Origin of the sequence: Flavobacterium terrisoli (genome assembly GCF_030167905.1) — a bacterium.
Taxonomy (GTDB): Bacteria; Bacteroidota; Bacteroidia; order Flavobacteriales; family Flavobacteriaceae; genus Flavobacterium; species Flavobacterium terrisoli.
The window spans coordinates 115344-173014 of record NZ_JARGNA010000003.1; the positions used below are offsets into that span (position 1 = coordinate 115344).

Here is a 57671-nt window from a genome sequence, read left to right on the forward strand (position 1 = left end):
CACCTCCAACCCAGTCAGGATTGATGTCTCCGATGTTGTTGTTAGAGTTATTGTTTAAAACATATCTACCATTGGCACCAACTACGCGTTGTCCGTTCAAGTAAGTAAAGTCACTTCCTTTGATAACACCGTAAGGCTGGCCTACTTCTGCATTGATAGTAACACCACCTTGGAAACTTCCCAATTGTAAATTATCAATACCTTCGGCTAAAGAAACAACTTCGTTTTTGTTTTTAGACCAGTTTACATTGATATCCCATTGGAAATTAGCCATTTTTACCGGTGTACCATTCAATTGTAATTCAATCCCTTTGTTTTCGATTGAACCGGCATTTAAATATCTTGATGTAATACCTGTTGCCTCAGAATAAGGAACTCTAAAGATTTGATCCTCACTCAAAGAGCGGTAGTAGCTAATGTCAAATCCAAATCTTCTATCCATCATTGACATTTCCAAACCAAGTTCATAACTTGAAGTTACGGTTGGTTTTAAGTCTGGGTTGTTTTTAATTGAATTTACAGAGAATAACCCGTTACCGTCAAAAGCTGGGAATTTAGAATAAGTGTCAAACAATGCCTGATCTGGAGCACCGTTTCCTACTTGTGCCCAGTTAGCTCTTAATTTTCCAAAATTCAACCAATTTTGCTTGATTAGATTAGAGAACACCAAACTACCTGAAACAGAAGGATAAGTTACCACATTGTCTCCTTTAGGTAAAGAAGAATAAGCATCGCGTCTTACCGTTGCGTCTAAGTATATAAAATCTTGATATCCGAAAGAAACCGAACCATAATAACTATTGATTCCGCTTTTTGAACGCAATTCCAAAGGATCTGAAATTGGGTTAACTGAGTTCAACAAACTATAAACACCAGGAACAATTAATCCTCCGTTGGTAGAAGCAAAAATACTGTTGTTGTTGATTCTGTTGATAGAACCTCCTAATAATGCAGTGAAATTAACCGGACCTAAATCATGTTTGATATTGAAGAACAAATCATAGTTGTTTTCACGATAGGTTTTATTATATCTTTGGTAACCTGAACCTTGATCAAATCGAACTAAATCAGCATCTGGAACACCGAATTCAGCAGCAATTGAACCAATGGCTCTTCTTTCTTCCTGAATTTCAGAATAAGTATCTGTAGAAATTCTGGTAGTGGCACTTAACCATTTGTTGACTTTGTAGTCAAATTTGGCATAGCCTAAGAATCGGTCTCTACTGTCATTTTGGTAATTTTTATAACGTTGGAAATATGGGTTATCCCAATAGGCCGGAGACAAATCAGTTGGGCTTTTGATGTTCCAGGTAACGTTTTGTCCTCCAGAGTTGTTGTACACTTGTGCCAAAGATTTGATGTCAACGTTAGTTTGCCACCATTGACGGAAGTTTGACATGATGTTGTCATTGTATCCGGTGGAGTTTCTACCCAATGCTTTCTGAGTGTTGTAATTTCCAAAAACAGAGATTGAAAACTTGTCATTAAAACTGTGGTTCATTTTAAGACTGAAATTATTTTTTACAAGTTCACTGTTAGGCATTAACCCAGTTTGCTTTAAATTACTGTAATTGAAAACAAAATTAGTTTTCTCATTTCCATCCTCTAACGAAATAGAATTGTTAAGGGAAAGTGGAGTTTCAAAAAATTCAATTGGGCCATTTTTAGCAGCTCTCCATTCTGTTTTTTGTCCAAAGTTAGGAGAGTATGGGGTGAATGCATCCCATTGGTAAACCATCTGTCCATTAAACGGTGCTCCAAAAGAAGCATCTTCATAGAAAGGAACCAATAAATCTGCAGTTCCATCTCCGTCTATATCGTCCTCATTGAAGTAAGCATCTTCGTTTGGACCATAATACAAACCATAACCTGCTCCATATTTGTTTTGATATTTGATAAATGTGCTTTTGTCGATACTTCCAACAATGGCTTCGGTTGAGAAAGTTACTCCCAATCCTTTTTTACCGCCTTTGCCTTTTTTAGTAGTGATTAACAAAACACCGTTACCAGCTTGGTATCCGTATAACGCACTCGCCGCAGCGCCTTTCAATACGTTTACAGATTCAATATCTTCAGGGTTAATGTCGGTTGCAGTATTACCATAATCGTAAGTAGTACCTCTTCCGGTTACTTGTGCTCTCGAGTTGGTGTTTGAGTTGTTCACCGGAACCCCGTCAATTACAACAAGCATTTGATTGTTACCGGTCAAACTTTTTACCCCACGGGAAACCACGTTAGTAGAACCACCAAAATTGTTGTTTCTTCTGATTTGAACCCCCGCTACTTTACCAGAGAGATCATTTAAGAAGTTACCTCCGGCAGTACCGGATTTTAGATCGGCTCCTTTGACTTCCTGAGTGGCATAACCAAGAGATTTTTTCTCTCTTTTAACACCCAGAGCGGTTACAACTACGCCTTCAAGCTCAACGGCGTCGTCTTTCATTTTCACATTAATTGTTGTGGAAGCAGCAACGATTTCCTGCGACTTCATTCCAACAAAATTGAAGACAAGTGTCTGGCTTGCATCCGCTTTAATCGAATACTTACCGTCTATGTCAGTTTGTGTCCCCAGATTCGTTCCTTTAACAAGAACATTCACTCCGGGAATCGGTAATCCGTTGTTGTCAGAAACAACCCCAGAAACAACCCTGTCTTGTGCAAAAGATATTTGCACTAACAACGCTATGAAAAGCGTCAAGAATCCATTTAACTTTGTTTTCATTATTTAATTTGGTTATAATTAGTAATTTCAAAATTCTTAAAAAAATCTTAAAAAACCTAATTAATAATTAATTTTTATTGTTAAAGTTTTAAACATCTAAAAACTAGCTTTAAAGCTGATGTGGACTATTGAATTCGACAATTTTATGGCCTGATTATTTGTGCTTCCGTTGGCATAAACAATGTTGAATAATCCATTTTTTGATAACAGTCCAAAACCAAATCCGAGACCGAGAAGATTTACACGGCTATCGGTTGTTTCATCCTGTAAATAGCCATAGTCAAGGATGGAGTGCAGGTAAATTGTCGGGGCAAGGACATACCGGTATTCAGTAAGCAGTGAAGTAAAAGTGTTGCCCTGGAGACTGTTTTCATTAAAGCCGCGAATGGAGTTTATCCCGCCAAAACGTGAGAGCTCGTTTACAATGTACTTTTGGCTTTGCAAATAGAAATTTTGCGACTTGAGGTTGATGATGTTTTTTGGGTTGAGATATAAATTGTGTTTGAGGAACAAACTCCCAAAAAATTGATTGTCTGAAATGAGTTTTGAGCTTCTTTTTCCGGTTCCCAGTTTGAGTGTGAAAAAAGTTTTCTCCGGGAAAAGAAAGTCGTCGTTTTTGAAATCAACAAATTCCAACGCGGTGGTGATGTAGGAGTTGTCAAAATCACTCAGGTTGGTGGTGTTTGCATTTTGAATATCGCTCGATTCTGTGGATTGATATCCCAAATACAATCGAGTGTTATAGTTGAAGTAGTAACCGAGTTCTATGTTGGTTCGGGTATTTTGAAAAGTACTGTCCTGTTTGAAAATATTGAGTTCGGTTTTAAGGCCAATCGGGCTTTTGAACATATAAGGCAATTCCAATCCGAGATTGAACGTTTTTTGATCTTGTCCATCGCTTTTCCAGTACAATGAAAATTTTTCACCCGAGTTCAGAATGTTGATTAATGTTAAATCCACATAGCCGCTCAAAACCAGTTTGCTTTCTTCGTCATTGGTAAAACCGATATAACCGTCAAAAGAATTAGGTTTTGCTTTTTCCAGATACACATAAACCTTGGTCGAATCTTTGGTGAATAGAATTTCGGGATATTTGGTTTGTTTGACAAATCGAAATTTTTCGAAGTCGTTGTAGATTTTGTCCAGATTCTTTTGGTTGAAAACTTTATTGCGATACAAGCGAAGCATATTCTTTTTGTGACCCTGCGGAAATTTGTCATAACCATTAATGACAATGTCGTTGAGTTGTCTTTTGATTTCCTTGCTTATTGATAAATCGGCGACGATGGCATTGTCTTTATTTTGAATGTTGTTGAGCTTAACTCTCGCCATCGAAAAACCATTGCTCTCCAATTTCTTTAAAATGCTGTTGAGAAAAATATCTGCTTCCTCGAACGGAAGGTGCAAAGTATCGTTTTTGACGGTGTAATTTGCGGGTACATTTTCCTGATATTTTATACCTATATATATGCGCGCATAATTTATTTTTTTTCCAAGGCTGTATTTGAAGCAAAAAACACTGTCGCTTAGCTTGAAGTTTTCGGTGACATGACTGTTTAAATAGCCCTTTTTGGTGAGTCTTTCGTAAAAGGCATTGTTCTCCTCTGAAGCCGATTTATAGTTTGCATGTTTTTGGGTATAACCAATACTGTCGATTGTTCTGGTTTCCGACTCGTTTTGACCGATGATTTTCAGATAGAAATTTTGCGCTGAAGTATTCCAGCTGACGATAATTAGAAAAAAAAAGGTGAAAATCTTTTTCAACGACTAAAAAGTTTGGATAAAAATAACGCAAAAAATCCTTTTTTATTGTAGATAATCCAATCTAAAAACAATTTGTTTGAAAATTAATTAATTACGATTTGTTTCATTGAAAATAATTACTACATTTGCAACCCCTAAAAAAGGGGATTTTTAATAACATAAAGAAATTTTAGTATTTAATTATGCCAACAATTCAACAATTAGTAAGAACAGGAAGAACTCAAATCACTAAGAAGAGTAAATCGGTTGCTTTAGATTCTTGTCCTCAAAGAAGAGGTGTTTGTACGCGTGTTTACACTACTACTCCGAAAAAACCAAATTCAGCGATGCGTAAAGTAGCGCGTGTACGTTTGACTAACGGAAACGAGGTAAATGCATACATCCCTGGAGAAGGACACAATCTACAAGAGCACTCGATAGTATTAGTGCGAGGCGGAAGGGTAAAAGATTTACCAGGAGTTAGATACCACATTGTGCGTGGTGCGCTTGATACATCAGGTGTAGCAGGAAGAACACAAAGAAGATCTAAGTACGGTGCTAAACGCCCAAAAGAAGCTAAAAAGTAATTTTAAAACTTTTAAAGAAAAGACATGAGAAAAAGAGCGGCAAAGAAAAGACCACTTTTACCAGATCCAAGGTTTAACGATCAATTGGTAACACGTTTTGTAAACAACTTAATGTGGGATGGTAAGAAATCAACAGCTTTTAAAGTATTCTATGATGCAATTGATATCGTAGAAACGAAAAAGAACAATGATGAAAAATCATCATTAGAAGTTTGGAAAGATGCTTTAACAAACGTTATGCCTCACGTAGAAGTACGTAGTCGCAGAGTAGGTGGAGCTACATTCCAGATTCCAATGCAAATCAGACCGGACAGAAAAATTTCTATGGCTATGAAGTGGATGATACTTTATGCAAGAAGAAGAAACGAAAAGTCAATGGCTGGTAAATTAGCCTCAGAAATCTTAGCTGCGGCTAAAGAAGAAGGTGCTGCTGTTAAAAAGAGAATGGATACTCACAAAATGGCAGAAGCAAACAAAGCATTCTCTCACTTTAGATTTTAATATTTAAGAAATGGCTAGAGATTTAAAATTTACAAGAAACATCGGAATTGCTGCTCACATTGATGCTGGTAAAACAACAACAACGGAGCGTATATTATTCTATACCGGAAAATCACACAAAATTGGTGAGGTGCACGATGGTGCTGCAACAATGGACTGGATGGCACAGGAGCAGGAAAGAGGTATTACCATTACTTCTGCTGCTACAACTTGTGAGTGGAGTTTTCCAACTGAACAAGGTAAACCATTACCAGAATCACAAGCTTACCACTTTAACATTATTGATACTCCGGGACACGTTGACTTTACCGTAGAGGTAAACCGTTCATTGCGTGTATTGGATGGGTTGGTTTTCTTATTTAGTGCTGTTGATGGTGTTGAGCCACAATCAGAAACTAACTGGAGATTAGCTGATCAATACAGAGTTCCACGTATGGGATTCGTAAACAAAATGGACCGTCAAGGTTCTAACTTCTTGGCAGTTTGTCAACAAGTTAGAGATATGTTGAAATCAAATGCAGTAGCAATCACTTTACCAATCGGTGAAGAGAATGATTTCAAAGGGGTGGTTGATTTAGTAAAAAACCAAGCTATCGTTTGGCATGATGCAACTCAAGGGGCAACTTTTGACGTTATTGACATTCCTGCTGATATGGTTGCTGAAGTTAAAGAATACAGAGACATCCTTATTGAAGCAGTAGCGGATTATGATGAAAACTTACTTGATAAATACATGGAAGATCCAGAATCTATCACGGAAGAGGAAATCAACAACGCTTTAAGAGCTGCTACAATGGATATGGCTATCATTCCGATGATTGCCGGTTCTTCATTCAAAAACAAAGGTGTTCAATTTATGTTGGATGCTGTATGTAAATATTTACCATCTCCTTTAGATAAAGAAGGTATCCAAGGTATTCACCCTGATGATGCTGATTTATTAGAAGAAGATCAAAAGAAAATTTTACGTCGTCCTGATGTAAAAGAGCCGTTCGCAGCTTTGGCATTTAAAATCGCTACTGACCCTTATGTTGGTCGTTTGGCTTTCTTCCGTGCTTATTCAGGTCGTTTAGATGCTGGTTCATACATCTTGAACACTCGTTCAGGAAACAAAGAAAGAATTTCTCGTATCTACCAAATGCACGCTAACAAGCAAAACCCAATCGAGTACATCGAGGCAGGTGATATTGGAGCAGCGGTTGGATTTAAGGATATCAAGACTGGAGATACCATGTGTGACGAAAAACACCCAATCATTCTTGAGTCAATGAAATTCCCTGCACCGGTAATTGGTATCGCTATCGAGCCAAAAACTAAAGCAGACGTTGATAAAATGGGTATGGCTTTGGCAAAATTAGCTGAAGAAGATCCAACGTTTACAGTAAGAACAGACGAGGCTTCAGGTCAAACGATTATTTCAGGTATGGGTGAGTTACACTTAGACATCCTTGTAGATCGTATGAAACGTGAATTCAAAGTTGAAGTGAACCAAGGTGAGCCTCAAGTAGAGTACAAAGAAGCTTTCACAAAATCTGCTCAACACAGAGAAACCTATAAAAAACAATCTGGAGGTCGTGGTAAATTCGGTGATATCGTATTTAGACTTGAGCCTGCTGATGAAGTTGACGGAAAAGTGCCGGTTGGATTACAGTTCGTTAACGAGGTAAAAGGTGGAAACGTTCCTAAAGAATATATTCCTTCTGTAGAGAAAGGTTTCAGAGAAGCAATGAAAACTGGTCCATTAGCTGGATACCAAGTGGATAGCTTAAAAGTAACTTTATTGGATGGATCTTTCCACCCGGTAGATTCTGATGCACTTTCTTTCGAGTTGGCTGCTAAAATGGGATACAAAGAAGTAGCGAAAGCTGCCGGAGCTGTAATCCTTGAGCCAATCATGAAAATGGAAGTAATTACTCCGGAAGAAAACATGGGAGATATCGTTGGTGATATTAACCGTCGTAGAGGTCAAGTAAATGACATGGGAGACAGAGCTGGTGCTAAAACCATCAAAGCTAACGTGCCATTATCTGAAATGTTTGGTTATGTAACAACCTTAAGAACATTGTCTTCAGGTAGAGCAACTTCTACAATGGAATTCTCTCACTACGAGCAAACTCCTTCAAACATTTCTGAAGAAGTAATCAAAAAAGCAAAAGGTAACGCTTAATTTTTATCAAGATGAGTCAAAAAATTAGAATAAAATTAAAGTCTTACGATCACATGTTGGTTGATAAATCAGCAGAGAAAATCGTAAAAACTGTGAAAAGCACAGGTGCTGTTGTAACAGGTCCAATTCCGTTACCAACTCACAAAAAAATATTTACTGTATTACGTTCTCCACACGTTAACAAAAAAGCGAGAGAGCAGTTTGAGGTAAGTTCATACAAAAGATTACTAGACATCTATAGTTCTTCATCGAAAACTATCGATGCTTTAATGAAACTTGAATTGCCAAGTGGAGTTGAAGTAGAAATCAAAGTGTGATAAAACAATTTTCTGAAATGAGTATCAGGAGTAAAATTATTCCTGATACTTATTTCTTTATCAAAAAGTAAACAAGTAATAATTAAATAAGTTTAATATGTCTGGGTTAATTGGAAGAAAAATCGGCATGACCAGTATTTTCGACGAGAACGGGAAAAACATTCCTTGTACGGTAATCGAAGCTGGCCCTTGTGTCGTTACCCAAGTCAGAACCAATGAGGTTGACGGGTATTCAGCTCTTCAACTTGGTTTCGATGACAAAGGAGAAAAACACGCAACTAAAGCTGACTTAGGTCACTTTAAAAAAGCGGGTACTTCTGCTAAGAAAAAAGTCGTTGAATTCCAAGGATTTGAAGAAAATTACAAATTAGGTGATAACATCACTGTGGAAGTATTCAGCGAAGGAGAATTTGTTGATGTACAAGGTGTATCAAAAGGAAAAGGTTTCCAAGGGGTTGTAAAACGTCACGGTTTTGGTGGTGTTGGACAAGCTACTCACGGACAACACAACCGTTTGAGAGCGCCAGGTTCTGTAGGAGCATCTTCTTATCCATCACGTGTATTCAAAGGAATGCGTATGGCCGGAAGAATGGGAGGTGATAATGTAAAAGTACAAAATCTTAGAGTTTTAAAAGTAGTGGCTGAAAAGAACCTACTTGTAGTTAAGGGAGCAATTCCTGGACACAAAAACTCTTACGTAATCATTCAGAAGTAATGGAAGTAAAAGTTTTAGATATCAACGGAAAAGATACTGGAAGAAAAGTTCAACTTTCTGATTCAGTATTCGGCATTGAGCCAAATAATCACGCAGTATATCTTGATGTTAAGCAATACTTAGCAAATCAAAGACAAGGAACGCACAAAGCCAAAGAAAGAGCTGAAGTTGCAGGTTCTACGCGTAAGATTAAAAAACAAAAAGGTACAGGTACTGCACGTGCAGGATCTAAAAAGAGTCCATTGTTCAAAGGAGGAGGAACAGTATTCGGTCCAAGACCAAGAAGCTATTCTTTCAAATTGAACAAAACAGTAAAAAGATTAGCGAGAAAATCTGCTTTCTCTTTAAAGGTTAAAGAATCAAATTTAGTAGTAGTGGAAGATTTCAATTTCGAAGCGCCAAACACTAAAAATTTCATTAACGTTTTGAAAGCATTAGGATTAGAAAACAAAAAATCTTTGTTTGTGTTGGGTGAATCAAATAAAAATGTATATTTGTCGTCACGCAATTTGAAAGCTTCTAGCGTTGTAACTAACTCAGAATTAAGCACTTACGCAATTTTAAACGCGAATAATTTAGTGTTATCTGAAGGTTCTTTAGAAGGAATTGTTGAAAATTTAAGCAAATAACAGGCCATGAGTATCATAATTAAACCTATCATAACAGAAAAAATCACCAAAGAAGGTGAGGTTTTCAATCGTTTTGGTTTTGTTGTTGACAAAAAAGCCAACAAAGTTCAAATTAAGAAAGCTGTAGAAGCTGCTTATGGAATTACTGTTGTTGATGTGAACACAATGAACTACAGAGCTGACAGATCTACTAAATATACAAAAAGTGGTTTGATCAGTGGTAAAACGAACAGCTACAAAAAAGCTATCGTTCAAGTACAAGAAGGAGAAACAATAGATTTTTATAATAATATCTAATAGAAAATGTCAGTTAGAAAATTAAAACCTATTACCCCTGGTCAGCGTTTTAGAGTTGTGAATGGTTTTGACGCCATCACGACTGATAAGCCGGAGCGTTCATTGATCGCACCGATAAAAAACTCAGGTGGTAGAAATAGTCAAGGAAAAATGACCATGCGTTATACAGGCGGTGGTCACAAACAAAGGTATCGTATCATTGATTTCAAAAGAACTAAAGTTGGAATTCCGGCTACAGTGAAATCAATCGAGTATGATCCAAACAGAACTGCTTTTATCGCATTATTGTGGTATGCTGATGGAGAGAAAACGTATATCGTTGCTCAAAACGGTCTGCAAGTAGGACAAACAGTTGTATCTGGTGAAGGTGCAGCTCCTGAAATCGGAAACACTTTGCCTTTGAGCAAAATTCCATTGGGAACTGTAATTTCTTGTATTGAATTACGCCCGGGGCAAGGAGCTACTATTGCTAGAAGTGCAGGAACTTTTGCTCAGTTAATGGCAAGAGATGGTAAATATGCAACAATTAAAATGCCGTCAGGAGAAACAAGATTGATCTTGTTGACTTGTTCAGCTACAATTGGAGCAGTATCTAACTCTGACCACCAATTAATCGTATCTGGTAAAGCAGGTAGATCAAGATGGTTAGGTAGAAGACCAAGAACAAGACCGGTAGCGATGAACCCTGTCGATCACCCAATGGGTGGTGGTGAAGGACGTTCTTCTGGAGGTCACCCACGTTCTAGAAAAGGTCTACCAGCTAAAGGTTACAGAACTCGTTCAAAAGTTAACCCGAGCAACAAGTATATTGTAGAACGCAGAAAGAAATAATTAGATAGACATGGCACGTTCATTAAAAAAAGGACCATTTGTTCACTATAAATTAGATAAAAAAGTTCAGGAGAATATCGCTGGAGGAAATAAAGGAGTTGTTAAGACCTGGTCTAGAGCTTCTATGATTACACCAGATTTCGTTGGACAAACTATCGCAGTTCACAATGGTCGTCAATTTGTTCCGGTTTATGTAACTGAGAACATGGTAGGACACAAATTAGGAGAGTTTTCACCAACAAGATCTTTTAGAGGTCATGCTGGAGCAAAAAATAAAGGTAAAAAATAAGAAGCAATGGGAGTTCGTAAAAGAGAATCAGCAGACGCAAGAAAAGAGGCTAATAAGTCTATAGCTTTTGCTAAATTAAATAACTGCCCTACTTCACCTAGAAAAATGCGCTTAGTAGCAGACTTGGTAAGAGGTCAGAAAGTGGAAAGAGCTTTAAATATATTAAGATTTAGCTCAAAAGAAGCTTCAAGAAAGTTAGAAAAACTTTTGTTATCTGCAATCAACAATTGGGAGCAGAAAAATGCAGAAGGTAATGTAGCTGAAGCAGGCTTAATTGTAAAAGAAATCCGTGTAGACGGTGGAATGATGTTGAAAAGACTTCGTCCAGCGCCACAAGGAAGAGCACACAGAATTAGAAAACGTTCTAACCACGTTACAATCGTATTAGGACAATTAGATAACACACAAGCAAATTAATTAAGATGGGACAAAAGACAAATCCAATTGGAAACAGACTTGGGATCATCAGAGGATGGGATTCAAACTGGTATGGTGGAAATGATTACGGTGACAAAATCGCTGAGGATTATAAAATCAGAAAGTATATCCACGCTCGTTTATCAAAAGCTAGTGTATCAAAAGTAATCATCGAGAGAACTTTGAAACTTGTAACCGTTACTATCACTACTGCAAGACCAGGTATCATTATCGGGAAAGGCGGACAAGAGGTAGACAAGTTGAAAGAAGAACTTAAGAAAGTTACTGACAAAGAGGTTCAAATCAACATCTTTGAAATCAAAAGACCTGAGTTAGACGCTTACTTAGTTGCAACTAGCATCGCTCGTCAAATCGAAAGCCGTATTTCATACAGAAGAGCTATTAAAATGGCTATCGCAGCAGCAATGCGTATGAATGCAGAAGGTATTAAGGTTTTGATTTCTGGTCGTTTGAACGGAGCTGAAATGGCACGTTCAGAGCAATTCAAAGAAGGAAGAATTCCTCTATCAACTTTCAGAGCCGATATTGATTATGCTTTGGGTGAAGCTCACACTACTTATGGTAGAATGGGTATCAAAGTATGGATCATGAAAGGTGAGGTTTATGGAAAAAGAGATCTTTCTCCTCTTGTAGGCATGGACAAAAAACAAGCCGGTCAAGGTGGTGGAAAAGGAAATGATGCTCCACGTAGTGGAAAATCAAATGGAAAACCAGGACCTCGTAAAAGAAAGTAAATTTTAAACTAAAGAAAAATGTTACAGCCTAAAAGAACAAAATACCGTAAGGTACAGAAGGGTAGAATGAAAGGCGTTTCTCAAAGAGGACACGAGCTTTCTAATGGAATGTTTGGAATTAAATCAGTACATGAAAATGGAATGTTCTTAACTTCACGTCAAATCGAAGCTGCGCGTATTGCTGCAACTCGTTTTATGAAAAGAGAGGGACAATTATGGATTAAAATATTTCCAGATAAACCTATCACCAAAAAACCTCTAGAGGTACGTATGGGTAAAGGTAAAGGAGCGGTCGAATATTGGGCTGCTGTTGTAAAACCAGGAAAAATTATGTTTGAAGTTGGTGGAGTTCCACTTTCTGTTGCAAAAGAGGCTTTGCGTCTTGCCGCTCAAAAACTTCCTGTAAAAACTAAGTTTGTCGTTGCTAGAGATTTCGAAGCATAATCTAAAATTAATTATGAAACAATCAGAAATTATCAATCTATCCGCAGCTGAGTTGCAAGTGAAACTTACTGAGTTGAGAAAAGCCTATATGGATTTAAGATCTGCACACGCTATTTCTCCAATTGCCAATCCACTTCAAATTAGAAGTGCTAGAAGAGCGGTTGCTAGAGTAGCAACAGAGCTAACTAAAAGAGAGTTACAATAATTGTATTCTGCTAAAATGGAAGATAAAAGAAATTTAAGAAAAGAAAGAATTGGTGTTGTTACGTCAAACAAAATGGACAAGTCTATTGTTGTGGCACAAGTAACCAGAGTAAAACACCCGTTATACGGTAAGTTCGTGTTAAAAACTAAAAAGTTTCATGCACACGACGAAACAAATGACTGTAACATCGGAGATACAGTAAAGATCATGGAAACAAGACCTTTATCTAAAACCAAATGTTGGAGACTAGTTGAAATCATTGAAAGAGCTAAGTAATTATGGTACAACAGGAATCGAGATTAAAAGTAGCAGATAACACAGGAGCAAAAGAAGTTTTGACTATCCGTGTTTTAGGAGGAACGAAACGTCGTTATGCCTCTGTTGGAGATAAAATTGTAGTGTCAATAAAAGATGCAACACCAAACGGAAACGTGAAAAAAGGTGCTGTTTCTACTGCAGTTGTTGTACGTACCAAAAAAGAAGTGAGAAGAGCCGATGGTTCTTATATCCGTTTCGACGATAATGCATGTGTTCTTTTGAACGCTGCAGGTGAGATGAGAGGAACACGTGTTTTTGGTCCGGTTGCAAGAGAACTTCGTGAAAAACAATTCATGAAAATTGTATCATTAGCACCAGAAGTGCTTTAATTCGTTAGTAAGATGATAAAGCTAAAAATAAAATCAGGAGACACAGTAACTGTTATCGCAGGGGACCACAAAGGAACTGAAGGTAAAGTGTTGCGTGTTGACCGTGAGAAAAACAAAGCAATCGTTGAAGGTGTAAACATGGTTTCGAAACATACAAAACCAAGTGCAAAAAACCCTCAAGGAGGAATTGTTAAGAAAGAAGCTCCTATTCACATTTCAAACTTGGCTTTGGTAGATCCAAAATCTAAAAAAGCAACCAAAGTTGGAATCAAGACAGAAGGAGATAAGAAAGTGAGATTTTCAAAAAAATCTAATCAAGTATTATAGTTATGGCCTATACACCTAGACTTAAGCAAGAATATAAGGACAGAGTAATTGCTGCCCTTAAAGAAGAATTCGGTTATAAAAACGTTATGCAAGTTCCAAGATTGGAAAAAATCGTTTTAAGCCGTGGAGTTGGAGCAGCAGTATCTGATAAAAAACTAGTTGACTATGCAGTTGATGAGTTGACTAAAGTTACTGGACAAAAAGCAGTATCTACAATCTCTAAGAAAGACGTTGCGTCTTTCAAATTGAGAAAAGGTATGCCAATTGGTGCTAAAGTAACTCTTAGAGGAGAAAGAATGTATGAGTTTTTAGATAGACTTATCACGTCATCTTTACCACGTGTAAGAGATTTTAATGGTATCAAAGCTACTGGTTTTGACGGAAGAGGAAACTACAACCTGGGTGTTACTGAACAAATCATTTTCCCTGAAATTGATATTGATAAAGTAAATAAAATCTCAGGATTGGATATTACGTTTGTAACTTCTGCAAACACAGATAAAGAAGCAAAGTCATTATTGGCTGAATTAGGTTTACCTTTTAAAAAGAATTAAGACATGGCTAAAGAATCAATGAAAGCCCGTGAGGTTAAGAGAGAAAAAACGGTAGCAAAGTACGCTGAGAAAAGAAAAGCTTTATTAGAAGCCGGAGATTACGAAGGGTTACAAAAATTACCAAAAAATGCTTCACCAGTTCGTATGCACAATCGTTGCAAATTAACAGGTAGACCAAGAGGGTACATGAGACAATTCGGTATTTCACGTGTAACATTCCGTGAAATGGCTAATCAAGGATTAATCCCGGGAGTTAAAAAAGCTTCTTGGTAATCTCGCAATAAGTTATTACTTTTGCAAACCAAAAAATAATTTTAATTGGTTAAAGGTTCATTTGGTGAGTACCTCTTGAAAACCATAACCGCAAATTTATACATATGTATACAGATCCAATTGCAGATTATCTTACGAGAGTTAGAAATGCAGTGATGGCTAACCACAAAGTGGTTGAAATCCCGGCTTCGAACTTGAAAAAGGAAATCACAAAGATTTTATTCGATCAAGGATATATCTTAAGTTACAAATTTGATGACAGTTCTGTTCAAGGAACGATCAAAATCGCTTTGAAGTATGATAAAGATACTAAAGAGTCTGTAATTAAAGATATCCAAAGAATTAGTAAACCAGGTTTACGTAAATATGCAGGTGCATCAAAATTGCCTAGAATCCTTAACGGATTAGGAATTGCTATTGTTTCAACTTCAAAAGGTTTAATGACCGGGAAACAAGCTAAGCAATTAAATGTTGGTGGAGAAGTAATTTGTTACGTATACTAATAAAACAGTTAAACAATGTCAAGAATAGGTAAAAATCCAATTTCAATTCCTGCTGGTGTAACTGTCGAAGTTAGTGAAACAGTAATTACAGTAAAAGGAAAATTAGGTCAACTTACACAAGATTACGCAGACGTAACTGTAAAAGTTGAAGAAGGTCAACTAGTAGTAGAAAGACCATCTGATAGTAAAGATCATAGAGCAAAACACGGATTATACAGATCATTAATCAACAACATGATTGTGGGTGTGTCTGAAGGGTTTACAAAAGAATTAGAATTGGTTGGAGTAGGTTACAGAGCCTCAAACCAAGGACAAAAATTAGACTTAGCATTAGGTTTCTCTCACAATATCGTTTTAGAAGTTGCTCCAGAAGTAAAACTAGAAACAATCTCTGAGAAAGGTAAAAACCCAATCGTGAAGTTGACATCTTACGACAAACAATTAATCGGACAAATCGCTGCGAAAATCAGAGGTTTCCGTAAGCCAGAACCTTACAAAGGAAAAGGAGTTAAGTTTGTTGGTGAAGTATTAAGAAGAAAAGCAGGTAAATCAGCGTAAAAATTAGCATTATGTCATTAACAAAAACTGAAAGAAGACAAAGAATTAAATTCAGAATCAGAAAGATTGTTAGCGGAACAACTGCTAAACCAAGATTATCTGTATTCAGAAGTAATAAAGAAATCTATGCACAACTAATTGATGATGTGAATGGAGTTACTTTATTGGCTGCTTCATCAAAAGATAAAGGAGTAGATATTAAAGGTACAAACGTAGAAATCGCTGCAGCAGTTGGAAAACTAGCAGCTGAAAAAGCGTTAAAAGCCGGGATAACTGAAGTAACTTTCGACAGAGGAGGATACTTGTACCACGGTCGTATTAAATCATTAGCAGAAGGCGCAAGAGCCGCTGGACTTAAATTCTAATATATTATGTCTAAATACAAAAATGTAGAATTAGTAAAACCTAGTGGTCTTGAATTAAAAGATCGTCTGGTAAGTGTAAATCGTGTTACTAAAGTAACAAAAGGAGGTAGAGCTTTCGGCTTTTCTGCTATTGTTGTGGTAGGTGATGAAAACGGTGTAGTAGGTCACGGATTAGGAAAATCTAAAGATGTTTCTGAAGCTATTGCTAAAGCAGTAGAAGATGCAAAGAAAAACTTGGTTAGAATTCCTTTGAGCGGTCAATCTGTACCTCACGAACAAAAAGGAAAATTTGGTGGAGCAGCAGTATTTTTGATGCCTGCATCTCACGGTACCGGAGTAATCGCTGGTGGAGCTGTTCGTTCAGTTCTTGAGTCGGTTGGTATCCACGATGTATTGTCAAAATCACAAGGTTCATCAAATCCGCACAACGTGGTAAAAGCAACTTTTGATGCTTTATTGCAAATGAGAAGTGCTGTTACTGTTGCAAAACAAAGAGGTATTTCTTTAGAAAAAGTTTTTAAAGGTTAATTCAAGGAAAACATGGCAAAATTATTAGTAAAACAAGTTAGAAGCAAAATCAACTGTCCACTTACACAAAAAAGAGGATTAGAAGCTTTAGGTCTTCGTAAAATGGGCCAAGTTGTAGAGCATGAATCAAATCCTGCTATCCTTGGAATGATAAATAAAGTTAAACACTTAGTTTCCGTTGAGGAAGTTAAATAACAAATCATAGTTATGAATTTAAGTAACTTACAACCTGCTGAAGGTTCTACACACAATCAAAACAAAAGATTAGGTAGAGGAGAAGGTTCTGGTAAAGGTGGTACCGCTGCACGTGGTCACAAAGGAGCTAAGTCTCGTTCTGGTTATTCTAAAAAGATTGGTTTTGAAGGAGGTCAGATGCCACTTCAAAGACGTGTGCCTAAGTTTGGTTTCACAAACATCAACCGTAAAGAATATCAAGGTGTTAATCTTGATGCGCTTCAGTTATTAGTGGATAACGGAACTGTTACCAATAATACTGTAGATTTTACAGTATTGGTAGAAAACCGTTTGGCTACTAAAAACGAATTGGTTAAGATTTTAGGAAGAGGAGAATTAAAAGCAAAATTAACAGTAACTGCTCACAAATTTACTGCTACTGCAAAAGCGGCTATTGAAGCGGCTGGTGGAGAAGCTGTAACCTTATAATTAATAGAACAATGAAGAAATTTTTTGAATCATTACATAATGTTTGGAAAATAGAAGAACTAAAAAACAGAATCTTGGTAACTCTTGGTCTGTTATTGGTTTATAGATTTGGAGCGCACGTTACTCTTCCGGGAATTGATGCTACACAATTAGAAAACTTAGCTGGTCAAACAGACCAAGGGATTGGATCAATCCTTGACATGTTTACCGGTGGAGCTTTTTCTAAAGCGTCTGTTTTTGCGTTAGGTATTATGCCTTACATTTCGGCTTCAATTGTTGTTCAATTAATGGGTATCGCTATTCCTTATTTGCAAAAATTGCAAAAAGATGGCGAGAGCGGCAGAAAAAGATTGAATCAAATTACCAGATGGTTAACCATCGCGATTACTTTGGTACAAGGTCCTGGTTATATCTATAACCTTTATAGTACTTTGCCACCAAGCGCATTCCTTTTAGGATTTGATTCATTCCAATTCTTGTTCTCTTCAGTATTAATTCTAACTACAGGTACAATATTCGCTATGTGGTTAGGTGAAAAAATTACAGATAAAGGTATTGGTAATGGTATTTCACTATTGATTATGGTGGGAATTCTTGCCAGATTGCCTCAAGCTTTATACCAAGAGTTTGCTTCAAAACTATCTGGTCAAACCGTTGGTGGACCGATGTTATTAGTAATTGAAGTAATCGTTTGGTTGTTAATTATCATTGCTTGTGTTCTATTGGTAATGGCTGTAAGAAGAATCCCGGTACAATACGCCCGTCGTACAACAGCCGGTGATTTTGAGCAAGATTCTTTAGGAGGAAACAGACAGTGGATTCCGTTAAAATTGAATTCTGCAGGAGTTATGCCAATCATCTTCGCACAAGCGATTATGTTTATTCCGGCAGCAGTAGCAGGACTTTCAAAATCTGAAACGTCTCAGTCTATCGCAGGTACTTTTAGTAACATGTTCGGATTTTGGTACAACTTCGTATTTGCAATGTTGATTTTGATATTCACATTCTTCTACACTGCAATTACAGTTCCAACAAACAAAATGGCCGATGATTTAAAAAGAAGTGGTGGTTTTATTCCAGGTATCAAACCAGGAGTTGAAACGGCTGACTTCTTAGATAGAATCATGTCTCTTATAACATTCCCTGGTTCGTTATTTTTAGCATTAATCGCTGTGTTCCCAGCAATTGTTGTTAGTCTTAATGTACAACAATCTTGGGCTATGTTCTATGGTGGTACTTCATTAATCATTATGGTTGGTGTTGCTATCGATACTATTCAACAAATAAATTCTTATTTATTGAATAAACACTATGACGGATTGATGAAAAGTGGTAAAAATAGAAAAGCAGTAGCTTAATTTTTATGGCAAAACAATCAGCAATAGAACAAGACGGAACGATCATTGAAGCATTATCAAATGCGATGTTTCGTGTAGAATTAGAAAATGGACATATTGTGATTGCTCACATCTCCGGTAAAATGCGTATGCATTACATCAAATTGTTACCTGGTGACAAAGTGAAACTGGAAATGAGCCCTTACGATTTGTCAAAAGCAAGAATTACTTATAGATACTAAAGCTACTAATATGAAAGTAAGAGCATCAGTTAAAAAAAGAAGTGCCGAGTGCATTATCGTACGTCGCAAAGGCAGATTGTACGTGATTAATAAAAAGAATCCTAGATTTAAACAAAGACAAGGATAAGTTATGGCAAGAATAGCAGGGGTAGACATCCCAAAAAACAAAAGAGGAGTTATCGCTTTAACCTACATCTTCGGAGTAGGCAGAAGTAGAGCTATTGAGATTTTAGAAAAAGCTCAAGTAAGCCAAGATAAAAAAGTTCAAGATTGGAATGATGACGAAATCGGAGGAATCCGTGACGCGGTATCATACTACAAAATTGAAGGTGAGCTTCGTTCAGAAGTTTCATTGCACATCAAACGTTTAATGGATATTGGATGTTATAGAGGTATCCGTCACAGATCTGGTCTTCCGTTAAGAGGACAAAGAACTAAGAACAACTCTAGAACAAGAAAAGGTAAAAGAAAAACTGTTGCTAACAAGAAAAAAGCAACTAAATAATAAATAGTATGGCTAAAACGACTGCAAAAAAACGTAAAGTTATCGTTGAATCAACGGGTGAAGCTCATATTAATGCAACCTTTAATAACATCATCATTTCGTTAACAAACAAAAAAGGTGAAGTTATTTCTTGGTCTTCAGCCGGTAAAATGGGCTTTAGAGGTTCTAAAAAGAACACTCCATACGCAGCTCAAATGGCAGCAGAAGATTGTGGAAAGGTAGCTTTAGAAGCTGGTCTTAAAAAAGTAAAAGTTTATGTAAAAGGACCGGGTAACGGACGTGAGTCTGCTATCAGATCTATTCATAATTCAGGAATTGAAGTAACAGAAATCATTGACGTTACTCCAATGCCACACAACGGATGTCGTCCTCCTAAAAGACGTAGAGTATAATTATAGTATAATCAAGATAGAATAAAGATTATCGAAGGATTCGACCTGAATTCATAATCTCTATCTTAAAACAATTTAAAATGGCAAGATATACTGGTCCAAGTACAAGAATCGCCCGTAAGTTTGGCGAAGCAATTTTCGGAGAAGACAAAGCCTTCGAAAAAAGAAATTATCCTCCTGGACAACACGGGATGGCTAAAAAAAGAGGTAAAAAATCTGAGTATGCTGTTCAGTTAATGGAAAAGCAAAAAGCAAAATACACTTATGGTATTTTGGAAAAACAATTCAGAAACCTTTTCGAAAAAGCAGCAGCTTCTAAAGGTGTAACAGGTGAAATCCTTTTACAATTATGCGAAGCTCGTTTAGATAACGTTGTATTCAGAATGGGAATTGCACCTTCAAGAAGAGCTGCAAGACAAATCGTTTCTCACCGTCACATCACTGTGAACGGAGAATTAGTAAACATCCCATCTTACCACTTAAAAGCTGGTGACAAAGTTGCTGTTCGTGAAAAATCTAAATCTGTTGAAGCTATCGAGCGTTCATTAGCCAATTCTTCTCACGTATATGAGTGGATCACTTGGAATAATGACACTAAAGAAGGAACTTTCGTTTCTGTTCCTCAAAGACTTCAAATTCCAGAAAATATTAAAGAACAATTAATCGTAGAGTTGTACAACAAATAATAATTGACATTAGTCTAAATTATGGCAATATTTAATTTTCAGAAGCCCGATAAAGTTATCATGATCGATTCAACCGATTTTGAAGGTAAGTTTGAATTCAGACCTTTAGAACCAGGATACGGATTGACAGTTGGTAATGCACTTAGAAGAGTTTTACTTTCTGCGTTAGAAGGTTATGCCATCACTTCGGTTCGTATCGAAGGAGTTGAGCATGAGTTTTCTACCATTTCAGGAGTTGTTGAAGATGTTACTGAAATTATCCTTAATCTTAAACAAGTACGTTTCAAACGTCAGATTGAAGATGTAGATAATGAAACAGTTTCTATCTCAATCTCAGGAAAAGATCAAATTACAGCGGGTGATTTTCAAAAATTCATCTCAGGATTCCAAGTGTTAAACCCGGAATTGGTAATTTGTAACTTAGACAGTAAAGTGAATCTGAACATGGAATTAACTATCGAGAAAGGTCGTGGTTATGTTCCTGCAGAAGAGAACAAAAAACAAAATGCAGCAATCGGTACAATTTTTACAGACTCTATTTTTACCCCGGTAAAAAATGTAAAATATGCCATTGAAAACTTCCGTGTGGAGCAAAAAACGGATTACGAAAAATTAGTTTTTGAAATCAAAACTGATGGTTCTATCAATCCTAAAGATGCTTTAACTGAAGCGGCTAAAGTTTTAATTCACCACTTTATGTTGTTCTCTGATGAGAGAATTACATTAGAGGCTGACGAAATCGCTCAAACAGAGTCTTACGACGAAGAATCATTGCACATGAGACAGTTATTGAAAACCAAATTGGTTGATATGGACTTGTCTGTAAGAGCTTTGAACTGTTTGAAAGCAGCCGAAGTTGACACCCTTGGAGATCTTGTATCTTTCAACAAAAATGACTTGATGAAATTCCGTAATTTTGGTAAAAAATCGCTAACTGAGTTAGACGAATTGGTTGCCAACAAAAATTTAACTTTCGGAATGGACTTAGGTAAATACAAATTAGATAAAGAATAAATTACTTCATATTTTGCGCTCCCCAGAGGATTGAAGCAAGATGAAGGTTAAAAAAAGACGTCATGAGACACGGAAAAAAAGTAAATCACTTAAGCAGACAGACCGGACATAGAAAATCTATGTTGGCTAATATGGCTTGTTCTCTTATTGAGCACAAACGTATTATCACTACTGTTGCTAAAGCTAAAGCGCTTAAACAATTTGTTGAGCCACTAGTAACAAAATCAAAAGAAGATACTACGCACAACAGACGTATCGTTTTCGCTTACCTACGTAACAAATATGGTGTAACTGAACTTTTCAGAGAAGTTGCTCCAAAAGTAGGTGACCGTCCGGGTGGATACACCCGTATCATCAAAATGGGTAACCGTCTTGGAGATAACGCTGATATGGCAATGATCGAGTTGGTAGACTTCAACGAACTATACAACGGAGGTAAAAAAGAAGAGAAAAAAGCGAAAAGCCGTCGTGGTGGAAAAGCTAAAAAATCTGAAACTACAGCTCCAGAGAAAGTGGAAGCTCCAGTGGTTGAAGCAGCTCCGGCACCAGTGGTGGAAGAAGTTGTGGAAACTCCGGCAGCAGAAGTTGTTGAAGCTCCGGTTGCAGAGGTTGTTGAAACGCCTGCAGTGGAAGAAGCTCCGGCAGTTGCTGAAGTGGAAGAAACTCCGGCAGATGAAACTCCGGAAGCTCCGGCTGATGAAGAATCTAAAGAAGAGCAAGCATAATGGTTGCCTATTCTTAAATATAAAGGATAAACGTTTTGTTTATCCTTTTTTTTTGGCTTGATGGGAGCTTTTTCCCGCTTTCGCCTTTATCTCTCCACTTTGTTACGAGGATATCGGCTCCATCGGGGCTAAAACAAATGTTTATAAAGTTTGATAAATTCCATTTTAATATCAGCCAACAATAAAGTAATTTTGCACAACTACAACACAACAATATAATGGCACGAGCGAAGCGACTGCATGAGACATAAAAAAACAATAACTAACTACGAATGAAGTATACAACAAGACCACAAGCCATCTTACTACTAGCAGACGGGACCATCTTTTACGGGAAATCAATTGGTATCTCAGGCAAAACCTTTGGTGAAGTTTGTTTCAACACCGGAATGACCGGTTACCAGGAAATCTTTACCGATCCGTCTTACTTCGGGCAAATCATGGTAGCGACCAATCCACACATCGGAAACTACGGTGTCAATGCCAACGAAGTAGAAGCCGACAAAATCATGATCTCCGGTTTGGTTTGTAAAAACTTCAGCTTTACCCATTCGCGCCCCGATTCAGAAAGCAATCTTTACGATTACTTCGAAAAGGAAAATCTCATCTGCATTTCAGATGTGGATACACGTGCGCTGGTAAGCTATATCCGTGATAACGGTGCGCAAAACGCCGTAATCTGTACCGACGGCACTCCGGTAGAGGAATTGAAAAAATTATTGGCCAACGTACCCGATATGAAAGGTTTGGAATTGGCTTCGACAGTATCAGTTACCGAACCGTATTTCTTCGGAGACGAAAACGCCAAATATAAAATTGCAGCCTTAGACTTAGGCATCAAAAGAAATATCCTGAGAAACCTGGCCAAAAGAGATTGTTACATCAAAGTATTTCCATACAATGCCAGCTTTGAAGAACTAAGTGCCTTCAATGCGGATGGTTATTTCTTGTCAAACGGACCCGGCGATCCGGAACCGCTGGAAGGCGTAATTGAGGTGGCCAAAGAAATGATTGCCTCAGACAAACCGGTTTTTGGGATTTGTTTGGGACATCAAATTATCGGTTTGGCCAACGGAATTTCAACTTACAAGATGTTTAACGGCCACAGGGGAATCAATCATCCGGTAATGAACGTGTTGACCGGAAAAGGAGAAATCACCTCGCAAAACCACGGATTTGCAGTCAATAGGGAAGAACTGGAAAACCACGCCGATTTGGAAATCACGCATTACCATATCAATGACAATACCGTTGCCGGGATGAGAATGAAATCCAAAAACTGTTTCTCAGTACAATACCATCCGGAAGCGAGTCCGGGACCACATGACTCCTCATATTTGTTTGACGAATTTATCACCAATATAAAAAAGGCAAAAAGTCTACAGGAAGTGTAAACCTTTTGCCTCTTACAGATTAAACTTTATACGGGGAATTAATTGTTAACAGCATATTTATCATGGATGTTTTCGAATTCCCCGTTATTTTTTAAGAAGGTGCCATTGGTCACAAACCAACTGTCATACAAGACTTTTTTGGTAGTTTGAATGGTATTGAAAACAGCATAAAAAGCATTCTTTTTGGAATTATAACTTCTAACGACTTGGTTGTAATTAGCAACAGTCTCGTTGGTTTGTGGCGCTTTCGAATTTTTTAAGGTTTGAAGTGCATTGTATTCATCAACATACTCATTAAACAAGTTCGCGAATTTGGCTCTTTGGTCATTGATAAAATTCGAATATTTTATATTGGCAGCATTCAGCGTGTTGTCTTTAAAATTGTTGTTGTATTGAGTGGTTTTTGCCATAGCAGCTTGGTGCATTACCGTTATACTGTTCAGACAATCAAAAAATCCCTTTTTGTCTCTGGCAGTAATTACAGAAGTCAGTTTTTGGTCGATTACATTGATTTTATAAAACAATACGTTTTGTAGGGCATTGTATTCTAAAACATTTTTGCCGTGGCTGCTCTTTAAAGTCATGTGGTATTGGGTTCCAAAAACTTTTTTACTTTTTTCATAATCTTTTAACTCTTGAAAATAACTAGCAAGGTCTTTTTCTTTCTGATTGAGATTCACCCCAATTTCGGTCAATGACAAAGTGCTTTGGTAATCATAATCGTTTAAAATTAAACTCCCGTTAAGCAAAGACTCTATCGTTTTTTGATTCATTTTGATAAAGCTGTCTCTGAGCAAAGTATTGTTTTCAAATCCTTTGTTGTTGTTTCTCAAATTGGCATTCATACTTTCCAATTTCTCTATGATTTTTCCGGCGGTTGCGCTCGATCTTGAACTCAATTGTGACTCTACAATAGTAATAGAATAATCCATCAACGATTTCTTTACAAACATTTCGTTCTTTCCAAAATCATCCATATAAGCATCGATAAAACGATAATCTTGAGAATACGAAGAAGTTGGAGCAAGAGCAAAGAACAGGACCAGACAAATCATTGTCAGCTGATTGCTTTTGATGCTGTTTTTAAGAGTAGAATTTTTCATGACAGATATGTTTTAAATAATACTGTAAAATTAAGCTGAACATCAAAGCTAATTGTTGTGTAATATTATATTAAACTTGTATAATTAACAGTAAAATGAATTTGTGTTAAATTTTGATGAAACTAAATCGATTGCGTTTATAAGTTGTGCAAATAATTAATAATGGCTTTTTTTAATTTCTTAAATTTGTGAACCTAATTAAAATCTAAAAACAATATACAATGAGCATAATCATCAAAGTACATGCAAGACAAATCCTTGATTCCAGAGGAAATCCAACCATTGAAGTAGATGTAGTAACCGAAAGCGGCGTTTTAGGACGTGCCGCAGTGCCAAGTGGTGCTTCAACCGGTGAACATGAAGCGGTGGAATTACGAGATGGAGGGAAAAACTATATGGGTAAAGGGGTTTTGAAAGCCGTAGAAAATGTAAATACTAAAATTGCTCCCGAATTAATGGGCGTTTCTGTTTTCGAACAAAATCACATCGACCAGTTGATGATAGATTTGGACGGAACAGCAAATAAATCAAACTTGGGCGCCAATGCCATTTTAGGCGTTTCTTTGGCGGTGGCCAAAGCAGCAGCCAATGAATTAGGATTGCCTTTATACCGTTACGTTGGTGGTGTTTCTGCCAATACATTACCGGTACCGATGATGAATATCATTAACGGCGGTTCACATTCGGATGCGCCGATTGCCTTCCAGGAGTTTATGATTATGCCAGTAAAAGCAACGTCATTTACCCATGCGATGCAAATGGGAACAGAGATTTTCCACAACCTTAAAAAAGTATTACACGACAGACATTTGTCAACAGCCGTAGGTGACGAAGGTGGTTTTGCACCAAACCTTGCCGGTGGAACGGAAGATGCTTTGGATACCATCAAAAAGGCCGTAGAAAATGCAGGATATAAATTTGGCGATGAAATCATGATTGCTCTAGACTGTGCGGCTTCTGAGTTTTATGTAGACGGAAAATACGACTATACTAAATTTGAAGGCGCTACCGGAAAAGTAAGAACCTCAAAAGAACAAGCAGAATATTTGGCTTCATTGGCCACCAATTATCCAATCATTTCTATTGAAGATGGAATGTATGAAGACGACTGGGAAGGCTGGAAATATTTAACCGAATTGATCGGAAACAAAACGCAATTGGTGGGTGACGATTTATTTGTAACCAATGTGGAGCGTTTGTCTACCGGTATCGAAAAAGGCATTGCCAATTCAATCCTTGTAAAAGTTAACCAAATCGGAACCTTGACAGAAACCATTGCAGCGGTAAATATGGCGCACAATGCTGGTTATACTTCGGTAATGTCACACCGTTCAGGAGAAACAGAAGACAACACGATTGCGGATTTAGCGGTAGCGTTAAACTGTGGTCAAATCAAAACCGGTTCGGCTTCGCGTTCGGATCGTATGGCCAAATACAATCAGTTGTTGCGCATTGAGGAAGAATTAGGTGATACGGCCTATTTCCCGGGCGTAAGAGCTTTCAAACAGAAGTAATTTCTTTTATCATAAAATAAACACCCAATTGGTCAGCGACTTGTTGGGTGTTTTTATTTTTGAAATATTCCTGTTGATATTCAGTTAAATAAGTTCCTTTAAAGCCAACTTTTTCATATTTTAGCGCTCGAAACAACCAACAACACAACGATGAAAAAATATTACTTTCTGTTATTTACCCTTTTAGGGGTACTAGTGCCATCAAAAGCACAAACCATTCAAATTTATGATAATGTGCTTTTTTATGATGGCTATGCTGGTTTAGTGAATGAACCAACGGCACCAGATGTGGTGCGTTTGAGGAATGATTTGTTTACCAAAAAACTGACTCCTGAGGTTTTATCCCAAATAGGGAATACACTCGAGCTCAGCATTTCAATTTCCGCGGCCTGTGATAATTATGACCGTATCGGAAATATCAATTTGGCTTTGGTGCCCAAAGGTGCCACAAGCTATAATCCTTCAACCACGAGTAGAATTGAATTGGGAAGATTTATCACACCGTTTATGAATAAAAATGTACCGCCTAATTTGGTGCCTTATTCCTTTACCGTTGATAACGTAACCAAAATCCTGAAAGACAGTTATCTCAATTCCATTTATGATTTTTGGGTAGAGTTTGAATTGTTTGGCGTTCCTTATGCAGCAAATACCCAAATTGCAGGATGTTCTGGCAGAAACGACGTGTTCTTTGGAACACTCGATTTTATTACCAATACTGACACCACAGTGCCCAATGACACTTTCATTTTGCCGTTAAATTTTAAAAAGGATTTGAATAATTATGCGGAAGGTGCGACAGATGTTATTGGAGATACAGTCAGAATCATTGAATTCCAATTGGCTACCGCTATTAACGATGCTAAGTTTTATTTGATTACTTCCAATCATGGTGCCAATGCAGGTGGAGAGGAATACAACCGAAGATGGCATTATGTGTCGTTAGATGGTACAAATATTTTAACTTATAAACCAGGTGAGTCAACTTGTGAGCCTTACAGGGTTTACAATACACAAGCCAACGGGATTTATGGTGCAAGTCCGAGAACTCCTGCGCAATGGCAGTCTTTCAGTAATTGGTGCCCTGGATCGGTTATTCCTATCCGCCAAATGAATTTAGGAAATTTAAGTGCCGGAACACATACTTTTGAGTTAGCAGTACCGGATGCTGTATTTGTAGGAAGTCAAGGTTATATTCCGGTTTCGTTGTATTTGCAAGGGAATAATACGGTTTTAGGAGTAGATAGTTTTACCCAATTGGACTTTGATTATTACCCGAATCCGGCACAAGATAACATTACCGTAAGCGCCAATAGTACCATCAAATCCATCCAGCTTTGTGATATGCAGGGCAGGGTTTTAGTGTCAAAAATGACCGATGCAACACAGGCAACTCTTGATGTGTCTAATTATTCCAACGGGATTTATTTCTTAAAGGTAAATTCAGAGAATGGAGAAAGAACTAAGAAGATAGTAAAAGAGTAAGTAGTTATCAGGATATGAACAAAAAAGGCTGAACATCTGTTCAGCCTTTTTTATTTGTATTAATTGTTTGGATATTATTCAACAACCAATTTTCTGGTAACAAACCTATTGTTTTCTGCATACATTTTTACCATGTACATACCGCTTGATAAGTTTTCAATGTTGATGGTTTCAATGTTTGAAGTTTCTAATACCTTGTTTCCTAAAATAGAGTAGAATTCAACTTTAGTGATTGGTAAAAGACTTGACTCAATGTTTAAAACACTAGTTGCAGGGTTAGGATACAGCTTGATTGAGCTGTTCAATTCAGACTCAGAAACGCCTAATTGACATGTGTCGCCAACATTGTAAGTAAACCATTTGGTAACAACCAAACCACCGGCATAAGCAAATTTACAAGCATAAGTGACATCAGTTCCAACCGTTAAACCGGTAACAGTTGTAGAAAATGCAAGTCCGCCAATATTCGTCATGGGTGTTTCTCCGAACGGTGTTTGTTGCCACAAATAAGCGATTACGCCAACTTTATCAGTGTCGAGCATTTCAAAAGTGAAGGTAACATCTGTTCCGCTAGTCACAAAAGAATAATTGTAACCTGTAGAAAAAGATCCTTGCTGTGCTTCGTTGCTAACTCCGGAGCAAGCGGTGTTAGTGCTCGTGGTTGTGGTAGCCTGCAGCACAATTGGATTGTTTGCAGCCATATTGTTTGCTGCATCTCTGGCCGTTACATTAAATGTGTAGGCTGTTGATGGTGTTAAACCATTAATTACTAATGATTTTTGTACTCCTGAAGCTCCTGAGGTAGAAGTTGATTGAGCACCATATGTTATATCGTAAATAAGTGCTCCGGAATTGTCAGTACCATTGAGTAATAATTGAACAGATGTTCCGGTAATAGTTCCTACTGATGCTGTAAAGTTTGTTGGTGCTTCAGTATCCGGCCCGCCACCATTACAATTGTTACCTACAGTATAATTAAACCATTTGGTAACCGAAAGTCCTCCGGCATAAGCAAATTTACAAGCATAGGTAATAGTGGCTCCAATGGTTTGTCCTGTCAGGGTAGTTGTAAAAGTAAGCCCTGTTGTATTGGTCATTCCGGTCTCAGCAAATGGAGTTTGTCTCCACAAATAGGCTATTACACCAGTTTTATCAGTGTCCAATAACTCAAAAGTAACGATTACATCGGTGCCAACGGTTTCGAATGTGGCTGTGTAGCCAGTAGTAAATGTACCCAATCCAGGTTGTGCTTCGTTTGAGTTTTCACTACATGCTGTAGTTTCCGGCGGAGTCATAGCATTAAAAGTTGTGCCATGGGCACTAACAAATTGTGACAAAATCACGAAAACAAATAATGCTAATAGAGAGATGGTTTTTTGGTAATTTTTGGTCATAAGTTTTATTTTTTTGCTAATTTAAAACATCTTTTTTGAGATATCAATAATTCGACCGCTATACTAACCATACAGGCTATCAATTTTAAGTAAAAAATAAATTGTTTTGCCTATACATCAACCATACAATTCTGTGCCATTGCTTGATGAATAATGTCCTTTAAGCTTGACTGCATTGAGTTTCTGGTTGTAAGTGGCATTTGTAAATGCATGTCAATAGCATATTTTACCTCATGAGTTAGAAAAATGCCCCTAAAAGAGTGGCTTTTTTAAATTTTATATTATTCCAAATTTGGGTTTTTATTTTTCAAATAGGAATAGTACTTTTGCGCATGCAACACAACGTACTTATTTTAGATTTCGGTTCGCAATACACACAACTTATTGCACGCCGCGTTCGCGAATTAAACATATTCTGCGAAATTTTCCCTTTCAATCATTTTCCTGATGATTTATCGCCCTACAAAGCAGTTATCCTTTCGGGTAGCCCTTATTCTGTAAGAGCTGAAGATGCTCCTCATCCTGATTTATCCCAAATTCGCGGAAAAATGCCTTTGCTGGCCGTTTGTTATGGTGCGCAATATTTAGCCCATTTTCACGGTGGTGAAGTAGCGCCAAGCAATACACGTGAATACGGTAGAGCCAATTTGTCTTTCATCAAAGACGATGAAGAATTTTTAGACGAAGTGGCTTTGAACAGCCAGGTTTGGATGAGTCACAGTGATACGATTAAAAAATTACCAACCAATGCAATTCGATTGGCGAGTACCAAAGACGTAGAAAATGCGGCTTATCGCATCGATGGTGAAACGACTTATGCCATTCAGTTCCACCCGGAAGTGTATCACTCAACGGATGGAAAACAAATCTTAGAGAACTTTTTGGTAAAAATTGCCCATGTTCCGCAAAACTTTACGCCAAACGCCTTCGTGGAAGACTGCGTAAAAGATTTGAAGGAAAAAGTAGGCGATGACAAAGTGGTTCTGGGACTTTCCGGTGGTGTTGATTCTACTGTAGCGGCTGTTTTATTGCACAAAGCCATTGGCAAAAACCTATACTGTATTTTCGTAAACAACGGTTTGCTTCGCAAAAACGAATTCGAAAATGTATTGCACCAATACAAAGACATGGGGTTAAACGTAAAAGGCGTAGATGCTTCTGATCGTTTTCTTTCTGCTTTGGATGGCATCGAAGAACCTGAGGCCAAAAGAAAAGCCATCGGGCGTGTTTTTATCGAAGTTTTTGATGATGAAGCACACCGTATTGAAGATGTAAAATGGCTGGCGCAAGGAACTATCTATCCTGATGTAATCGAATCGGTTTCGGTAAAAGGACCATCAGCTACAATCAAATCTCACCATAACGTTGGCGGTTTACCCGATTTTATGAAACTCCAAATCGTAGAACCATTGCGCATGCTTTTCAAAGACGAAGTGCGTCGCGTTGGAAAAACTTTAGGGATTGACAAAGAACTTTTAGGTAGACATCCTTTTCCGGGTCCGGGATTATCAATCAGAATTTTAGGGGCAATTACTCCTGAAAAAGTAAGAATCCTGCAGGAAGTTGACGCTATTTTTATCGAGGGATTAAAAACCCACGGTCTATACGATAAAGTATGGCAAGCCGGAGCAATTCTATTGCCGGTGAACAGTGTAGGTGTAATGGGAGATGAGCGTACTTATGAAAAAGTAGTTGCGCTTCGTGCCGTAGAATCTACAGATGGAATGACCGCTGACTGGGTTCATTTGCCTTATGAATTCCTAATGAAAACCTCCAATGAAATCATCAACAGGGTAAAAGGAGTGAACAGAGTAGTGTATGATATCAGCTCAAAACCACCAGCCACAATAGAATGGGAATAGTTTTTGTTAACATAAAATAGTTAATGAAAAATAATGCAATACAGATTGCAATTCAAAAGTTTTGTTAACTTTAACGTTAAATAAATGACCAGTTTATGAAAAACCGAATTATTTTCTCACTGCTTTTTGTCTTTGGAGCCACGTTTTCTATGATGGCAAGGCAAGATAAATATGTTAAGCATACTGTAGCCAAAGGAGAAACTATTGCGTTAATAGCTCAAAAATACAGGGTTACTCCTTTTGACATTTATAAACTAAACCCGGATTCCCAAAACGGACTTCATTCGGATACTGTTTTACTGATTCCGCCTTCATCGGCCGAATTAACAGCAGTTGCTGAACCACAACAAACATCGCCTAAACCAAGTCAGGGATCAAAAACACATTTGGTACAACCCAAAGAAACTTTGTATAGTATTTCAAAACAATATGGCGTTACGGTTGATGCATTGAAAGAAGCCAATGCGGATTTGTTAAAAGACGGTTTGAAAATTGGTCAAACGATTAAAATTCCTGCTCCAGGCGGAAATTCTATTTCGACTTCTGCGGTTACACCTCAAAAAGAAGTAGTAAAGGAATTACCAAAACCGATAGTGAAAAGTGAACCAAAAGTTGAAGCGCCAAAAGGCAACACAACTTATCATATCATAGAACCAAAGGAAACCAAATATGGGATTTCCAAAAAATACGGAATGACCATTCAGGAATTGGAAAGACTAAATCCGGGAATTGTAAATGATTTCCCGGTAGGATTGAAATTGGTGGTTTCAGGAAATACACCATCAACTGAATCGAGACCAGTCGAATCGGCTGAACCGGTTGTGGCTAATGCCAATTCAGGTAAAATGTATTTAGAGGAATATGTGGTAAAACCTAAAGAAACAGCTGCTTCTATAGCCAATGATTATGGTATTTCTGAAGCTGAATTGGTGAAGCTGAATCCCGAACTCAAAAAAGGAGTTAAGTTGGGTATGATTCTTCGGGTGCCCAAAGGCCAAAGGAAAGAACCGGTCAGAAAAGAGCAGGGCAATTTAATGAAGAATTTAAACACTAATGCGAGAAAACAACTCGCATTACTTTTACCCTTTAATATCAGCAAGATTGAAAGCGACACTGTGAACTCAACACAAGCACGTCTGAAAAAAGATAAATTCCTGAACCTGACTTTAGATTTCTATTCGGGTGCTTTGATGGCGATTGATTCCGCTAAGGTTTTAGGAATGAATGTAGATATCAAAATTTTGGATTCCCAGGAAACCAAAAGCACTTCAAATATTGCGAGTTTGGTACAGCAAAACAATCTGAGCTCTATGGATGCTATTATCGGTCCGTTCTATCAGGCCAATGTCGAGAAATTAGCCGAAATGGTTGAACCAACAAAAACACCGATTATTTCTCCTTTGTCCAAAGAAGTCGGAAAAAAATACAGTAATCTGTATCAATCCATGCCATCATTGGACCAAATGCGCGGTTCCATTTTTCAATTTATGAAAGCCAAAGGCGGGAATATCATTGCCGTTGTTGATGCCAAAAAAGGAAGCGTCAAGCAGTATATTCAGGAAATGCAAAACGAGACAAAGATTGTTGGATTAAGTGCCAAAGGAACTTTTGTAGCCGACAGTCTGAAAGTGCGTTTGCAAAAAGATAAAATGAATTATGTAGTTCTGGCTTCTGAAAGTACGGGAATGATTTTGGCAACGACCAATGCGATGTTGGCTGCCCAAAAAGAATATCAAATCCAGTTGGTTATTATGGAACCCAATGAAACTTTGGACTTCGAGGAAATATCATTAACGCGATTGACCAAATTGAAATTGTTGTATCCATCATTGTCAAGGCCAAACGAAACAGTTGAAGCCAATCAGTTTGATGCCAAGTATAAGAAGTTCAATAAAATTATACCAAATCAATATGCGATTCGCGGTTTTGACGTGACGTTTGATACTTTATTGCGTTTGTCCCAAGAGAAAACTTTTGAGGAAACCATTCAGGCCGATGCATCAGAACAGATTGAAAACAAATTTGACTACGCCCAAAATACGACTTACGGTTATTCCAATAACGGAATTTACATTTTGTATTACGACACCGATTTAACCATCAAAGAAGCTTTATAATGCCCACTTCAAAAGTTACCTATTTAGGAAGTTTAAGAACCTCTTCCGTTCATTTACAATCCGGGAGCGAAATCATTTCTGATGCGCCGCTCGACAATAACGGAAAAGGCGAAGCCTTTTCTCCGACTGATACTGTTGCCAATGGTTTGGCGACCTGCATGATGACGGTAATGGGAATTAAAGCACGTGATTTGGATGTGGATTTTACAGGCTCAACCGCCGAAGTGACCAAAATCATGGCCGCTGATCCGAGACGCATTTCTGAAATTCACATCACTTTTGAAATGAATCTGGAAGCCGATGAAAAGACCAAAACCATCTTGGAACGCACCGCAGAAACCTGCCCGGTGAACTACAGTTTGCATCCCGATATCAAACGGGAAATTGTTTTTAACTGGAAGTGATTGAGAACATAGAGAAAAGAATAAAGAATATAGATTTCTTTTACTGTCTATTCTCTTTTTTCTATATTCTATTTTCTTTACTCTATTCTCTTAAAATGAACGACCAACAACAACTTCTAGTCAAACTCGCGCACACCAAAATGCCTTTCGGCAAGTATGAAGGCTATTATCTTATTGATTTGCCTGAGTATTATGTGGTTTGGTATTCAAATAAAGGCTTTCCAAAAGGACAACTCGGTGAACAACTCCAATTGGTTTACGAACTCAAATTAAACGGTTTGGAGGAATTGGTGCGCAATATCAAAAAGCAATATCCGAAATCAATTTGAAAATGAAATAATTTGAAAATTTGAAGATGCAGTAGTTGGTTTTAATTGATGCAAAAAAATAATTTTCAAATCTTCAAATCTTCAAATCTTCAAATTAAATCAGTACTTTTGCCTCGTTTTTTACAACAACAACACAACAACATAATTTACAATGAATCAAACACAAACAAAATACATTTTTGTTACCGGCGGTGTGACATCTTCCTTGGGAAAAGGAATCATCGCAGCTTCTCTGGCCAAATTACTACAGGCTAGAGGTTATCGAACGACCATACAAAAGTTTGATCCTTACATCAATGTTGATCCCGGAACCTTGAATCCATACGAGCATGGAGAATGTTTCGTAACGGATGACGGCGCGGAAACCGATTTGGATTTGGGTCACTACGAGCGTTTCTTAAATGTTCCGACCTCACAGGCGAATAACGTAACTACAGGAAGAGTGTATCTTTCTGTGATTGAAAAGGAGCGAAGAGGAGAATTTTTAGGGAAAACAGTTCAGGTTGTACCTCATATCACCAACGAGATTAAAGACCGCATGCAATTGCTTGGGCAATCGGGTGATTTCGACATTGTGATTACTGAAATTGGTGGAACGGTCGGAGATATCGAATCGTTGCCTTATATCGAGTCGGTTCGTCAGTTGGTTTGGGAATTGGGTGAATCCAATTCATTGGTCATCCATTTGACATTGGTTCCGTTTTTGGCGGCAGCCGGAGAATTAAAAACAAAGCCAACACAACACTCGGTAAAAACCCTGATGGAAAGCGGAATCAAAGCAGACATTTTGGTTTGTAGAACCGAACATGAATTGTCGGATGAATTGCGTCAAAAATTAGCCTTATTCTGTAACGTAAAGCGCGAAGCGGTTATTCAGTCTATCGATGCTTCTACCATTTATGAAGTACCAAATCTAATGCTTGAAGAAGGTTTGGATATTGTAGCCTTAAAGAAATTAAACTTACCTAAAAAAGCAGCTCCGGATTTAAAAAACTGGAATACTTTTTTACACCGATTGAAGCATCCAAAACAAACCGTAAACGTTGGTTTGGTTGGAAAATATGTTGAATTACAGGATTCATACAAATCGATTTTAGAATCATTTATCCATGCCGGAGCAGCAAATCAGACCAAAGTAAATGTAATCAGCATTCACTCGGAATACATTGATGAAAAGAATGCAGCCGAGCAATTACAAGGTTTAGACGGAATTTTGGTTGCGCCTGGTTTTGGCGGACGTGGTATTGAAGGAAAAATTGAAACGGTTCGTTATGCCCGTGAAAAGAACATCCCATTTTTCGGAATTTGCCTAGGAATGCAAATGGCGGTTATCGAATATTCAAGAACGGTTTTGAAATTGAAAGAAGCCAATTCAACCGAGATGAATGAGGAAACAAAACATCCCGTGATTTCGATTATGGAAGAGCAAAAAACCATAACTGATAAAGGTGGAACGATGCGTCTCGGTGCCTGGAAATGTGATTTGACTAAAGGAAGTCTGGCTCATGAAATTTATGGACAAAGCCAAATTCAGGAACGTCACCGTCACCGTTACGAATTCAATAATGATTACAGAAAACAGCTGGAAGCAGCTGGTTTGAAAGCTACAGGAGTAAATCCTGACACCGGTTTGGTAGAAATCATCGAATTAGGAAATCACCCTTTTTTCATTGGTGTACAATACCATCCGGAATATAAGAGTACTGTTGCAAATCCACACCCAATTTTCGTTAGCTTTGTGGCCGCAATGGTAAAACATAAAAAATAAAGTTGTAACAATTAAATCCTTGTTGCTTCTTATGACAAATAATTAAAAAATGGAACAAAAGAAATTTGATTTTAACTCGATTATCGGTTTTGGTTTAATCTTCATCATTATCCTTTGGATGATGTACAGCAGTAAGCAAGATGAGGTAAAGGAACAAGCTAAAGCCAAGACAGAAAAAGCAGCAGAAACTAAGGCAAAAACAATTATAGCAGTTCCTCAGACTATTGCTGATACTACAGTTGCTGATTCGGTTAAAATTCAAAAACTACAAGGAACTTTAGGAAGTTTTGCTTACTCGGCAACTTTGCCTTCAGCCAAAGAAAATTTTACCACTTTAGAGAACGAAGTGATTAAGCTTAAAATCGCCAATAAAGGCGGTTATATCTCCGAAGCCATCTTAAAAGATTACAAGAAATTTGATAAGAATTCGAAGGAATTAGTAGAGTTGATAAAAAACAATAATGCTTATTTCAACTTGCAATTGCAAACCAAAGACAGCCGTGTGTTGAATACCAAAGATTTATTCTTTGAACCAACCTTAACGACCGTTGACGGCAATCAGGTGCTTTCGATGAAATTGAAATCGAGTGCCAATGCCTTTTTGGAATACAAATATGTGTTGAAACCAAAGGAATACATGCTTGATTTTGACATTCGTTCACAAGGATTGAATACCGCGTTGAATACTTCAAAACCGGTAGATTTCCAATGGGATATGAAGACTTACAGAAACGAAAAAAGCATTTCCTATGAGAATCGTTATGCAGAAGTGGTATTTGAATATGAAGACGGAAAAGACGATTATGTAGGCCAGGGAAAAGACAAGGAAGAGACTCCGGAGAAAGTGACTTACATCGCTTACAAGCAGCATTTCTTTACTTCAATTTTACTAACCAAAACACCTTTTGAGAAGGCAGCATTGAAATCACATGATTTGGTAGATGATGAAGATAAAGACACCACTTTTACCAAAGAATTCAAAACAACTTCAGCCTTGGCTTTTACCAATGGTGAGTTGGACTATAAAATGAATTGGTACTATGGTCCGTCAGATTATAAAATATTAAATAATTACGACAGAAACCTGGATGAGATTATTCCTTTAGGCTGGGGTATTTTCGGCTGGATTAACAAATTCATCTTTGTGCCGCTATTTGGTTTGTTGAGTTCGTTTATGGGATTGGGAATTGCGATTATCATCTTTACGATTTTAATTAAAATTGCCATGTCTCCTATTACGTTTAAATCATTCCTGTCGCAAGCCAAGATGAAAGTATTGCGTCCTGAGATTATGGAAATTGGAGAAAAATTCAAAAAAGACCCAATGAAAAAGCAACAGGAAACGATGAAACTGTACAACAAGGCAGGGGTGAATCCGATGGCGGGTTGTATTCCTGCATTGATTCAGATCCCGTTTATGTATGCCTCGTTCCAATTCTTCCCGTCAGCGATTGAATTGAGACAAAAAGGTTTCCTTTGGGCAGAAGATTTATCTTCTTTTGATGAAATTGTAAAATTGCCTTTCCGTATTCCGGTTTATGGTGATCACATCAGTTTATTCCCGATTTTGGCTTCGATTGCTATTTTCTTCTATATGAAAATGACTTCAGGTGACCAGGCCATGGCACAACCGCCACAAGACGGTATGCCTGACATGGGGAAAATCATGAAAATTATGATCTACCTGTCGCCGGTAATGATGTTGTTGTTCTTCAACAACTATGGTTCAGGTTTGAGTTTGTATAACTTTATTTCCAACTTGATTACCATCGGAATCATGTTGGTGATTAAAAAATACTTTATCGACAGCGATAAAATTCATGCTCAAATCCAGGAGAACAAAACCAAGCCAAAAAAAGAAGGTAAGTTCCAGAAAAAGATGCGTGAAATGATGGAGCAGGCTGAAGAGCAAAAAAAGCTTCAAAACAAAAAGAAATAATTTCTGAATTATAAATTTTAAAAACTCTGTTTAAAAATATACCTTTAAACAGAGTTTTTTAATTGTAAGCAAATGAAAGTACTAATTATCGGTTACGGAAACATGGGGAAAACCTATGCTAGCAGTTTTATCGGCTCAAGATTTATCAAGCCGGAAGACATTTTTGCTTTGGTCAGAAATGATCATTTTAATTCGGTTGAAACGGTGATTCCAAAACCCAATTTCTCGGTGAAGGCAACTTCCTCCATTGGCGATTTTGACATTGTGATTTTAGCCGTGAAACCACAGGATTTTTCTGTTTTGGCGCAAGCGATAAAACCCTTTTTGAAAGATTCACAAATCGTCTTTTCGGTCATGGCCGGAATTACTTTAGCGAGTATCGAAAAACAATTGTCCTGTTCCAAGATTGTCCGTTCGATGCCAAATATTCCAACACAAATCGGGATGGGAATGACCGTTTTTACAGCTTCCGCCAATGTCGACAGAAAGGAATTGTTCATCATCCAGAACCTAATTAATACCACCGGAAAATCGGTTTATGTGGAAAATGAAAAACTCATCGATGCCGCAACGGCCATTTCGGGCAGCGGACCGGCATACGTGTTTTACTTTATGCAGTCGATGATAAAGGCTGCCGTTGATTTGGGCTTTAACGAATCGGAAGCAGAATTATTAGTCAACCAAACATTTATGGGCTCGGTAGCGATACAGAACAGTTATTCGCTATCCAATCCCGAATGGATTGCCAAAGTAGCTTCCAAAGGCGGAACGACTGAAAGTGCGTTGCGTATTTTTGAAAAAGGGAGTTTGGAGAATACCATAGTTGAAGCGGTTAAAGCGGCCAATGACAGGGCGCTTGAATTAGGTTCATAAAAAAAAGCGCAGTACTAACTGCGCTTTTCTTTTTCATAGCAATTTATAGATTATAATGTTGGTAATAATACATTATTTATAACATGAATTACGCCATTTGAACCTTGAACATCTACTGCTACTATACCGGTTTGTCTATTTGCTTCATCAGTTATTGTTGTTCCGGAAATGGTGAATGTTCCTGTTTCTAATGTTGTAATTGGCGTTGTAGGAATTCCTGTTGAGAGTACATTGGCTCCTCCAACCACATGATAAGTTAACACAGAAGTTACCTGAGCCGAAGTCAAACTTGCCAACACTCCTGGGTTTTGTGATTCAAAAGTGGTGAATGCAGCATTGGATGGAGCGAATACCGTAAAAGGTGAACCGGCGGTTCCGCTCAGTGTTGGCACTAAACCAGCACCACTAACTAAGCTCACTAAAGTTGTAAAATTGGGATTGGCTACGGCATGATTTACCACCGTTGGTAGACCGATTACATTATCAACCACATGAATGACACCGTTTGAAGCTTCAATATCAGCTGTTACTACAGTTGCACCACCATTGGTTGCACCACCGTTTAATTTTACCGTTGAGCCTACTTCAATATACATACTCAATGTATTGGTTGTCGAAGCTGCACCTTTGGCTAAAGTTTTTACATAACCGGTAGCCAATTCGTTGCTGTAAAACGATCCGGAAACTACATGGTTTTTCAGAATTTCAGTAAGCAAAGGAAGTGGAACGGCATCGATGTTGGCAAACCCATTCGCATCCAGGAATGCTTCAAACTTGTCATTGGTAGGAGCAAATACGGTAAAATCTCCCGGACTGTCAAATGTGGATACTAGTCCAGCTCTGTCCAGTGCTTGAACCAAGATACTTAGATTCGCATTTGCAGATGCAATCTCTGCAATAGTTCTCGGTTGATTAGAATTGTTGTCGTCATCACTACAAGATAGCATGGTAATTGCTATACAAAGTAGAGACATTTTTTTGATTAGATTTTTCATAGTTTTTTGTTTTTGTTTAGACTAAATTATAAAATTTTGTTTAACAAAAACTAAAAAAGAATAAACAAAATGATAATTTATAAATACTTTAACAGTTTTGTTTAAGGAGTTTAAAAAGCATTAAAACAGCATTTTGATTTTGATATATGGGGTTTTTGATTAAAGCATTTTCAAGTTGACTTCAAAAAGTTAAACAGAAATGACTCTTGGTTTTAGAATATTTTAACAATCTGTGATATACTAAAAAAATATATTCTTCGTTTATATAATAACTTTAATTTCGCAATTCAAATTAAACACTCAGTTTTTATGAAATTCATTTTTCTTTTTTTATTACAAACTATAGTTCTTTTTGCCCAGGACATTAATAAATTAGACGAAAGCGGTAAGAAACACGGACTTTGGAAAGGCACTTATGAAGAGTCAAAACGGCCAAGATACGAAGGTACTTTTGAGCATGGAAAAGAAGTTGGCATGTTCAAATTTTTCGATGACACCAAAGTTGGAACCGTAATTGCGACCCGGGATTTCAGCGCAAAAGACAATTCCTGCTATACCATTTTCTACAATCAAAAGAACAATAAAGTCAGCGAAGGCAAAGTAGTCAACAAACAGTTTGAAGGCGAATGGAAATATTACCATGAAAACTCGCCGCAGATTATGACTTTGGAGAATTATGTCAACGGTAAACTCAATGGTGTTAGAAAGGTTTATTACCAAAGCGGAAAGATTGCCGAAGAGACAACTTATAAAAATGGCTTCAAAGAAGGAATCTATAAAAGTTATGCGGAGAATGATGTTGTCATGGAAGAGAGTAATTACAAAAACAACCAGCTTGATGGACCAGCCATTTATAAAGATGCCACGAATAATGTAACAGCACAGGGTTTATATAAAAATGGTAAAAAAGTAGGCATGTGGAAAGTCCTTGAAAAAGGAAAGATGAAAGATGTCAATATGAATTACCAAAACAAAAACTTCAAGAAACCGAGCATGCCAAAACAAACGGATGTCAAAGTGGAAGTAAAAGATGAAGAAAGAGCTAATCCAAGCCTTGATGACGACGTTAGAAAAAAACTGGGCAGGTAAATAAGTTTTGCTTACGGCAGTATTAATTTAACTGATATTGAAACATAGAATTTTATAGAATTTGGGGTAACTTTGCCCCAAATTTTTTTTTGCTATATGAAAAGAGTAGTAGTCGGGCTTTCCGGTGGTGTTGATTCAAGTGTTGCGGCGTATTTGTTAAAAGAACAAGGCTATGAAGTCATTGGGCTTTTTATGAAGAATTGGCACGATGATTCGGTTACCATTTCCAATGAATGTCCGTGGCTCGAAGACAGCAATGATGCATTGCTTGTTGCTGAAAAACTTGAAATTCCTTTCCAAACCGTCGATTTAAGCGAACAATACAAAGAAAAAATCGTAGACTATATGTTTAACGAATACGAACAAGGACGAACTCCAAATCCTGACGTATTGTGTAACCGCGAGATCAAGTTTGATGTTTTTATGAAAATCGCTTTAAGCCTCGGTGCCGATTATGTGGCAACCGGACATTATTGCCGCAAAGGAACCATTCAAAAAGACGGAAATGAAACCTATCAATTATTGGCTGGTGTAGATGGCAACAAAGACCAATCTTATTTCCTTTGTCAGTTATCTCAGGAACAATTGGCAAAATCCTTATTTCCGATTGGTGAATTGACCAAACCGGAAGTTCGTGAGATTGCAACCCAATTGGATTTGGTTACCGCCGAAAAGAAAGATTCGCAGGGATTGTGTTTTATCGGTAAAGTTCGTTTGCCTGAATTTTTGCAACAACAATTACAACCCAAAGAAGGTTTGATTTATGAAATCGCTGCCGATGATGCAATCTATCAACAGCAAGTTCCTGTTTTCAATTCATTGGAAGAACAATTGGCTTTTGAAGCACAAGGTATTTCTTATACTACCGAAAATGGAAAAATTGTGGGCAAACACCAAGGCGCACATTATTTTACCATTGGACAAAGAAAAGGATTGAACGTTGGCGGTACCAAAGAAGCGCTCTTTGTCATTGCGACTGATGTTAAAACCAACTCAATTTATACAGGTCAGGGCCAAAATCATCCCGGTTTATTCAAAAAGACATTGCGTGTGCAACCTTCAGAAATCCACTGGGTACGTGAAGATTTGGCTTTGCGGCATGGTGAAACGATGGAAGTCATGGCCAGAATCCGATACCGCCAACCTTTGCAAAAAGCTACTTTGTATCAATTCGAAAGTGGTTTATATGTTTCCTTTGCCGAACCTCAGTCAGCGATAACTGAAGGGCAATTTGTTGCTTGGAATATTGGCGATGAATTAGTTGGTTCAGGAGTAATTTCATAAATTAGCACTTTACAAAAAAGTAAAGGCTATGAACAAACTATTACTTATCACTTTTTTTCTGTTGGGTTTCTTTGGATATGCTCAGGAAGATGCCTGGGTTTATTTTAATGATAAACCGAATGCACAGGCTTTTTTTGACAATCCGTTGACTGAACTGAATCAAAGAGCATTGGACAGAAGAACAGCGCAGGGAATCACTTTGAATATAAGCGATGCACCACTTGAGCAAAGTTATATCAGTCAGATTGCGGCTGCAACAGGTATCGAAATCAAAGCACAATCTAAATGGCTTAATTGCCTTCACATTCGTGGTAGTATTTCTGATATAGAATCACTAACGAATTTGACATTTGTCAATCATATTCGTTATGCCGATCATACTTTGAACAATAAGATGCCTAGCCCAAGAACCATCAATCCTGTCAACAAGCAATTGGATGCTCAGGAATTATTTGCCTATGGCAATTCTTTGAATCAGGTTTCGATGCTCAATATGCACTTGCTACATCAACAGAACTATACCGGTACCGGTAAAATTATAGCGGTTTTGGACTCTGGTTTTTCAGCAGTCGACAGTACTATTCCGTTCAGCAGAATGTTTACTAATGGGTTATTTTTGGGCGGATATAATTATGTTGCCAACAATACCAATGTTTTTTCAACACACAATCACGGTACAATGTCATTGTCCTGCATGGTTGGTTTTGTAGATGGGCAATTGGTAGGAACAGCACCTAATGCACAATATTATTTATTTATTACGGAAGATATTTCACAAGAAAATCCGGTAGAAGAAAGTTACTGGGTCCAGGCAGCAGAAGAAGCAGATCGATTAGGTGTTGATGTGATTTCTACTTCATTGGGCTATTTTGGTTATGATAATCCAAATTACAGTTATGCTTATTCAGATATGACCGGAGATACTGCCTTTGCCTCTCAGGGTGCCAATATTGCTTTTACCAAAGGAATGATAGTGGTAGCCAGTGCCGGGAATTCCGGGAATTCCGGAGAACCGCATATAGGTGTTCCGGCAGAAGCAACTAATGTTTTGGCTGTTGGCGCCGTTCAGTTCAATGAAGATTATGCGTCTTTTAGTTCTATTGGTCCAAGTTATGACGGAAGAATTAAACCTGATGTCATGGCCAAAGGACAAAACACCACTTTGGCAAATACAGCCGGAAATGTTGTCACTGCCAGCGGTACTTCTTTTTCTTGTCCAGTGATGGCCGGATCGGTGACTAGTTTTTGGCAAGCCGTTCCTTGGGCGACCAACCAGCAAGTAGTGGATTTTGTAAAACAATCTGCGGATCGATTTGACAGTCCGACAGACCAATATGGTTATGGAATTCCTGATTTTCAATCGGCATTAAATATTGCTCAGCTTTCGATAAACGATAGCAGCATGGGCAGATTTTTGGTTTACCCAAATCCGGCTGCGGCAATTATTTCGGTTTCTTTTCCAAATGGATTTGAAGAGGCCCATTTTTCTCTTTATAATAATTTAGGCCAGATGGTTTTGGAAAAAGGAATTGTTTCCAACCAAGCCATTGCTTTGGAAAACTTGACTTCAGGAATGTACTTTTATAAAATCGAAAGCAACTCATTGGTGCAATCCGGAAAAATCATCAAAAATTAAATCTTACCTCTTTTCTGTTTAGATGAATAAAATCACCCAACTTTTTAAAATAAAATACCCAATTGTACAGGGCGGAATGATTTGGAATAGTGGTTATAAATTGGCCAGTGCGGTCAGCAATGCTGGCGGATTGGGCTTGATTGGCGCCGGTTCTATGTATCCCGATGTATTGCGGGAGCATATCCAAAAGTGCAAAGCCGCGACCGATAAGCCATTTGGAGTAAACGTTCCGATGTTATATCCCAATATTGAAGAAATCATCCAAATCATAATAGAGGAAGAAGTTAAGATTGTTTTCACTTCGGCCGGAAACCCAAAAACCTGGACAAATTATTTAAAGGAAAAGGGAATTACGGTTGTCCACGTAGTGAGCAGTTCTAAATTTGCGCTAAAAGCGCAGGAGGCTGGTGTTGATGCGGTTGTAGCCGAAGGTTTTGAGGCCGGAGGCCATAATGGAAGAGAAGAAACAACTACTTTCACTTTGATTCCGATGGTCAAAGAGCAAATATCCATTCCGTTGATTGCTGCGGGTGGAATTGCATCGGGTAGAGGAATGTTGGCCGCTATGGTTTTAGGAGCTGATGGAGTTCAGATGGGTTCGCGCTTTGCAGCTTCTTTTGAAAGTTCATCGCACGAAAATTTCAAGAATACTATTCTCAATGTTAAAGAAGGTGATACACAATTGACCTTAAAAGAATTGGCACCGGTTCGATTGATCAAAAATAAATTTTATAACGACGTCCAGGAGTTATATGCCAAATGCCCGACACCCGAAGAGTTGAAAACACTTTTGGGCAGAGCCAGAGCAAAACGAGGGATGTTTGAAGGTGATTTGGAAGAAGGCGAATTGGAAATCGGGCAGATTGCCGGATTGATTCACGAAATCAAATCGGTACAAGACATTATTGCAGAAGTTATTTCGGAATATCAATCGGTTAAAGGAGAATTCCAAAGTACTGTTTTTTAACCTCTTTAGTTTTACATTTTGTTGTTAACAGGCTTACATTTCGATGTAAACTTGTTAACAATTTTTATTTTTATAGCAATCGATGAAAATATTGATAACTATGATATTTGAGTTTTATATTTTTTAAAATATTGTATTTCAATAAATTGTGTTTTTTAACACTTGTTAAGAAGTTGTTAATAATGTTGATTATTTTGTTTATAACATTTTAATAAGCCAAATTTTACGGCTGAAATTATAAGTAATATAGTAGTGACAATTTTACTTTGCCTAATACTATAGATTCAAAATTGAATCAAATGTTCTTTGTGGTTGAAGTTTTATTGTCACAATATGAAAAGGAGTGATGTTTTACGGATTTAAATTGTATTAAATAGAACTGCTTATGAGAATAACTACTCTCGCCAAAAATTACTTTTTTTATTGTGTTTTGATACTGACACTATTTGGGCAGAATGGTTTTGTTTATTCTCAATGTCCAACTATTACCAATTCAAACCAGACTTTTTGTGATACCCAGTCGCCAACCGTTGCCAGTTTACAGGCAACAAATAATGGCGGTGGAATTAAATGGTTTGCAACCGCAACTTCAAATACCCAACTTAATAATTCAACAGTATTAGTCAACGGGGAAGATTATTTTGTGGATGACAATACGGGAAACTGTGGTCCGAGACAAAGTGTTACGGTTACCATATATTCAGCACCAACCGGTGCCAATTTCCAGGGTGTTTGTGTGACCAGTTTGAGTCAGGCTACGCCATCCAATCCCCAATTTGTTATCATTGGGAATAATTTGCAGTGGTATACCACGCCAACGGGCGGGACAGCGCTGTCACCTACGGCGATTTTAACAGACAATACTATTTATTATATAAGCCAGACCAATCCTAATACAGGTTGCCAGACTTCAAGGCTTTCTGTTTTTGTAAATGTTGGATTGGTTCCACCGCCAACAGGGAATCCGGTACAGGAATTTTGTAATATTCCGGGCAGTCCGCCAACAGTTGGAGACTTAGTTGCTTCGGGTAATAATAATTGGTACCTGACTTCCGCTTTTGGAATTCCGCTCGATCCTTCAACACCATTGGTAAATGGCCAGTTTTATTATGCGACAACAGTCGATCCTCCGTGTGAGAGTAGTGATAGACTAGAGGTTTTAGTCAATCTCTATGAACCGAATGATGCAGGGAACGATGGTAATAGGAGCATTTGTGTGAACGAAATAGCAACTACAGCGCCTTTTGATTTGTTTGCTCTTTTAGGAGGAACGCCTGATAATACAGGTGTTTGGACCGGACCAATAGCTACAACAAATGGATCGCAGGGAACTTTGAATGTTTCTACCATGACACTTGCTGGTAGTCCGTATGTGTTTACTTATACCGTTTCTTCTGCTTTATGTGCGCCAGATACATCAACGGTTACGATAACCATTTTGCCATTGCCCACAGCGAGTGTTGCGGTTAGTCCAACGATTTCCTGTTCAGGGAGTAGTGTTACGTTTACTTTTACTGGTACGCCAAATGCTACTGTGACCTATAATATTAATGGAGGTGCAAATCAAACTATTGTTTTAAATGGCTCTGGGACTGCTACATTAACCGGAAACTACACTGCTGACACAACAGTAAATATTGTGAGCATAGCGAGTTCAGGATCTCCGAGTTGTGTGAATCCACAAACGAGTAGTGTGACTGTGACGGTTTTACCATTGCCAACAGCAAGTGTAGCGGTGAGTCCAACACCAATATGTTCTGGAGGTAGCGCCACTTTTACTTTTACCGGTACGCCAAATTCAACGGTGACTTATAATATCAACGGAGGAGCCAATCAAACCATAGTTTTAAGTGCCGGAGGAACAGCTACCATAACGGGAACTTATACCGCTAATACTACTATTAACATTGTAAGTGTGGCGAGTGTTGGTCCGCCAATTTGTGTTAATACTCAAACCAGTAGTGTTACTTTAACCGTTTTACCATTGCCAACCGCAAGTGTTGCAGTGAGCCCAACAAGCATTTGTGCCAATAGCAGTGCAACATTTTCTTTTACAGGAACGCCAAATGCAACAGTTACCTATAATATTAATGGAGGTACAAACCAAACCATAGTTTTAAGCGCTGGTGGGACGGCTACCATAACAGGAACTTATGCTGCCAATACTACAATAAACATAATAAGTATAGCAAGTGCTGGTCCACCAATTTGTATTAACCCACAAACCAGCAGCGTTACTTTAACGGTTTTACCATTACCAACAGTCAGTGTTGCCGTAAGCCCAACGACAATTTGTTCGAACACTAGTGCTACGTTTACTTTTACAGGAACGCCAAATGCAACAGTTACTTATAATATCAATGGCGGAGCGAATCAAACCATAGTTTTAAACGCAGGAGGAACAGCAACAATAACTGGAACTTATACAGCCGATACGACCATTAACATTATAAGTGTAGCCAGTGCAGGGCCACCAAGTTGTGTAAATCCGCAAACCAGCAGTGTAACCTTAACGGTTTTACCATTACCGACAGTGAGTGTTGCGGTGAGCCCAACTCAAATATGTGCCAATAGCAGTGCTACTTTCACTTTTACGGGAACCCCAAATGCAACAGTGACTTATAACATCAATGGTGGAGCCAATCAAACCATAGTTTTAAATGCCGGAGGAACAGCAACCATAACCGGAACTTATTCGGCGACTACTACGATTAACATTATAAGTGTAGCCAGTGCCGGTCCGCCGAGTTGTGTTAACCCACAAACCAGTAGTGTAACTTTAACGGTCATCCCATTGCCAACAGTAAGTGTGGCAGTGAGTCCAACTCAAGTATGTGAAAATGGGAGTGCTACTTTTACCTTTACCGGGACGCCAAATGCGACGGTTACTTATAACATCAATGGTGGAACAAATCAAACCATAGTTTTAAGCGCTGGTGGAACGGCAACTATTACCGGAACTTATGCTGCCAATAACACAATAAACATCATAAGTGTGGCAAGCGTAGGTCCGCCGAGTTGTGTTAACCCACAAACGAGCAGCGTTACTTTAACCGTTTTACCATTGCCAACGGCTGCTGTAGCTGTCAGTCCAACAGCCATTTGTATCAATAGCAGTGCAACCTTTACTTTTACGGGAACGCCAAACGCTACGGTAACTTATAACATCAATGGTGGAGCCAATCAAGCCATAGTTTTAAACGCTGGTGGAACAGCAACCATTACCGGAACTTATACAGCCGATACTACGATAAACATTATAAGTGTAGCGAGTGCAGGTCCGCCGACTTGTGTTAACCCGCAAACGAGCAGTGTAACCTTAACGGTTTTACCATTGCCAACCGTAAGTGTTTCGGTGAGTCCAACTCAAATATGTGCCAATGAAAGTGCTACGTTCACTTTCACAGGAACGCCAAACGCTACGGTAACTTATAATATCAATGGAGGAACCAACCAAACTATTGTTTTAAATGGAACCGGTACAGCAACATTAACCGGAACTTATACCGCAGATACAACCATCAACATTGTAAGTGTAGCCAGTCCGGGTACTCCAAGTTGTGTGAATCCGCAAACGAGCAGTGTGACTTTAACGGTTTTACCATTGCCAACCGCAAGTGTTGCAGTGAGCCCAACAAGCATTTGTGCCAATAGCAATGCGACTTTTACCTTTACCGGTACGCCAAATGCAACGGTAACTTATAACATCAATGGAGGAACCAATCAAATCATAGTTTTAAACGCCGGAGGAACAGCAATCATTACCGGAACTTATTCAGCCGATACTACAATAAATATCATTAGTGTTGCGAGTGCAGGTCCACCAAGTTGTGTTAACCCCCAAACCAGCAGTATAACCTTAACGGTTTTACCACTGCCAACAGTGAGTGTTGCAGTGAGTCCAACTCAGATATGTGCCAATAGCACTGCTACTTTTACCTTTACCGGAACTCCAAATGCAACGGTGACTTATAACATCAATGGTGGGGCGAACCAAACCATTGTTTTAAACGGAGCCGGTACAGCAACAATTATTGGAACCTATACAGCCGATACCACCATAAATATAATTAGTGTAGCGAGCGCAGGGCCACCAAGTTGTGTAAATCCACAAACCAGCAGTGTAACCTTAACGGTTTTACCATTGCCAACAGTGAGTGTTGCAGTGAGTCCAACACAAATCTGTGCCAATAGTAGTGCTACTTTCACTTTTACGGGAACGCCAAATGCAACAGTTACTTATAATATCAATGGTGGAACCAACCAAACCATTATTTTGGATGGTGCTGGTACTGCGACATTAACGGGAACTTATTCAGCAGACACAACCATAAACATCATCAGTGTAGCGAGTGCAGGTCCACCAAGTTGTGTGAATCCACAAACCAGCAGTGTTACCTTAACGGTTTTACCATTGCCGACAGTAAGCGTTGCAGTGAGTCCGACAAGTATCTGTACAAACAGCAGTGCAACTTTTACTTTTACCGGCACACCAAATGCTACGGTGACTTATAACATCGACGGCGGAAGTGACCAAACAGTAGTTTTGAATGCAGGAGGAACGGCTACCATAACCGGTACTTATACTGCAGATACAACCATTAACATTATTAGTGTAGCTAGCGCAGGCCCACCGAGTTGTATTAACCCGCAAACTAGCAGCGTCACTTTAACCGTTCTACCATTACCAACAGTTGCTGTAGAAGTAAGTCCAACAACTATCTGTTCTAACGATAGTGCAACTTTCACTTTTACCGGCACACCAAATGCAACGGTAACCTATAACATCAACGGAGGAGCAAACCAAACCGTAGTATTAAATGGTTCAGGTACCGCTACCATAACCGGCACCTATTCCGCAGATACAACCATTAATATTATTAGTGTGGCAAGCGCTGGTGTTCCAAGTTGCGTTAACCCACAAACGAGCAGTGTAACTTTAACCGTTTTGCCATTACCTACGGTGAGTGTTGCGGTAAGTCCAACGACTTTGTGTTCGGGTGATTCGGCGACTTTCACTTTTACAGGAACTCCAAATGCAACAGTAACTTATAACATCAACGGAGGAACCAACCAAACCATTGTTTTAGATGGAGCAGGAACCGCTACTTTAACAGGAACTTATAACGCTGATACTACAGTAAATATCATCAGTGTTGCAAGTGCAGGTCCGCCGAGTTGTGTGAATCCACAAACGAGCAGCGTTACTTTAACCATACAACCATTACCGACTGTAAGTGTGGCTGTGAATCCGACAACATTGTGTTCAGGTGATTCAGCTACTTTCACTTTTACGGGAACGCCAAATGCAACAGTGACTTATAACCTCAATGGCGGAACAAATCAGACTGTTATTTTAGACGGAGCAGGAACCGCTACATTAACAGGAACATATACTGTTAGTACTACGGTAAATATCATCAGTGTTGCCAGTTCAGGGACGCCAAGTTGTGTGAATCCACAAACGAGTAGTACAACACTAACGGTAAGCGATCCTCCGGTTGCGGGTGTAAACGCGAGTACAACGATTTGTATTTTAAACCCTTCATTTGATTTATTTCCATTATTAGGTCCAACCGCACAACCAGGCGGAACTTGGTCGCCGGCATTAACCAGTGGAACAGGAGTGTTTGATCCGGCTGTTGATGCTGCGGGAATTTATACTTATACAATATTAGGAACAACACCTTGTCCGGCTTCATCAGCGACGGTTGAAGTAATCATTAATCCGGTTCCGGATGCAGGAAACGATGGAACGCTGGCCATATGTTCAAACCAAAATCCAGTAGATTTATTTGCCTCTTTATCAGGAACGCCACAACTTGGTGGAACTTGGTCACCGGCATTAGCCAGTGGAACAGGTATTTTTAATCCGGCTGTTGATGCATCAGGAGTTTACACTTATACGATAGCCGGTATCGCACCTTGTGTTGACGATACATCGACTGTAACCGTAACGGTAACTCAAGGACCGGAAGCGGGAACCAATAATTCAGTCACGCTTTGTGTGAATAGCCCGGCTCAGGATTTGGCCTTGTTATTGGGCCCGGATTCACAGCCTGGAGGGACATGGACACCAGCCATGGCGAGTGGAACAGGAGTATTTGATCCTGCAGTTGATGCTCCGGGAGATTACACTTATACATTAACAGGAACGCAACCTTGTGATAACGACTCAGCCATAATTTCGGTAACTGTGAATCCGGTTCCGGATGCAGGAGATGACAATTCAGTTACTTTGTGTTCGAATGATATTGCCCAGGATTTATTCTTATTATTAGGTCCAAATGCACAAGCAGGCGGAACCTGGTCACCAGTATTAGCTTCCGGAACAGGAGTATTTGACCCAGCGGTTGATTTGGCATCAACTTATACTTATACCGTTGGTGGTGGTTTATGTACTACCGATACGGCAGACGTTGTGGTTAGTGTTACTCAGGCGCCAAACTCTGGTGGAGTAGGACAAACCTTAAATGCCTGTGTGAGCTCAACTTCTGTTGATTTATTTGCGGGATTAGACGGAACGCAGGAAACAGGAACTTGGACAGATGATGATTCAACCGGTGCTTTGACAGGAAATACATTCAACCCATCAGCAATCGGTGTTGGAACCTATCATTTTACCTATACCGTTCTTGGAACCTTGCCTTGTGCCAATGCAACTTCTACAGTTACGGTCGTTGTGAGTCCACTACCGGTTGCAGGGGTTAATAATACACTGACTTTATGTTCAAGTGATGCGGCTCAGGATTTGTTTGGTTTATTAGGACCAACAGCAGAACCGGGCGGAACCTGGTTACCGGCATTGGCCAGTGGAACAGGTGTTTTCAATCCGGCTGTTGATGCGACAAATATTTATACTTATACAGTTACTTCTGCTGCTTGTCCTTCTGCGTCAGCAACAGTTGATGTTACGGTTATTCCGGCACCCAATTCAGGTGGAGTAGGCCAAACCTTAAATACTTGTATCAATATAACTTCACTCGATTTATTTACCGGATTAGACGGCACTCAAAATACTGGGGGTACTTGGAATGACGATGACGCTTCGGGAGCATTGACCGGAAATATATTTAATCCGTCTGCTGTCGCGCTCGGTACTTATCACTTTACTTATACCGTTCTTGGAACTTCGCCTTGTGCCAATTCAACATCAACGGTTACTGTAATTGTGAATCCATTACCGAATGCAGGAACATTCGTGCCAATCCAACCATTGTGTCCAAGTGTAGGTGTTTTAGATTTGGCTACTTTATTGACGGGTCAGAATACAGGAGGAGTTTGGACAGACAGTAATGCTCTGGTGGTAACTTCGCCACTCACCATTATTAGTTTTGGACCGGCAACCTATAGTTATACTTATACAGTTACAACGCCTTGTGGAACGGATACTGAAGTGGTGCAGTTTACTATCTTGGCAAGCCCCGTAATTTCAACAGTCAATATCAATATTTCACAGGCTTGTTTAGGAACTAATACCATTGTCAACCTAAACGGAATGGCTGATGGAACTTATACCTTGAGCTATGATTTGTCAGGAGCGAATACATTGCCAGATCAAACGGTAACGGTAACCATAGCTGCATCAAACGGAAACTTTACTATTCCAACAGCTTCATTGCCAAATATTGGAACAACGGTGATTACGTTTACCAATATCGTAAATACTGTAACCAACTGTTCAAACACGCCAGTCAATGTTTCGGCACAAATCGTTGTCAGACCTTTGGCTGATATCGACAGTCCGAATTTATCTGCTGCCAATGTGTGTTTCGGAACTGATGTCGTGGTTAATATTGTCAATGCCATCAATCTACCGGATGGTGTTTACCAATTCAATTATTCTATTCCGGGAGCGACGCCAACTACTGGTGTTACAGGAAATGTAACAGTTACCGGTGGAGTTGGACAATTTACGGTTCCGGCAGCTATATTTACTACTTCAGGAAATTATACCTTAACCGTTATCGGAATTGTGGCCTTAACTGGTTGTACCAATGCCGCTGAAACGGCAACGGTTAGTTTTACACTTATCTTATCTCCAAACATTGATAGTGCAACAATTTCAGCACAAGATACTTGTGCCAATTACAGTAGTGATGTGACTATTTCCGGAATCACTAATTTACCCGATGGAACTTATATCCTTACTTATCAGTTGTCAGGCGCGAATACGGCATCAGGGACATTATCAGTGACATTTACCAATGGAGGAGCAACTTTCACCATTCCGGGAACTGACTTGGTAAATAATGGCACTACATCTATTCAATTGGCTAACCTGACTTCTCCAACATTGTTGTGTGCTGTTGTTGGAGGAAACGCACTGATTGGTAATTTCACAGTTTCATCATTAGGTACACCACAAATCATCCAGGACGGAAATCTTTTCTGTGAAGATGACAATCCAACGATAGAAAGTTTAACCGCTAATTTGGTCGGATTCCCAACGGTAACCTGGTATAATGCACCAACGGGTGGAACGGCTTACGCCAATACCGATTTGTTGGTTAACGGTACAACTTATTATGCAGCCTTAACCGCAGCGAGTGGTTGTGAAGGTGCAGTCAGATTGGAAGTAACAGTAGACACAACGGTATGTGATGACATATTCATTCCGGATGGTTATTCGCCAAACAATGATGGTATCAATGACACTTTTGAAATCCCGAATCTGGCGTTATTGTATCCGAATTTCAAATTGGAAATCTACAACCGCTATGGAAGTTTAATCTATACCGGAAACAGAAATACTCCAAATTGGGATGGAACAACCACCGTAGGTGGATTGAATCTTGGAAACAACTTATTACCGGTAGGCGTTTATTTCTACATATTGAATTTCAACGACGGAGAAAGAGATGCCATTCAGGGCAGAGTATATCTAAACAGATAAGGAAGATGAGTACAAATAGGAAACATAGCATTTTAAAATACCTTTCAGTCCTACTTATTGTATTGGGCTCTTCTTCTATGGTGGCTCAGCAAGATCCTCAGTTTACCCACTATATGTACAATATGAGTGTTATCAATCCGGCTTATGCAACCGAGAACAAAGATGTCATTAATATGGGCGGTATTTATCGTGCCCAATGGGTTGGCATCGAAGGCGCACCAACAACCGGTTCCTTTTTTATCCACAAGCCCTTATCCAAAAAAGTAGAAGTAGGTCTTTCAGTAGTTCATGATGAAATTGGAGATGTGGTGCAGGAAAGTAATATTTTTGCCGATTTTGCCTATGTATTATCACTCTCTGAAAAAACAAGATTGTCTTTTGGAGTAAAAGCTGGAGTTACCCTTTTTAGTGCCAACTTCAACGGTTTTCAATATACTGATCCTGTCCTTGATCCGGCATTTCAGGATAACATCAACAAAACATTTCCTAATATCGGCGCCGGAACCTATTTGTTTGGCGACAACTATTACCTTGGGTTTTCCACACCGAATTTAATGACGTCAAGACATTTGGAAACCCACAATGGTTTGGTTGGAAGTGGCGTTGAATCGGTTCACTTTTTTATGACCGGTGGATATGTCTTTACCTTTAACGGCAATGATAATTTTAAATTAAAACCGGCATTCATGGCCAAAGGCGTGGAAGGCGCACCGGTTTCGATAGATGTAACGACAAACGTTTTAATCAACAACCGATTAGAATTAGGAGCCGGTTACCGCTGGGATGATTCTGTGAGCGGTTTGGTAGGTTTTTATGTGACACCAACACTAAGAATAGGTTATTCTTATGATTATACACTTTCGGATTTGAGAAAATACAACTCAGGTTCGCATGAAGTGTTTGTTTTGTTCGACCTCGATTTGGGTCGACTCTCAGGAAAAGGGTATGATAAATCACCAAGATTCTTTTAAAATGGATACGATGAAAAAAATCTTCTACATACTTTTTGTTTTTTGCAGTATCACAACTCTTTTTGCCCAGAAAAAAGTAAGTGTCAAACAAGCCCATTCCTTGTTTGACAGAAAATCCTATGTCAAAGCCGCGGCGGCTTATGAGCAATGCGAACAATCAAGAAAAGTATTGCAGAATTTGGGAGATTGTTACTATTACAATTTCCAAATGGATAATGCCGTTCGTGCCTATGGCCAGTTGTTTTTTACCTATAAGGATAGTGTGAAAAAAGAGGTTTATTTCCGTTATGCCAATGCCTTGAAAGGCACCAAAGATTTTGATAAAGGCGATAAAATCATGTCGGAATACTTAGGTTTTGACCAAAACACTCCTAAGTTCATGAAGAACGTTACCCGAAATACTCCGAATAGTTTCAAACTCGAAATGATGTCGAAAAACAAAACCAATGGTGATTTCGGAATTGCTTTCTTTGGTGAAAAAGTAACCTTCGCTTCATTAAGAAATGCCGAAGAGAAAGCCTATGGCTGGAACGACAGGCCTTATCTCGATTTGTTTATGGCTTCCGTAAATGACAAAGGACAATTGGTCAAAGTAGAACCATTTCCGGAAAGCATCAATACCAAAAAACACGAAAGCAACGCCACGTTCAGCACAGATGGTAAAACCATGTATTTCAATAGAACCGGTGACAAGCAAGTGGAAATCAACAACGAAAGAGTGGCTACGGTAAAAATTTATAAGGCAGAATATGTAGGTGATAAATGGACGAATGTCAAAATGTGCTCGTTCTCGAGTGATGAATATTCTGTGGAACATCCATTCCTGACTAAGGACGGAAAGAAATTATACTTTGCCAGTGATATGAAAGGAACGATCGGTTCGATGGATATTTTTGTGGTTGATATTTTACAGGATGGCACTTTTGGCCAACCGCGAAATTTAGGGGAAACCATTAATACGATTCACCGCGAACAGTTTCCTTTTCTAACCGAAGACGGAACGCTATACTTTGCTTCAGATGGCCATCAGGGCAATGGAAACCTGGATATTTTCATGAGTTATAAATTGAGTGAAACCGAATTTGACAAGCCGTTGAATTTAGGTTCAACCATCAACAGCGAAATGGACGACTTCAATTTCATTCTGGATGAAGAGAAGGACAAAGGTTATTTTGCATCCAACCGAACCGGTGATGACAATTTGTACACCTTTGTTCGTGAAGACAACAAGCTGCAATATTTGGTTGAAGGTGAAGTAAGAGATATGAAATCGACTGAACTTTTGCCGGGCGCAACGGTTAAGTTGTATAATGACAAAGGCGAATTGCTCGAGGAGATTTTAGTAGGGAAAGATGGAGATTTCACTTTCAATACGGAACCCAACAAGAAATACAAAATCATGGCTTTCAAAGATTTTTATATTCCGGCTGAAGCCGAATTTGATACGAGTGTAAAAGGAAAAGTCTATATCGATTTACAGATGAAAGTCGAGTCATACTATGACGCCGAAGATATCATCAACAAAAAAGAAGACGGAACGGTTTTAATCGAATTGGAAAACATCTATTTCGATTTGGACAAATGGAATATCAAGCCTCAAGCGGCACAAGTGCTAAACGTGTTGGTTGGCCTTTTGAAAAAATACCCATACATGGAAATTCAGATTGGTTCGCACACCGATACACGTGCTTCCGAAATGTATAACCTGAGATTATCAAACAGAAGAGCGGCTTCTGCTTTAGAATATTTGGTACAAAACGGCATCGATAGAAAACGACTCAAATCGGTTGGTTATGGCGAAAGCAAGCCATTGATTATTTGTCCGAAAAACGATTGTACCGATTCCGAACATGCCACCAATCGTAGATGTACGTTTATGATCTTGAAATAAGTTAGTTGTTGTAAGTTGTTATAAATTGGATTTTTGAACGAAATGCATACTTTAACCGGTATGCATTTGTTTTTTATACCGCTATTCATTTCGAATCTGTATTTTTGTAATACTTAAATAAATGTCATGAAGAAGTTTTTCGCCATCTTATCATTAATCATAGTTTCCAATCTTTCAGCCCAACAAAGACCAAAATTGGTAGTCGGAATTGTGGTAGACCAAATGAAAATGGAATACCTGTATCGTTTTCAAAGTGATTTTTCCGAAAACGGCTTCAAGCGAATGATGAGCGAAGGCTTTACTTTTCATAACATGCATTACAATTATTTGCCAACCTATACTGCGCCCGGACATGCTTCCATTTACACCGGAACAACGCCTGCTGTGCACGGCATTGTAAGTAACGAATGGTTCAGCCGAACTTTAGGCAAAGATGTTTATTGCACCGATGATGCTTCGGTGAAAACCATTGGCGACGGAACCAAAGACGAAGGTGAAATGTCACCAAAGAATCTGCAGGCCACAACCATTACCGATGAATTGAGATTGTCCACCAATTTCAAGGGAAAAGTGATTGGCATCAGCATGAAAGACCGCGGTTCAATACTTCCGGCAGGCCATTTTGCCAATTGGGCTTTTTGGTACAGCAAAACCGGGAGTTTTATTTCGAGTACTTTCTATGGTGAGCAATTACCGAATTGGGTAACCGAATTCAACGCCAAAAAAGGTTTCGAAAAATACCTTAATCAAACTTGGAATTTGCTAAAACCGGTGGCTACTTATGATGAAAGCATGGTTGATGACAATCCGTATGAAGGGAAATTATACAAAGCAGACAAACCGATTTTCCCTTATGACCTGAAGTCGATGTATGAGAAAAATGACGCCGGAGTTTTGCGCGCGACACCTTTTGGAAATGATTATGTGGAAGAATTTGCCAAATTGGCGATTGAAAAAGAAGCTTTGGGACAAGACAATATCACCGATTTCCTTGCGGTAAGTTTTTCGTCAACAGATTATGTAGGACACATACTCGGACCGCGTTCCATCGAATTGCAGGATACGTATTTGCGTTTGGATTTGACGATTGCAGACTTCCTTAGTTATTTGGATAAAACGGTCGGAAAAGGCAATTATTTGGTTTTCCTGACCGCCGATCATGCCGGAGCGGAAAATGCCAGATTCTTAAGAGACAATAAATATGATATTACTAATATTGAAGGCAAAGAAATCAGAACGACTTTGAAGAAATTCTCTACCGATACTTTTGGTGAAGACTTAGTCTTGAACTTTGGAGGTTTTAATTTATTTCTGAATAAGGAAATCATCAAAGCAAAAGGTTTGGAATTGCCAAAAGTAAAACAGGCTTTCAAAGACTTTCTGATGACGCAGCATTTTGTCAAAAGAGTCTACACCGAAGAAGAAATTTTAAGCAATTCAGGAGCTGATTATCATTTGAATTGTATTGCCAAAGGATATGATGTAACCCAAAACGGCGATTTGATTATCCTTGGCAAACCGGGTTATATCGAATACGGACCAACGGGAACATCGCACGGAACGACCTATACTTATGACACGCATGTACCTTGTCTTTTCTTTGGCTGGAAAATCAAAAAAGGAGAAAGCCACGATAAAAAGGAAATTACTGAAATCGCTCCGACTTTGGCACAAAAGCTAAAAATCACGATGCCAAACGGTACAGAAAGCGAAGTCCTGACGGAAGTTTTGGATAAATAATTAAGGCGTACTTTTTCCGTATTTCATGGTCGTTACTTCAGCGGGCTTTCCTTCTTTAAGGATTACGACAAATATATTGTCA

Annotated in this window: 55 protein-coding genes and 1 pseudogene (2 of these 56 cut by a window edge); 50 read left to right on the forward strand and 6 right to left on the reverse strand. The window is 38.6% G+C overall.

What is annotated here, in order from left to right; genetic code table 11:
- Both P1K33_RS04615 and P1K33_RS04620 read right to left on the reverse strand, forming a co-directional pair.
- Positions 1 to 2722: the 5' portion of a SusC/RagA family TonB-linked outer membrane protein gene (locus P1K33_RS04615; protein WP_284651722.1), read on the reverse strand. 545 nt of this gene lie to the left of the window's left edge; 2722 of the gene's 3267 nt are visible here — the first part of the coding sequence; the start codon lies at positions 2720 to 2722; its stop codon lies off the left edge, out of view.
- 96 nt (positions 2723 to 2818) lie between these two features.
- Positions 2819 to 4486 carry a BamA/TamA family outer membrane protein gene (locus tag P1K33_RS04620; RefSeq protein WP_284651723.1) on the reverse strand — a complete coding sequence of 556 codons (1668 nt, stop codon included), beginning with the start codon at positions 4484 to 4486 and terminating at the stop codon, positions 2819 to 2821.
- Positions 4487 to 4668: 182 nt separating this feature from the next.
- Between P1K33_RS04620 and rpsL the strand changes: the two genes are divergently transcribed.
- The 33 genes and pseudogenes from rpsL (at position 4669) to carA (ending at position 23332) form a co-directional block, all read left to right on the forward strand.
- Positions 4669 to 5052, forward strand: a complete 384-nt coding sequence (rpsL, locus tag P1K33_RS04625) for a 30S ribosomal protein S12 (protein WP_007136570.1) — start codon at positions 4669 to 4671, stop codon at positions 5050 to 5052.
- A gap of 24 nt (positions 5053 to 5076) precedes the next feature.
- Positions 5077 to 5553: a 30S ribosomal protein S7 gene (gene rpsG / locus P1K33_RS04630; RefSeq protein WP_284651725.1), complete on the forward strand. Its 477-nt coding sequence runs from the start codon at positions 5077 to 5079 to the stop codon at positions 5551 to 5553.
- A gap of 10 nt (positions 5554 to 5563) precedes the next feature.
- Positions 5564 to 7720: an elongation factor G gene (fusA, locus tag P1K33_RS04635; protein WP_284651726.1), complete on the forward strand. Its 2157-nt coding sequence runs from the start codon at positions 5564 to 5566 to the stop codon at positions 7718 to 7720.
- Positions 7721 to 7731: 11 nt separating this feature from the next.
- Positions 7732 to 8037, forward strand: a complete 306-nt coding sequence (rpsJ, locus tag P1K33_RS04640; RefSeq protein WP_026710316.1) for a 30S ribosomal protein S10 — start codon at positions 7732 to 7734, stop codon at positions 8035 to 8037.
- A 97-nt stretch (positions 8038 to 8134) separates the two neighbouring features.
- Entirely contained in the window at positions 8135 to 8752 is a 618-nt protein-coding gene (rplC, locus tag P1K33_RS04645) for a 50S ribosomal protein L3 (protein WP_284651727.1), read from the forward strand.
- Positions 8752 to 9381, forward strand: coding sequence for a 50S ribosomal protein L4 (rplD, locus tag P1K33_RS04650; protein WP_176305669.1), 630 nt, complete (start codon positions 8752 to 8754; stop codon positions 9379 to 9381). The genes rplC and rplD overlap by 1 nt, the downstream gene beginning before the upstream one ends.
- A 6-nt stretch (positions 9382 to 9387) precedes the next feature.
- The gene (gene rplW / locus P1K33_RS04655) at positions 9388 to 9678 is read left to right on the forward strand and encodes a 50S ribosomal protein L23 (protein ID WP_284651728.1); all 291 of its coding nucleotides are present in this window, start codon (positions 9388 to 9390) and stop codon (positions 9676 to 9678) included.
- Between the two features lie 6 nt (positions 9679 to 9684).
- Positions 9685 to 10509, forward strand: coding sequence for a 50S ribosomal protein L2 (rplB, locus tag P1K33_RS04660; RefSeq protein ID WP_284651729.1), 825 nt, complete (start codon positions 9685 to 9687; stop codon positions 10507 to 10509).
- Positions 10510 to 10519: 10 nt separating this feature from the next.
- Positions 10520 to 10798 carry a 30S ribosomal protein S19 gene (rpsS, locus tag P1K33_RS04665; protein WP_007136562.1) on the forward strand — a complete coding sequence of 93 codons (279 nt, stop codon included), beginning with the start codon at positions 10520 to 10522 and terminating at the stop codon, positions 10796 to 10798.
- A 6-nt stretch (positions 10799 to 10804) separates the two neighbouring features.
- A complete protein-coding gene (rplV, locus tag P1K33_RS04670; protein ID WP_284651734.1) occupies positions 10805 to 11215 on the forward strand; it encodes a 50S ribosomal protein L22 in 411 nt (136 codons plus the stop codon).
- A gap of 5 nt (positions 11216 to 11220) precedes the next feature.
- Positions 11221 to 11970, forward strand: a complete 750-nt coding sequence (rpsC, locus tag P1K33_RS04675) for a 30S ribosomal protein S3 (protein WP_284651735.1) — start codon at positions 11221 to 11223, stop codon at positions 11968 to 11970.
- A gap of 18 nt (positions 11971 to 11988) precedes the next feature.
- Complete coding sequence (gene rplP, locus P1K33_RS04680) at positions 11989 to 12414, forward strand: 50S ribosomal protein L16 (RefSeq protein WP_176305664.1); 426 nt, start codon at positions 11989 to 11991, stop codon at positions 12412 to 12414.
- A gap of 13 nt (positions 12415 to 12427) precedes the next feature.
- A complete protein-coding gene (gene rpmC, locus P1K33_RS04685; RefSeq protein WP_284651736.1) occupies positions 12428 to 12619 on the forward strand; it encodes a 50S ribosomal protein L29 in 192 nt (63 codons plus the stop codon).
- Positions 12620 to 12634: 15 nt separating this feature from the next.
- Positions 12635 to 12895 carry a 30S ribosomal protein S17 gene (rpsQ, locus tag P1K33_RS04690; protein ID WP_121312857.1) on the forward strand — a complete coding sequence of 87 codons (261 nt, stop codon included), beginning with the start codon at positions 12635 to 12637 and terminating at the stop codon, positions 12893 to 12895.
- Between the two features lie 2 nt (positions 12896 to 12897).
- A complete protein-coding gene (gene rplN / locus P1K33_RS04695; RefSeq protein WP_007803649.1) occupies positions 12898 to 13266 on the forward strand; it encodes a 50S ribosomal protein L14 in 369 nt (122 codons plus the stop codon).
- Between the two features lie 12 nt (positions 13267 to 13278).
- Positions 13279 to 13593: a 50S ribosomal protein L24 gene (rplX, locus tag P1K33_RS04700; protein ID WP_176305662.1), complete on the forward strand. Its 315-nt coding sequence runs from the start codon at positions 13279 to 13281 to the stop codon at positions 13591 to 13593.
- A 2-nt stretch (positions 13594 to 13595) separates the two neighbouring features.
- Positions 13596 to 14147: a 50S ribosomal protein L5 gene (gene rplE / locus P1K33_RS04705; RefSeq protein ID WP_284651737.1), complete on the forward strand. Its 552-nt coding sequence runs from the start codon at positions 13596 to 13598 to the stop codon at positions 14145 to 14147.
- 3 nt (positions 14148 to 14150) lie between these two features.
- Positions 14151 to 14420 (forward strand): 30S ribosomal protein S14, encoded by a 270-nt coding sequence (gene rpsN / locus P1K33_RS04710; RefSeq protein WP_162126306.1) that lies wholly within the window; start codon positions 14151 to 14153, stop codon positions 14418 to 14420.
- Positions 14421 to 14524: 104 nt separating this feature from the next.
- The gene (rpsH, locus tag P1K33_RS04715; RefSeq protein WP_162126305.1) at positions 14525 to 14923 is read left to right on the forward strand and encodes a 30S ribosomal protein S8; all 399 of its coding nucleotides are present in this window, start codon (positions 14525 to 14527) and stop codon (positions 14921 to 14923) included.
- A 15-nt stretch (positions 14924 to 14938) separates the two neighbouring features.
- On the forward strand, positions 14939 to 15481 hold the full coding sequence (gene rplF / locus P1K33_RS04720; protein WP_284651738.1) for a 50S ribosomal protein L6: 543 nt from the start codon (positions 14939 to 14941) through the stop codon (positions 15479 to 15481).
- Positions 15482 to 15492: 11 nt separating this feature from the next.
- Positions 15493 to 15846, forward strand: coding sequence for a 50S ribosomal protein L18 (rplR, locus tag P1K33_RS04725; RefSeq protein ID WP_284651739.1), 354 nt, complete (start codon positions 15493 to 15495; stop codon positions 15844 to 15846).
- Positions 15847 to 15849: 3 nt separating this feature from the next.
- A complete protein-coding gene (gene rpsE, locus P1K33_RS04730) occupies positions 15850 to 16374 on the forward strand; it encodes a 30S ribosomal protein S5 (RefSeq protein WP_121312864.1) in 525 nt (174 codons plus the stop codon).
- 12 nt (positions 16375 to 16386) lie between these two features.
- Positions 16387 to 16569 carry a 50S ribosomal protein L30 gene (gene rpmD / locus P1K33_RS04735; protein WP_108902302.1) on the forward strand — a complete coding sequence of 61 codons (183 nt, stop codon included), beginning with the start codon at positions 16387 to 16389 and terminating at the stop codon, positions 16567 to 16569.
- 12 nt (positions 16570 to 16581) lie between these two features.
- Positions 16582 to 17037, forward strand: a complete 456-nt coding sequence (rplO, locus tag P1K33_RS04740; protein WP_284651740.1) for a 50S ribosomal protein L15 — start codon at positions 16582 to 16584, stop codon at positions 17035 to 17037.
- Positions 17038 to 17048: 11 nt separating this feature from the next.
- Entirely contained in the window at positions 17049 to 18395 is a 1347-nt protein-coding gene (gene secY / locus P1K33_RS04745) for a preprotein translocase subunit SecY (protein WP_284651741.1), read from the forward strand.
- Positions 18396 to 18400: 5 nt separating this feature from the next.
- Entirely contained in the window at positions 18401 to 18616 is a 216-nt protein-coding gene (gene infA, locus P1K33_RS04750; RefSeq protein WP_008254466.1) for a translation initiation factor IF-1, read from the forward strand.
- 10 nt (positions 18617 to 18626) lie between these two features.
- The gene (gene ykgO, locus P1K33_RS04755; RefSeq protein ID WP_002987490.1) at positions 18627 to 18743 is read left to right on the forward strand and encodes a type B 50S ribosomal protein L36; all 117 of its coding nucleotides are present in this window, start codon (positions 18627 to 18629) and stop codon (positions 18741 to 18743) included.
- Between the two features lie 3 nt (positions 18744 to 18746).
- Positions 18747 to 19121, forward strand: coding sequence for a 30S ribosomal protein S13 (rpsM, locus tag P1K33_RS04760; protein WP_171222661.1), 375 nt, complete (start codon positions 18747 to 18749; stop codon positions 19119 to 19121).
- A gap of 8 nt (positions 19122 to 19129) precedes the next feature.
- Positions 19130 to 19513 (forward strand): 30S ribosomal protein S11, encoded by a 384-nt coding sequence (gene rpsK, locus P1K33_RS04765; protein WP_133533891.1) that lies wholly within the window; start codon positions 19130 to 19132, stop codon positions 19511 to 19513.
- 80 nt (positions 19514 to 19593) lie between these two features.
- Positions 19594 to 20199 carry a 30S ribosomal protein S4 gene (gene rpsD, locus P1K33_RS04770; protein WP_284651743.1) on the forward strand — a complete coding sequence of 202 codons (606 nt, stop codon included), beginning with the start codon at positions 19594 to 19596 and terminating at the stop codon, positions 20197 to 20199.
- A gap of 21 nt (positions 20200 to 20220) precedes the next feature.
- A complete protein-coding gene (locus P1K33_RS04775; RefSeq protein ID WP_121312871.1) occupies positions 20221 to 21213 on the forward strand; it encodes a DNA-directed RNA polymerase subunit alpha in 993 nt (330 codons plus the stop codon).
- A gap of 62 nt (positions 21214 to 21275) precedes the next feature.
- A pseudogene (rplQ, locus tag P1K33_RS04780) lies at positions 21276 to 21749 on the forward strand (50S ribosomal protein L17); the annotation flags it as partial.
- A gap of 461 nt (positions 21750 to 22210) precedes the next feature.
- A complete protein-coding gene (carA, locus tag P1K33_RS04785; RefSeq protein WP_284651746.1) occupies positions 22211 to 23332 on the forward strand; it encodes a glutamine-hydrolyzing carbamoyl-phosphate synthase small subunit in 1122 nt (373 codons plus the stop codon).
- Positions 23333 to 23370: 38 nt separating this feature from the next.
- Here the strand turns inward: carA and P1K33_RS04790 are convergent, their stop codons facing one another.
- On the reverse strand, positions 23371 to 24435 hold the full coding sequence (locus P1K33_RS04790; protein ID WP_284651747.1) for a hypothetical protein: 1065 nt from the start codon (positions 24433 to 24435) through the stop codon (positions 23371 to 23373).
- Between the two features lie 221 nt (positions 24436 to 24656).
- Between P1K33_RS04790 and eno the strand changes: the two genes are divergently transcribed.
- Complete coding sequence (gene eno, locus P1K33_RS04795) at positions 24657 to 25949, forward strand: phosphopyruvate hydratase (protein ID WP_284651748.1); 1293 nt, start codon at positions 24657 to 24659, stop codon at positions 25947 to 25949.
- Between the two features lie 150 nt (positions 25950 to 26099).
- The gene (locus tag P1K33_RS04800) at positions 26100 to 27434 is read left to right on the forward strand and encodes a peptide-N-glycosidase F-related protein (RefSeq protein WP_284651749.1); all 1335 of its coding nucleotides are present in this window, start codon (positions 26100 to 26102) and stop codon (positions 27432 to 27434) included.
- Positions 27435 to 27508: 74 nt separating this feature from the next.
- On the opposite strand, the gene P1K33_RS04805 is transcribed toward P1K33_RS04800, so the two are convergent.
- Positions 27509 to 28828 (reverse strand): T9SS type A sorting domain-containing protein, encoded by a 1320-nt coding sequence (locus tag P1K33_RS04805; RefSeq protein WP_284651750.1) that lies wholly within the window; start codon positions 28826 to 28828, stop codon positions 27509 to 27511.
- Positions 28829 to 29160: 332 nt separating this feature from the next.
- On the opposite strand from P1K33_RS04805, the gene guaA reads away from it, so the two are divergent.
- The 7 genes from guaA (at position 29161) to proC (ending at position 38120) form a co-directional block, all read left to right on the forward strand.
- Entirely contained in the window at positions 29161 to 30690 is a 1530-nt protein-coding gene (gene guaA, locus P1K33_RS04810; protein WP_284651751.1) for a glutamine-hydrolyzing GMP synthase, read from the forward strand.
- A 95-nt stretch (positions 30691 to 30785) separates the two neighbouring features.
- Entirely contained in the window at positions 30786 to 32807 is a 2022-nt protein-coding gene (locus P1K33_RS04815; protein WP_284651752.1) for a LysM peptidoglycan-binding domain-containing protein, read from the forward strand.
- Positions 32807 to 33211 (forward strand): OsmC family protein, encoded by a 405-nt coding sequence (locus tag P1K33_RS04820; RefSeq protein ID WP_284651753.1) that lies wholly within the window; start codon positions 32807 to 32809, stop codon positions 33209 to 33211. Before P1K33_RS04815 ends, P1K33_RS04820 begins: the two co-directional genes overlap by 1 nt.
- Before the next feature lie 95 nt (positions 33212 to 33306).
- Entirely contained in the window at positions 33307 to 33540 is a 234-nt protein-coding gene (locus tag P1K33_RS04825) for a DUF3820 family protein (RefSeq protein WP_284651754.1), read from the forward strand.
- Between the two features lie 151 nt (positions 33541 to 33691).
- Positions 33692 to 35308, forward strand: a complete 1617-nt coding sequence (gene pyrG / locus P1K33_RS04830; RefSeq protein ID WP_284651755.1) for a CTP synthase — start codon at positions 33692 to 33694, stop codon at positions 35306 to 35308.
- A gap of 49 nt (positions 35309 to 35357) precedes the next feature.
- Complete coding sequence (gene yidC, locus P1K33_RS04835) at positions 35358 to 37247, forward strand: membrane protein insertase YidC (RefSeq protein WP_284651756.1); 1890 nt, start codon at positions 35358 to 35360, stop codon at positions 37245 to 37247.
- Positions 37248 to 37319: 72 nt separating this feature from the next.
- Positions 37320 to 38120: a pyrroline-5-carboxylate reductase gene (gene proC / locus P1K33_RS04840; RefSeq protein WP_284651757.1), complete on the forward strand. Its 801-nt coding sequence runs from the start codon at positions 37320 to 37322 to the stop codon at positions 38118 to 38120.
- Between the two features lie 50 nt (positions 38121 to 38170).
- Here the strand turns inward: proC and P1K33_RS04845 are convergent, their stop codons facing one another.
- Positions 38171 to 39115, reverse strand: a complete 945-nt coding sequence (locus tag P1K33_RS04845; RefSeq protein ID WP_284651758.1) for a fasciclin domain-containing protein — start codon at positions 39113 to 39115, stop codon at positions 38171 to 38173.
- Between the two features lie 309 nt (positions 39116 to 39424).
- Here P1K33_RS04845 and P1K33_RS04850 point away from each other — a divergent pair, with 309 nt between their 5' ends.
- From P1K33_RS04850 to pafA, 8 genes are all read left to right on the forward strand, one after another.
- Positions 39425 to 40204, forward strand: coding sequence for a toxin-antitoxin system YwqK family antitoxin (locus tag P1K33_RS04850; protein ID WP_284651759.1), 780 nt, complete (start codon positions 39425 to 39427; stop codon positions 40202 to 40204).
- 96 nt (positions 40205 to 40300) lie between these two features.
- Entirely contained in the window at positions 40301 to 41488 is a 1188-nt protein-coding gene (gene mnmA / locus P1K33_RS04855; protein WP_284651760.1) for a tRNA 2-thiouridine(34) synthase MnmA, read from the forward strand.
- A 28-nt stretch (positions 41489 to 41516) separates the two neighbouring features.
- The gene (locus tag P1K33_RS04860) at positions 41517 to 43124 is read left to right on the forward strand and encodes a S8 family serine peptidase (protein WP_284651762.1); all 1608 of its coding nucleotides are present in this window, start codon (positions 41517 to 41519) and stop codon (positions 43122 to 43124) included.
- Positions 43125 to 43146: 22 nt separating this feature from the next.
- On the forward strand, positions 43147 to 44091 hold the full coding sequence (locus P1K33_RS04865) for an NAD(P)H-dependent flavin oxidoreductase (RefSeq protein WP_284651763.1): 945 nt from the start codon (positions 43147 to 43149) through the stop codon (positions 44089 to 44091).
- A gap of 385 nt (positions 44092 to 44476) precedes the next feature.
- Positions 44477 to 52987: a T9SS type B sorting domain-containing protein gene (locus P1K33_RS04870; RefSeq protein ID WP_284651764.1), complete on the forward strand. Its 8511-nt coding sequence runs from the start codon at positions 44477 to 44479 to the stop codon at positions 52985 to 52987.
- Between the two features lie 5 nt (positions 52988 to 52992).
- Positions 52993 to 53958 (forward strand): PorP/SprF family type IX secretion system membrane protein, encoded by a 966-nt coding sequence (locus P1K33_RS04875; RefSeq protein ID WP_284651765.1) that lies wholly within the window; start codon positions 52993 to 52995, stop codon positions 53956 to 53958.
- Positions 53959 to 53968: 10 nt separating this feature from the next.
- A complete protein-coding gene (locus P1K33_RS04880; protein ID WP_284651766.1) occupies positions 53969 to 55849 on the forward strand; it encodes an OmpA family protein in 1881 nt (626 codons plus the stop codon).
- Positions 55850 to 55975: 126 nt separating this feature from the next.
- Complete coding sequence (gene pafA / locus P1K33_RS04885) at positions 55976 to 57589, forward strand: alkaline phosphatase PafA (RefSeq protein ID WP_284651767.1); 1614 nt, start codon at positions 55976 to 55978, stop codon at positions 57587 to 57589.
- Here the strand turns inward: pafA and P1K33_RS04890 are convergent, their stop codons facing one another.
- A protein-coding gene (locus P1K33_RS04890; protein ID WP_284651768.1) for a phosphoglycerate mutase family protein crosses the window boundary here: on the reverse strand, positions 57590 to 57671 show its 3' portion. It continues 425 nt past the right edge of the window; 82 of the gene's 507 nt are visible here — the last part of the coding sequence; its start codon lies off the right edge, out of view — the gene reads right to left on this strand; its stop codon occupies positions 57590 to 57592.

Bases quoted from the DNA above. Each gene is read 5' to 3' on its own strand.
- P1K33_RS04800 (WP_284651749.1), top strand. From the start codon at position 26,100: ATGAAAAAATATTACTTTCTGTTATTTACCCTTTTAGGGGTACTAGTG.
- P1K33_RS04860 (WP_284651762.1), top strand. From the start codon at position 41,517: ATGAACAAACTATTACTTATCACTTTTTTTCTGTTGGGTTTCTTTGGA.
- rpsM (WP_171222661.1), top strand. From the start codon at position 18,747: ATGGCAAGAATAGCAGGGGTAGACATCCCAAAAAACAAAAGAGGAGTT.
- P1K33_RS04815 (WP_284651752.1), top strand. From the start codon at position 30,786: ATGAAAAACCGAATTATTTTCTCACTGCTTTTTGTCTTTGGAGCCACG.
- P1K33_RS04865 (WP_284651763.1), top strand. From the start codon at position 43,147: ATGAATAAAATCACCCAACTTTTTAAAATAAAATACCCAATTGTACAG.
- fusA (WP_284651726.1), top strand. From the start codon at position 5,564: ATGGCTAGAGATTTAAAATTTACAAGAAACATCGGAATTGCTGCTCAC.
- proC (WP_284651757.1), top strand. From the start codon at position 37,320: ATGAAAGTACTAATTATCGGTTACGGAAACATGGGGAAAACCTATGCT.
- rpsS (WP_007136562.1), top strand. From the start codon at position 10,520: ATGGCACGTTCATTAAAAAAAGGACCATTTGTTCACTATAAATTAGAT.
- P1K33_RS04790 (WP_284651747.1), bottom strand. From the start codon at position 24,435: ATGAAAAATTCTACTCTTAAAAACAGCATCAAAAGCAATCAGCTGACA.
- rpsN (WP_162126306.1), top strand. From the start codon at position 14,151: ATGGCTAAAGAATCAATGAAAGCCCGTGAGGTTAAGAGAGAAAAAACG.
- eno (WP_284651748.1), top strand. From the start codon at position 24,657: ATGAGCATAATCATCAAAGTACATGCAAGACAAATCCTTGATTCCAGA.
- mnmA (WP_284651760.1), top strand. From the start codon at position 40,301: ATGAAAAGAGTAGTAGTCGGGCTTTCCGGTGGTGTTGATTCAAGTGTT.
- rplC (WP_284651727.1), top strand. From the start codon at position 8,135: ATGTCTGGGTTAATTGGAAGAAAAATCGGCATGACCAGTATTTTCGAC.
- P1K33_RS04875 (WP_284651765.1), top strand. From the start codon at position 52,993: ATGAGTACAAATAGGAAACATAGCATTTTAAAATACCTTTCAGTCCTA.
- rplW (WP_284651728.1), top strand. From the start codon at position 9,388: ATGAGTATCATAATTAAACCTATCATAACAGAAAAAATCACCAAAGAA.
- rplO (WP_284651740.1), top strand. From the start codon at position 16,582: ATGAATTTAAGTAACTTACAACCTGCTGAAGGTTCTACACACAATCAA.
- rplP (WP_176305664.1), top strand. From the start codon at position 11,989: ATGTTACAGCCTAAAAGAACAAAATACCGTAAGGTACAGAAGGGTAGA.
- rpsG (WP_284651725.1), top strand. From the start codon at position 5,077: ATGAGAAAAAGAGCGGCAAAGAAAAGACCACTTTTACCAGATCCAAGG.
- rplN (WP_007803649.1), top strand. From the start codon at position 12,898: ATGGTACAACAGGAATCGAGATTAAAAGTAGCAGATAACACAGGAGCA.
- ykgO (WP_002987490.1), top strand. From the start codon at position 18,627: ATGAAAGTAAGAGCATCAGTTAAAAAAAGAAGTGCCGAGTGCATTATC.
- pyrG (WP_284651755.1), top strand. From the start codon at position 33,692: ATGAATCAAACACAAACAAAATACATTTTTGTTACCGGCGGTGTGACA.
- rplF (WP_284651738.1), top strand. From the start codon at position 14,939: ATGTCAAGAATAGGTAAAAATCCAATTTCAATTCCTGCTGGTGTAACT.
- rpsK (WP_133533891.1), top strand. From the start codon at position 19,130: ATGGCTAAAACGACTGCAAAAAAACGTAAAGTTATCGTTGAATCAACG.
- carA (WP_284651746.1), top strand. From the start codon at position 22,211: ATGAAGTATACAACAAGACCACAAGCCATCTTACTACTAGCAGACGGG.
- rpsQ (WP_121312857.1), top strand. From the start codon at position 12,635: ATGGAAGATAAAAGAAATTTAAGAAAAGAAAGAATTGGTGTTGTTACG.
- guaA (WP_284651751.1), top strand. From the start codon at position 29,161: ATGCAACACAACGTACTTATTTTAGATTTCGGTTCGCAATACACACAA.
- infA (WP_008254466.1), top strand. From the start codon at position 18,401: ATGGCAAAACAATCAGCAATAGAACAAGACGGAACGATCATTGAAGCA.
- rpsL (WP_007136570.1), top strand. From the start codon at position 4,669: ATGCCAACAATTCAACAATTAGTAAGAACAGGAAGAACTCAAATCACT.
- rpsC (WP_284651735.1), top strand. From the start codon at position 11,221: ATGGGACAAAAGACAAATCCAATTGGAAACAGACTTGGGATCATCAGA.
- P1K33_RS04820 (WP_284651753.1), top strand. From the start codon at position 32,807: ATGCCCACTTCAAAAGTTACCTATTTAGGAAGTTTAAGAACCTCTTCC.
- P1K33_RS04775 (WP_121312871.1), top strand. From the start codon at position 20,221: ATGGCAATATTTAATTTTCAGAAGCCCGATAAAGTTATCATGATCGAT.
- P1K33_RS04845 (WP_284651758.1), bottom strand. From the start codon at position 39,115: ATGAAAAATCTAATCAAAAAAATGTCTCTACTTTGTATAGCAATTACC.
- rplR (WP_284651739.1), top strand. From the start codon at position 15,493: ATGTCATTAACAAAAACTGAAAGAAGACAAAGAATTAAATTCAGAATC.
- rpmC (WP_284651736.1), top strand. From the start codon at position 12,428: ATGAAACAATCAGAAATTATCAATCTATCCGCAGCTGAGTTGCAAGTG.
- P1K33_RS04870 (WP_284651764.1), top strand. From the start codon at position 44,477: ATGAGAATAACTACTCTCGCCAAAAATTACTTTTTTTATTGTGTTTTG.
- P1K33_RS04805 (WP_284651750.1), bottom strand. From the start codon at position 28,828: ATGACCAAAAATTACCAAAAAACCATCTCTCTATTAGCATTATTTGTT.
- P1K33_RS04850 (WP_284651759.1), top strand. From the start codon at position 39,425: ATGAAATTCATTTTTCTTTTTTTATTACAAACTATAGTTCTTTTTGCC.
- rplE (WP_284651737.1), top strand. From the start codon at position 13,596: ATGGCCTATACACCTAGACTTAAGCAAGAATATAAGGACAGAGTAATT.
- rpsH (WP_162126305.1), top strand. From the start codon at position 14,525: ATGTATACAGATCCAATTGCAGATTATCTTACGAGAGTTAGAAATGCA.
- P1K33_RS04880 (WP_284651766.1), top strand. From the start codon at position 53,969: ATGAAAAAAATCTTCTACATACTTTTTGTTTTTTGCAGTATCACAACT.
- rplV (WP_284651734.1), top strand. From the start codon at position 10,805: ATGGGAGTTCGTAAAAGAGAATCAGCAGACGCAAGAAAAGAGGCTAAT.
- pafA (WP_284651767.1), top strand. From the start codon at position 55,976: ATGAAGAAGTTTTTCGCCATCTTATCATTAATCATAGTTTCCAATCTT.
- yidC (WP_284651756.1), top strand. From the start codon at position 35,358: ATGGAACAAAAGAAATTTGATTTTAACTCGATTATCGGTTTTGGTTTA.
- rpsJ (WP_026710316.1), top strand. From the start codon at position 7,732: ATGAGTCAAAAAATTAGAATAAAATTAAAGTCTTACGATCACATGTTG.
- rplX (WP_176305662.1), top strand. From the start codon at position 13,279: ATGATAAAGCTAAAAATAAAATCAGGAGACACAGTAACTGTTATCGCA.
- rpmD (WP_108902302.1), top strand. From the start codon at position 16,387: ATGGCAAAATTATTAGTAAAACAAGTTAGAAGCAAAATCAACTGTCCA.
- P1K33_RS04825 (WP_284651754.1), top strand. From the start codon at position 33,307: ATGAACGACCAACAACAACTTCTAGTCAAACTCGCGCACACCAAAATG.
- rplB (WP_284651729.1), top strand. From the start codon at position 9,685: ATGTCAGTTAGAAAATTAAAACCTATTACCCCTGGTCAGCGTTTTAGA.
- rpsD (WP_284651743.1), top strand. From the start codon at position 19,594: ATGGCAAGATATACTGGTCCAAGTACAAGAATCGCCCGTAAGTTTGGC.
- rplD (WP_176305669.1), top strand. From the start codon at position 8,752: ATGGAAGTAAAAGTTTTAGATATCAACGGAAAAGATACTGGAAGAAAA.
- secY (WP_284651741.1), top strand. From the start codon at position 17,049: ATGAAGAAATTTTTTGAATCATTACATAATGTTTGGAAAATAGAAGAA.